Origin of the sequence: Tabrizicola caldifontis (genome assembly GCF_004762095.1) — a bacterium.
Classification (GTDB): Bacteria; Pseudomonadota; Alphaproteobacteria; order Rhodobacterales; family Rhodobacteraceae; genus Tabrizicola; species Tabrizicola caldifontis.
Genome location: NZ_SIJH01000013.1, coordinates 1 through 55,923, shown reverse-complemented (window position 1 = coordinate 55,923; position 55,923 = coordinate 1). Strand labels below are relative to the sequence as shown.

The following is a 55,923-nucleotide window of genomic DNA, read 5'->3' as shown; positions in this document are numbered from 1 at the left end:
CCGGGCCGCCAGACCCGGTCCATCCAGCCCTTCAGGATGGCAGGCTGCGAATACCACCAGGTCGGATAGACGAAGATCAGTCCTTCGGCCCATTGCAGGGCCTCGACATGGGGCCGAAGGTCGGGCGGGGGCGGGCCTTCCTCGTTGTAAAGACGGCGTTCTTTTGTGGACATTACCGGGTCGAAGCCCTCGGCGTGCAGGTCGATCAGGCGGACATCGTGCCCTCTGGCAAGCGCGGTATCGACCGCCGCCTTGCACAGCGCGCTGTTGAAGCTTTCCGGCACCGGGTGGGCATGAACAAAGAGAAGGCGCATCAGCCGGGGCTTTCGACAAGGCTCAATCGGCGCATCGCGTGCAGCACGACGGTTGCCACGATCACCGCCCCGCCGATCAGGGTCAACTGGCCCGGGTTCTCGCCGATCACGGCCCAGACGAGAAGCGGGCCCAGGATCACCTCGAGCAGGGTGATCATCGTCACTTCGGGCGCGGGCAGGTAGCGGGGACCGAGGATCAGAAGCCCGACGGCCCCAGGCAGGATCACGGCGCCGGACAGCAGGATCAGCAGGGCCTGCGTGCCGGTCACAGGTTCGAAATCGGCGACAGGCAACGCAAGCAGCCCACCCAGGGTCGACCCCAGCGCCAGATGCGGCAGCATGTTGCGCCGGCCGGTGGTGCGAAGCGTGACGTAGTAGCCGGCGATCGTGAACGCGTTCAGAAGCGCGAAGGCATCGCCCAGAAGACGCCCGTGGCCAAGGCTGCCCGATGCAATGATCAGCACGCCCGCGAACACAAGCGCTATGGCCAGGCCCGTGGCGCGGTCGATCCGTTCCTTCAGCAGGACATAGGACAGGAGGGCGGCCAGGAACGGCGCAATCGCCAGCACCAGCAGCGCGTTCGCGGCCGAGGTGTATTGCATGGCAGAACACCAGGACAGCACCCCCGCCGCGTTCAGCCCGATGATGAGAAGGCCCTTTCGATCGAACCATTCGCCCCTTTGCGGCAGCGTGGCCGGCGCCAGCAGCAGGTTGCCCAGAATCAGGACGCCCCCGGCCAGAAGCCCGCGCCAGACCGCAAGCGCCAGCATGTCGCCGCCGATCAGCCGCATCAGCAGCGCATCGGGGACGAAGATCATCACGCCGGCCAGTGTCACGAGAACCCCGAACGCCTGCGGATTGCGCTGCGACAGGGCCATCATGGGGCAGTGCCGAACAGCTTTCGCAGGAAGCCGTAGAACCAGTCGGCCTGCGCGGCGTCATGCGCTGCCATCAGCGCATCCTGTTCTGCCTTGTCCTGCGCGCCGGGCTGGCCATAGGGCGCCCAGCTATTCGACTGCCAGCGACGGAAGCCTTCGATGGTGCATTCCGGATGGAACTGGACGCCGAAGGTTCTGTCGCCGTAGCGGAAGGCCTGGTTGGGATAAAGCGGGCTCGAGGCAAGCCGCACCGCGCCCTCGGGGATGGCGAAGGTGTGAAAATGCGCCTGGGTCATGTAAAGGGTTCGGGGAAGGAACTCGACGCCCTCGGGCGTGGGCGAGATCGGATAGTAGCCGAATTCGTGCACCGGATCATCGTAGGGGCCGACCTCGGCCCCAAGGACACGGGCGATCTGCTGGGCGCCCTGACAGATCCCCAGAAGCGGGATGCCCTGCGCCATGCAGGCGCGGATCCAGGCGGCCTCGTCGTTCAGGAAGGAGTGCTTGTCTTCCTCGAACACGTTGAACGGCCCGCCATAGACGACCGACCCTGCCACATCCGGACCGGGTGGACCCAGCATGTCGCCCTTGAAGGGTCGCGAGAAGACCGGCTCGAACCCGTTTTCCACGGCGAAGGTGACGACCCGGTCATCCGGCGGATCATCGCCGTGGCGGACAAGCACAATCTTGCGGGGCATCAATCCCTCCCTGTGGCACGCGGCTGGCATGCGGCCAGATTAGTCTGATCGCCCACGGCCCTGGCAAAAGGAAAACAGGGGCGTGACTACCGCTTTTTTTTGCCGCAAGCCGGCCGCGCGGCAGGAAACCTGCACCTGCGACAGCCGCAGGGACCGCAGTGTCCGCCCCTTTGGCGGAAGTCATTGATCCGTGGCCTGCATCGCGGTAGGTGAATTGTCGACAGAGTGTGTGCTGACCAAGGGGCAGGACATGGCCGAGACATCCGAGGAAACCCTTGCAGAACGCAAACGCGGCTCTGGGGTCAAGCTAGTCTACGAAATGCTGCGGGACGAGATCCTGACACTGACACTGCCCCCGGGACGGCCGATCGACGAGGTCAACCTTGCCGAACGCTTCGGCATGTCGCGCACGCCGATACGCGAGGCCCTGGTGCGGCTGGCGGGCGAAGGCCTGGTCGAGACGCTGCCGAACCGTTCGGCGATCGTGGCCAACATCGACTTTTCCAAGCTGCACACCTTCTTCGATGCCATCACCCTGATGTATCGTGTCACGACCAGACTGGCCGCCCAATATCACCGGCCCGAGGATCTGGAAGTGATCCGCGCCCATCAGGAACGCTATGCGCAGGTCGTGGCTGCACAGGATCCGCTGGCCATGATCGCGGTGAACCGCGACTTCCACGCCGCCATCGCCGAGGCCGGACGGAACCCGTATTTCACCTCGCTGACACTGCGGCTTCTGGACGAAGGCCGCCGCATCCTCCGGCTTTATTACCAGTCGTTCAACGACCGCCTGCCGCAGGAATATTCCGACGAACACAACGCGATCATCGCCGCGATTGCTGCGCGGGATATCGAACTGTGCGACCGCCTCGCGCGCGCGCACGCCGACCAGATCGTGCGGCAGATCCGCCAGTTCTTCGGGCGGGACATGCGTCAGGACGTGCCGCTCTAGCAGCCTCGATTCTTGTCGACAAATAAAATGCAAGGCGTATGCTGTCCGCAGATTCGACGGAACGCCTGTCCTGCGCGGCCCCGTCGACCCCCGATGATGAGGAGTTTCCGATGGACACCGCGATTTTCACCGGCGTCATTCCCGCCCTGATGACGCCCTGCACCGCCGACCGCAAACCCGACTATGATGCGCTTGTCCGCAAGGGGAAGGAGCTGGTGGCAGCCGGGATGTCGGCGGTGGTCTACTGCGGGTCGATGGGCGACTGGCCGCTTCTGACCGACGCCGAGCGCATGGAAGGGGTGGAACGGCTGGTCAAGGCAGGGCTTAAGGTGATCGTCGGCACCGGGGCGGTGAATTCGGCCAGTGCCGTTGCCCATGCGGCGCATGCGCAGAAGGTGGGCGCAGCGGGGCTGATGGTCATCCCTCGCGTCTTGTCACGGGGCGGCTCTCCCATTGCCCAGCGCAACCATTTCAAGGCCATCCTCTCCGCCGCGCCCGACCTGCCCGCGGTGATCTACAACAGCCCCTACTACGGGTTCGAGACCAGGGCCGACCTGTTCTTCGCCCTGCGCGCGGAACATCCGAACCTGGTGGGCTTCAAGGAATTCGGCGGGGCGAAGGCAATGACCTACGCCGCGGAACACATCACCAGCGCAGACGACAGCGTGATCCTGATGGCGGGGGTCGATACCGGGGTCTACCACGGCTATGTCAAATGCGGCGCGACCGGCACGATCACCGGGATCGGCAACGTCATCCCCAAGGAAATCCTGCATTTCGTCGAACTGGCGAAGGCGGCCGCCAAGGGTGACCTGGACGCCCGCCAGCGTGCGCAGGAACTTGGCGAGGCGCTGGAGGTATTGTCGTCCTGGGACGAAGGCTATGACCTGGTGCTCTATTACAAGTACCTGATGGTCTTGCAGGGTGACGCGGAATACACGCTGCATTTCAACCCGACCGACGAGCTGACACCCAGTCAGCGCGCCTGGGCCGAGACCCAGTTCAACCAGTTCAAGACTTGGTACGCCGAGTGGAGCAAGCTTCCCGGAGCCGTGCAGCGCTGCAAGGTCTGATCCCGGTCAACCCACCGCATCAAGACCGAGGTCGAGAAACCGTTGCAGCTGCGCGGCTTCGGCCTCGGTCAGCTCGATCCCCCGGGCCTCGGCCTTCGCGCGCGCTGCGAAGCGGCGTTCGGAAGGCAGCCGCGCCCCCTGCCCCGTGATCGCATCGAACAAAGCCTCGGCCCGGGCGAAGGGGTTCCCCGGACGGCCAGCGGCGAAGGCTTCCGGCGAAAATGCCAGCACCAGTTCGCCATGCATCGGTGCCAGCGTGGTGGTGCCCAGATGCGCCAGCGCCTCGGGGCTGGTCAGGTCGCCAATCATCGCGCCCGCCAGAAGTTCGATCATCGTGCCGATGGCCGACCCCTTGTGACCGCCGAAGGGCAGCATCGCCCCCGCCAGGGCCGCGCCGGGATCGGTTGTTGGACGACCCTCGGCATCGACCGCCCAGCCCTCGGGCAAGGGTTTGCCCGCCCGGCGATGCAGTTCGATTTCGCCGCGGGCTGCAACCGAAGTGGCAAAGTCGAAGACATAGGGGGCGCGATCCGGGCGGGGCCAGCCGAAGGCCAGGGGGTTTGTGCCCAGAAGCGGACGGTTGCCGCCTGCCGGGGCAACCGAGGCATAGCTTGGGCACATGACCAGCGCCGCAAGGCCGTGTTCGGTCACCGCTTCGACCTCGGGCCAGAGGGCCGAGAAATGCGTGCAGTCGTTCACGACCATCGCAGCCAGCCCCAGGCGGCGCGCACGATCGACCAGGAGCGGCAGACCCATCTCGAATGCAGGGCTGGAAAAACCGCCGCAGGCATCGACCCGGACTATGGGACCCTCGCCGGGGTGCAGCATCGGATGGGCGTTGCCGTTCACTTTGCCAGCTTTCAGGGTGCGCAGGACGCCCTCGATGCGGTAGATGCCGTGCGACTTGCAGGCATCCCGCTCTCCTGCCGCGATGACGGTGGCCAGCGCCCGGGCCTGGATGTCGTTCATGCCTGCGCGCCTCAGTATCGCATCTATCCTGTCCCGAAGCGCCGGTATGGACATGATGTGCTGCATGGTCGCGGTCTCCTGACGGTTCGAGATGCAGCCTATCCAGCTAATCTGCACACAACAAGTATGCAAAAGGCAGGCAGAGCAGATCCGGTTTCTGCCCTCCACCAGCAATCGCGAACCCGAATACAGGAAGCCCGGTGCGAAGGGCGGCAAACTTGGATACTAACTGTATACTGATTGTATTTAGCAATTGCTTTGTCCCTCTGCTGATGGGATAGTCCGCTACGGGTGACTCGTGCCCCCAAAACCTTCAGGGAGAGAGATGTGAAAACCTCGTTTTTTGCCTTCAGCCTTCTGGCTGTCTCCGCCGTCGCCATGCCGGCCCAGGCCGACAAGCTGGATGACATCATCGCCTCGGGCACGCTGCGTTGCGCCGTGGTTCTGGACTTCCCGCCGATGGGATCGCGCGACGAAAACAACAACCCGATCGGATTCGACGTCGATTACTGCAACGACCTGGCTGCTGCGCTGGGTGTGAAGGCCGAGATCGTCGAGACCACCTTCCCCGAACGCATCCCCTCGCTGATGTCGGGCCGTGTGGATGTGGCGGTCGCCTCGACCTCGGACACGCTGGAGCGTGCCAAGACCGTGGGCTTCACCATTCCCTACTATTCGTTCGAGAACGCCGTCGTGGCCAACGAGAAGGTCGAGATGGCGACCTGGGAGGACATGAAGGGCAAGGTCGTGGGCGCCACCGCCGGCACCTATGAGGCGATCTGGCTGGAAGGCAAGGTCAAGGAATGGGGCGTGGGCGAGTTCCGGCCCTATCAGACCCAGGCGGACGTCTTCCTGGCGCTGAGCCAGGGGCAGCTTGATGCCACCGTGGCTACCGTCGAAGTTTCGGAAGCCAACGTCAAGTCGGGCAACTTCCCGGGCATCAAGATTGTCGACAAGGCGCCGATGGTGCCCGACTATGTCGCCCTGATCACCCTGCGCGAAGAATACGGTCTGATCAACTACATGAACCTGTTCATCAACCAACAGGTCCGCACCGGCCGCTATGCCGAACTGTACAAGAAGTGGGTCGGAGACGGCGAGCCCGCCAGCCTGATCGTGGAAGGCGTCTACCGCTGATCCGAACGACCTGAGGCGACGCGGGGGCCAGTCCCCCGCTTCGTCCGTTCCTGCATCCTTCCGGGGCAGCCATGTTCAACTACAACTTTCGCTGGAACCAGGCGCTGAACTCGCTGCCCGACATGCTGCAGGGCGCGCTGGTGACGATGGAGATCGCGATCCTGTCGATGGTCATCGGCATCAGCGTCGCCATCGTGCTGACCCTGTTCCGTCTGTCCGGGAACCGCATCCTTTCCGCCATTTCCGCGACCTGGGTGGAAATCGCCCGCAACACCCCGGCCCTGTTCCAGATCTACATGGTGCATTTCGGCCTGGGCGGCTTCGGCGTGCATCTGTCGCCCTACCTGTCGCTGCTGATCGGGATCGCCTTCAACAACGCGGGCTACCTGACCGAAAACTTCCGCGGCGCGCTGAAGGCCATCCCCGATACGCAGACCCGCGCCGCGCGGTCGCTGGGCATGTCCTCGATTCAGGCGTTCCAGAGCGTGATCCTGCCGCAGATGCTGCGGATCTCTTTCCTGCCGATGACGAACCAGATGGTCTGGGCCATCCTGATGACCTCGCTGGGCGCGGTCGTGGCCATGAACACCGACCTTTACGGCGTGACCAGCGATCTGAACGCCCGGACCTTCCGCACGTTCGAACTGTTCGCCATCGCCGCCGTGATCTTCTACGTCATCACCAAGGTGATCACCCTGTCCGCCCGGCTGCTTGCGGCCCGGCTGTTCCGGTATTGAGGGGGCGCAGATGTTCGATACCGCCCTCACCACCAACGACCTGATCTTCCTGGCCAAAGGGGCCGGGATGACACTGATCGTCACCGCGATCTCGGTCTTCTTCGGCACGATCCTCGGGATCATCTTCGGCGTGATCCGCTACCAGATCGGCCCCTGGTGGGCCGCGCCGCTGACTTTCGTGCTCGACATCTTCCGGTCGATCCCGCTGCTCATCCAGCTGGTGCTGGCCAATGCGTTCGTGACCACGGTGCTTGGCTTCCGCGTGTCGGGCTTTGCGGTGGCCTGTGGCGTCCTCTCGCTTTACACTGCCGCCTATTGCGCGGAAATCGTGCGCGGCGGGATCGAGGCGGTGCCGCAGACGCTGCGGCGCGCGGCGCGGTCGCTGGGGATGACCTGGGGCCAGGACATGACCTCGATCGTCCTGCCGCTGGCCACCCGCGTGGCGCTGCCGTCCTGGATCGGTCTGGCCCTTGGGGTGATGAAGGATTCAGCGCTTGTCTACATCGTGCAGGTGGTGGAACTGCTGAAATCCACCCAGATCCTGATCACCCGCCTGCAGGAACCCCTTTTCCTGCTGATGATCTGCGGGCTGTTCTACTTCCTCATCTCCTTCCCGATCGCGCGGTTCGGCAGCTATCTGGAAAAACGGTGGTCCAATGATTGAAATCGAGAATGTCCGCAAATCCTTCGGCCCGCTCGAGGTTCTGAAAGGCATCAACCTGACCGTGGCCAAGGGCGAGGTGCTGACGGTGATCGGCGGCTCGGGCTCGGGCAAATCGACGCTTCTGACCTGCATCAACGGGCTGGAGCCCATCGATTCCGGCCGCATCCTGGTGGACGGGATCGAGGTCCACGCAAGGACGACGGACCTGAACAAGCTACGCCAGAAGATCGGCATCGTCTTCCAGCAGTGGAACGCCTTCCCGCACCTGACGGTGCTTGAAAACGTGATGCTGGCGCAGGTCAAGGTGCTGAAACGCTCGAAGGCCGAGGCCGAAGCCGAGGCGGTCCGCCAGCTGAATCATGTCGGCCTTGGCGACAAGCTTAAGGTCTATCCATCGAAACTGTCGGGCGGCCAGCAGCAGCGCATGGCGATCGCCCGCGCGCTGGCGATGTCGCCGGACTACATGCTGTTAGACGAGGTGACCTCGGCCCTTGACCCGCAGCTGGTGGGCGAGGTGCTGGATACACTGCGGATGCTGGCATCCGAAGGCATGACGATGATCTGCGTCACGCACGAAATGAAGTTTGCGCGTGAAGTGTCGGACCGCGTTGCCTTCTTCCACAAGGGCGTGATGGCCGAGATCGCACCGCCGGAAGAGCTGTTCGGTGCACCGAAGGATCCCGAACTGCAGAAGTTCCTCGCCGCCACGCATTAGGCCCGTCATGCCCCCCAAACCCGAGGTGATCGTCGTCGGCGCCGGCGTCGTCGGCCTGTCTGCGGCGCTTGCGCTGCAGATGCGCGGCCTGTCCGTGACGGTCGTGGATCGTGAAGGCCCTGCAGCCGGGGCATCGGCCGGCAATGCAGGCGCCCTGGCCTTTTCCGACATCCTGCCGCTCGCCTCGCCTGGCCTGCTGCGCAAGGCGCCGAAATGGCTGTTGGATCCTCTGGGGCCGCTGACGGTTCCGCCCGCCTATGCGCTGCGCATCATGCCCTGGATGCTGCGCTTCTGGCGGGCCTGTTCCCCGGCCCAGGTGCAGCGGTCCACCGTCGCGCAGACCGCGCTGATGGATCTGGCCCGCGCCGAGCTGGAACCCTTCCTGACCGCGACCGGCACCCTTCCGATGCTGCGCAAGGAAGGCAACCTTCAGGTCTACGAATCCGAGGCCGAATTCCGCGCGGCCCTGCCCGGCTGGAAGGTGCGCGAAGAACACGGGATCGAGGTCGTCCACATGGCTCGAGCCGAGATGGAGACCCTGCAACCCGGCCTCTCGCCCCGCTTCGTGCGCGGCACCTTCACGCCGGGCTGGCAATCGGTCACCGATCCGAAGGACTTTACTCTGGCTCTGGCCGAGCGCTTCCGGTCAAACGGGGGCACGCTGGCCAAGGGAGAGGTTGTTGCGCTGCGCCCCTCGGCCGAGGCGGTGTCCGTGGCCCTGGCCGGTGGCGACAGTCTTTCTGCCGGGCAGGTGGTTCTGGCGGCAGGCGCGCGTTCGCATTACCTTGCGCGCGGCCTTGGCGACCGCATCCCGCTGGAGACCGAACGCGGTTACAATACCACGCTGCCGGCCGACGCCTTCGACCTGCGAACGCAGGTCACCTTCGGCGGTCATGGCTTTGTCGTCACCCGTCTGACCAGCGGCATCCGCGTCGGCGGGGCGGTGGAACTGGGCGGGTTGAAGCTGCCACCGAACTTTCGCAGGGCCGAGGCGATGCTGAAGAAGGCGCAGGCCTTCCTGCCGGGGCTGAAGGCCACGGGTGGGCGGCAATGGATGGGCTTCCGTCCGTCGCTGCCCGACACCCTGCCCGCAATAGGCAAGGCCCGCGCGACGCCGCGCGTGACCTATGCTTTCGGCCACGGCCATCTCGGCCTGACCCAATCCGCCGCCACCGCCCGGCTGGTCGCCGATCTGATCACCGGCGCTACGCCGCCCATCGACCTGACCCCATTCTCGCCACAACGCTTCTGAGGCCCCATGGCAACGCATACCTTTTCCTGCATCGACGGACACACCTGCGGCAATCCGGTCCGCCTTGTGTCGGGCGGCGGCCCCCGGCTTGAAGGCGCGACCATGCTGGAACGCCGCGCCCATTTCCTGCGCGAGTTCGACTGGATCCGCACCGGCCTGATGTTCGAACCCCGCGGCCACGACATGATGTCGGGTGCGATCCTTTACCCGCCCACCCGGCCCGACTGCGACGTGGCGGTGTTGTTCATCGAAACCTCTGGCTGCCTGCCGATGTGCGGCCATGGTACCATCGGCACGATCACCATGGGGATCGAGAATGGCCTGATCATCCCGCGCACCCCCGGTCGCCTGTCGATCGACGCGCCTGCCGGCAAGGTGGACATCGAATACCGACAAGAGGGCCGCTTCGTCGAGGAAGTACGGCTGACCAACGTCCCCGCCTTCCTGTATGCCGAGGGTTTGACGGCCGAGGTGGATGGCCTGGGCGAGATCGTGGTGGATGTCGCCTATGGCGGCAACTTCTATGCCATAGTAGAGCCGCAGAAGAACTTCCGCGACATGGCCGACCACACAGCCGGAGAGCTGATCGGATGGTCCCCGAAACTGCGCGCGGCGCTGAACGCGAAATACGACTTCACCCACCCCGAACATCCGGCGATCACCGGCCTTAGCCACATCCTTTGGACCGGCAAGGCCACCGTGCCGGGCGCCCATGCCCGCAACGCCGTCTTCTACGGCGACAAGGCCATCGACCGCAGCCCTTGCGGCACCGGCACCTCGGCCCGCATGGCGCAGCTTGCGGCCAAGGGGAAGCTGAAGGTCGGCGACGACTTCCACCACGAATCCGTCATCGGCTCGATCTTCAAGGGCCGGGTCGAGGCCGCAACACAGGTTGCGGGCCGCGACGCGATCATCCCCTCGGTCGCGGGATGGGCGCGGATGACCGGCTACAACACCATCTTCATCGACGACCGCGACCCCTTTGCCCATGGATTTGTCGTCAAATGACTCAGGACGCGCGCTTCATTCTTTCCGGTCAGGCCGAAGGCCGGATCCTTGCAACCACCGAACCGCTCAGCTTCTGGGGCGGGGTCGACCCGGCCACGGGGCGGGTGATCGACGTGCATCACCCGCTGGCCGGGCAGAACATGGCGGGCCGCATCCTGGTGATGCCCGGCACGCGCGGATCCTGCACAGGGTCGGGTGTTCTGCTGGACATGGCTCTGAACGGGCACGCCCCCGCGGCGCTGGTCTTTTGCGAGCCGGAGGATGTGGTGACCCTTGGCGCGATGATCGCGGCCGAGATGTTCGGGCATCCCCTGCCCGTCCTGCGCCTTTCACAACAGGCACACGCCCGTCTCGCGCAGGCGGGATCGGCCCGCATCACCGACACTGCGATCGTGTCGGACACCCTGTCCATCCCCATCGCCCCACCCACGACCGGCGCGCTTGAACTGACCGACCACGACAGGGCGATGCTGTCCGGCGAGGAAGGCGAGGCCACGGCGCAGGCCATGCGCATTCTCTGCCACATGGCGGTCAATCAGGGGGCGACACGGCTGATCGACGTGACGCAGGGCCACATCGATGGCTGCATCTACGCCAGCCCCGCCAACCTGACATTTGCCGAGAAGATGGCCAACATGGGGGCGAAGGTGCGCATCCCCACCACGATGAACGCAATCTCGGTCGATCACGCGAACTGGCGCGCACAGGGCGTGCCACCAACCTTCGGCGGCCCGGCGCAAAGGCTGGCGGATGCCTATGTGCGGATGGGTTGCCAGCCGACCTTCACCTGTTCGCCCTATCTGCTGGATTCGGCGCCCACTGAAGGCGAGGCCATCGCCTGGTCGGAATCAAACGCGGTGATCTATGCCAACAGCGTCCTTGGGGCACGGACAGCAAAACACCCGGATTTCCTGGACCTTTGCACCGCGATGACCGGCCGGGCACCTCTGTCGGGTGTCTATCTGGACGAGAACCGCCAAGCCACGCGCATCATCGACATCGACCTTCCGGAAGGCTTTGACGATGCGTTCTGGCCGCTGATCGGCTGGCTGGCAGGCAAGGCCGCACCCGACCGCATCCCGCTCTTGCGCGGGCTGTCGGCGGCAGCGCCCACAGCGGAAGACCTCAAGGCCCTGTGCGCCGCCTTCGGCACCACGTCTGCCGCGCCGATGCTGCATGTGGAAGGCGTTACACCCGAAGCCCACCGCATCGCACCGGATGCCGATCACGCCCGGATCACGCGCGCCGACATGGTGGCAGGATGGAACACCCTGAACGAGGGACCAGAGATGGTGGAACTGGTTGCCATCGGCAGCCCGCATGCCTCGATCCTCGAATGCCGGGCGCTGGCCGATGCACTTGCGGGTCGGAAGGTGGCGGTGCCGACCATCGTCACGGCGGGCCGCGCGGTGGTGGCCCAGGCACGGGCCGAAGGCACGCTGGACCGGCTTGCACGCGCCGGCGTTCAGGTGCTGCCCGACCTATGCTGGTGCTCGATCTCCGAGCCGGTCTTCCCGCCGGGCACCCGCGCCCTGATGACCAATTCCGGCAAGTATGCCCACTATGGCCCCGGTCTCTCGGGCCGGGCAGTGCGCTTTGGCGGGCTTGTCGCCTGCACCGATGCCGCCGTCAGTGGAAAGGCCCCCCGAACCCTGCCATCGTGGCTTTCCTGAAAGGCACGGCCCGACGCGACCGGTTGGCGGCCGGGGGGGGCCGAGCTGCGGGTTCAGCCAGCGCGGGGTCGGGCCTCGACCACCCAGCGGAACTTCTGCCGGTACTGTGCTGGCGCGATGCCCGTCGATCGCTTGAAGACGCGGCGGAAGGCGGCGGGCTCGGCATAGCCCACCTCGGCTGCAACGGCTTCGATGGGATCGTCGGAAGTTTCCAGCATCTGCTTGGCCTCCTCGATGCGCAAGGACAGCACGTAATCAAGCGGCGCATAGCCGGTCGCGGCCTCGAAGCGGCGCTTGAATGTCCGATCTGTCAGCCCCGACGCGGCGGTCATTCCTGCAACGGGGTTGGGCGCGGCGTAATTCAGCGCGATCCAGTCCTGCGCGGCGGTTATGGCGGCATCATTGTGCTGGCGCGGACGAACGCGGGCGGCGAAAGGCAACTGGCCGTCGCTTCGGTCACCGAACAGGAACAGCTTGGCCGTGCGTCGCGCCTCCTCCTCGCCGCAGAAACGCGCCACGAGATAGAGAGCGAGGTCGGTCCAAGAGGCTGAGGCCCCCGCCGTGACCAGCCGGTGTTCGTTGCCTGTCGGCACCAGCACCCGCTCGGGGTGCAGCCGCACTGCGGGGTAATGGTCGCGCAGCATGTCCACCACTGCCCAGTGGCAAGTCGCCTGCTGCCCGTCGAGGATACCCGCCTCGGCCAGCATGACCGAGCCGGTGCAGACCGAACAGATCAGCGCGCCCTGCGCCTGCTGTTCGCGCAGCCAAGCCACGGCCTCGGGCCAGCGGCCGCGTGGGTCTTCGTCATAGCCGATGGCCAGATCACTCACGATCACGATATCGGCGCGCTTTGCCTCGGCGAATGACAGGTCGGGCAGGATCGCCACGCCGATGGAATTGCGGAACGGCTCGCGGCCTGCCGCGACGACTCGCGGGGTGAAACGGCAGGGGCCCGCGCTCCAACCGGTCAGCGCCTCCCACCCGCTGCCGACGAAGCTGAACACCTCGAGCAACCCGTGCAGCACGCCCGAGGAGATCTCGGGAACGGCAACGAGGCAGACGGAAATCCGGCGCGGCGAACAAGGCGTAGCCATGGTCAATGATGGCACATTCGGACCGATTCCGTCGAGTCTGTGCCTCACGCCGCCGATGCAGCGCGTGGCATCTGCCCGGCGCGGGATGGCCCCGCATCGGAGGCTCCCATGTCCCACGTCACCCGCAGATGGCTTTTGGGCACGACACTGATCGGCGCCGGAACCCTGCTCGCCGGCCTCGGAATCGCCCGGGGCGAAGACATTGCAACGAAAGGCAGACTCATGCTCGATTCTTTCTCTCCCCTGCCGCGCGGCGTCGTGCAGGCCGCCACCTTCCCGCTGATCGAGGCGATCCAAGGCCGCCGCTCGCGCCGCTTTGCCCGGGGCGCGACAATCCCGACCGGCCCGCTGGCCTTTGCCTCTGCCGAGCCACCGCAACCGCTCGATCCGGTTGAACAAATGCTGCTGATCGCCACGATCGCGGGCAATACCGGCTGGGCGAATCTCTTTGCCCATCACCCGGCCTATGCCGGGCAGCTGCCCAACTACACCACTGCGGCGGGTGGGCGCAGTTTCCCTTCGGCGGCCGGCTTTCACACGACGGAGTTCTTCTTCACCGACGATACCGGCGTCTATTTCCTGCCCACGCGGGACATGACACCGGTGCCCGAAACCGGGAATCGCGACCTGCATGCCTGGGTCAAGGCCCATCGCGCGCGGATCGTAAAGCTTGCTGACGGTCGGCTGAACCTGCCCGCCGAGATGCCCTACATGGAGGGGCACAACAGGTGGTGCGCGAACGTTCCCGGCTCGACCCTGATCTGGCCGGTGGCAGACCTCGCCCAGCATGTCATCCTGATGCTGCTCTACCTCGTGCAGAACGGGACCGGGATCTACGACGATATCAACGACCGCCAGATCCCGGGGCTGGAACGCTTCGCCCACCGGATCGACCTCGCGGCGGCTTATCCGATGACCTTCGTCGAGCAGGATGCGATGACCGATGTCTCGGTCGAGATGGGGACGGCCTGCTACTCCGGAGCGCTGATGCTACAGGCATTGGGGCTGGGGGGCTGGATGTACTCCGGCCTCAACCCATTCGCTGTGCTGGGGGCGAGCGGAGATCCGGCCGTGCCGGGCCTCGGCTTCCGGTTCGAGATGCTGGAGGGCAATCCGCTGCCACATGTCACCGGCCTGCCGGGCGTGTTCGAGGCGCATGTGCCCCCGCACCATGCCGACATGCGCGCCGCTGTGGAATCGGTGGTGCGGCGCAAGTTCGGCGCGGGCGGGCCGTTCGACCCAGCTCAGGGCGGGCCGTATCGGGACAATGCCTCCGTCCGGTCGGCCGCCGCCCCGATCGACGCCGAGGCGATCGAGATCGCCACGATCATGGCCGACTATGTTCTCGGCACCTTCGGGCGCTTTCCGGCCACGGTGCCGCCTGTCTATGCCAAGATGTATCTTCAGGCGCACCGGCTGGACCTGGCCTTCTACGACCGGCACTTCGGTCCCGGCGGCTATCTGCGCACCCATGCCGAACACGACCGCAACTGGGGCTGAGCTTCCCCGATGTGACGGGCATGCACCCCCTGCCCGCCCGCAACCGGGTTGCCCGTGACGCGGCAACCCGCACCTTTTCAGGGACAGTTCCCATGACCGGCATCACTCTTGCAGCGGCCGCACCGGAGCCACCCGCGACCGAGCGTTTCCGACAAACCCTTGCCGAAGCCCGCGCGCTGACCCGTCTTGCCCTTCCCATCATGGGCATCGCGCTGGTCAATATGGCCACGAGCGTCACCGACACGCTCGTGGTCTCGGCTGCCTTCGGTGCGGGGACGCTGGCCGCTGTCGCGGTCGGCAGCGACTTTCAGTCGCGCCTGTTCTACCTCGCCGCAGGCATCATCGGCGGTCTGCCTGATCCTGGTCCTGATGGCCGCGCCGCTGACAGGCCGGATGTTTCAGGCCGACCCTGTTGGAGCCGCTGCCGCCTTGCTGGTCGTCGGTACGTTGGCAATGCTTGGCCTGACCGAGGCCCTGGCAAACCCGGGTTCGGTCGCCGCAGGCCTTCTGCGCGGGCACAAGGACACGCGGGTGTACCCATGGTGTTTACGCTTGCAGGCTACCGGGCCCTGGGCGCCCCCCCTTGGCCTGCGGCTGGCGGACGGGGCCGACCTTTGCATTTCCGGCCTGTGGGTCGGTCTTGCTGCGGGCACCGCCGTGATGTCGGCATTGATGATCGCACGGGTCAGCAGAGGCTGAAGACTGCGCCAGCACGATCGGTTGGCGGCGGCCCCGGCAGCATGGCGCAGCGGGGCGGCCGACAGGCTTCACTGCGGCGGCAGTGTCACCCGGTAGAAGGGCGCCAGGGCATCGTCGGCCGCAGCGACCGGTCCGAAGCGTGGTGCCTCGACGGGCGGCTGTGCGCGCAGCCAGGCGATCAGCGCGTTTAGATCCTCAGGTGCAAGGGCGGCATAAGAAGGCGACGGCATGACCGGGGCCAGCATGCGCCCGTCCCGTGCGGTGCCACCGATGATCGCCGCAGCGATTTCGGCATCGCTCCAGCCGCCCAGCCCGGATGCGTCGGGCGTCAGGTTGGGCGGCCAGAAGATGCCGAGGCCGGGGATCTCGAAGCCTATGGTGCCGCCCGACAGGCCTGCCTCGATGATCGGGGCGCCGTCGGCGCCCCGTGGCAAATGGCACCCGGCGCAGTCCATGATCGTGGCCAGGTATGCCCCGCGCGCGATCTGCTCTGCGTCCGGGTCCGCCGACAGGGCCGGGGTGGTAAAGGCGAGGCCGAATACCATCGGGAATGCAAGGGATTTCATCCTGATCTTCCTTTCCGGGGGTTCACCCCATGTCGATGCGGGCATCATTCGGCGGCCTGAGCGACAGCCGCCGGTGCGGATGCAAACACCCCGGCGGGGTCGAACCGTCTGCTCAGGGCGGCAAGGCGAAGCGACACCGCTTCGGAATGCGTGGGCAGATGGCCGCCCGGACGGTCAAGGTCGCACAGCCCGACGTAGGCACCCGTTGCAAGCGGCGCGATCTCGGCGATCAGCCCGTGCAGCCAGGCCGAGTTGCGCGGATCCTCGGCCGCGTCGGCCCACAGCGCGTAAATGGCGCCGAAAATGCGTCCGCCGCAAGAAAAGGCGGCATCTGCCGGCAGGGGAACGGCGTTCGGAGCCAGGGTGAGGACCGCGAAGGTTTCCGCCGAAGGCGCACGGGCCATCCCTTCCACCACATGGCCCAGAATCTGGCCCAGCGAACCATCCGACCAGACCGAATCCGCACGATAGCGCCGACCGGCCGGCACAGACGGATCGGTCGCCATATACAGGCCCGCAAGCGGCGACTGCATCGGACCGATCTGGTCCAGCGCCGGGGGTGCGCCCAGGGCAAGGTCCGCATGCACCATACGCGCGGCCTCGGCGCTGTCGGCAAACACTGTGGCGATCACGGCGATGATCGGGCCAGCTGGCCCTGCCGCCACCTTTGCGGTAAACTCGACCGCGGCGGGGGCCTTGGCCATCACCGTTTCTGCCCAGGAGGCAACCTCGTCTGCCATCTTGCCGGGATAGACCCGCACCACCGTCTCGATCACGGCGGGCGCAAGCTTCAGGTCCAGATGCCATGCGGTGACGATCCCGAAGAAGCCCGGGCCTGCGCCCCGCACGGCCCAGAAGATCTCGGGGTTCTCGGTTGCCGAGACAGTAACAAGGCGGCCATCCGCCAGAACGACTTCGGCTGAAGTCACCAGACCGCAGGCCATACCCCAGGCGCCACCGTTCCAGCCGACGCCGCCGCCCAGAAGATAGCCGCTCATCGGTACGCTGCCGCAATGGCCAAGCGGAAAGGCCAAGCCCTTCCGATCTAGAGCCGTGGCCATCTGAAGGTTGGTGACGCCAGGTTCCGCCCGCGCCTTTCGGGCCGTTGCGTCGATCCGCAGGCCATTCAGTGCGCCGAGGTCGATCACCATGTCGGCCCGCGTCGCAACCCCGGTGAAGTGATGGCCGCCCCCGCGCGGCGACACGGTAAGCCCGTTGGCAGCGGCAAAGCGGACCGCCTCCTGCACGTCGGCGACCGATGCGGCGCGAACGATGAGTCCGGCCCGGTGCGCCGGCTTGCGACCGTTCCAGACCAGTGCGTCGTGATACGCGCCGAAGGCTGGTTCCAAGGCAGTGATGACGGCGCCGGAGACCCGGCGCCTGAGAATTTCGGCGTTCATGTCGTTCCTGTTCCGGGCAAAGGCCTGCCCGATTGCTGTTGCGACCGGCGCAAGCAGCACCGGTCCTTGTCTGGTTTGTGGTGGCGATGACCGGAAAGGGATTGCAGCCAACCGGGCTGACCGAACCGGCTTTCGCCTGGCGGGTGTCATAGGCGAAGCAGGGGCCGGACGCTTGCTAAGTCTCCCGGCAGGAATCCGTAAAAGAATGCTAAGCGCCTTGAACGGTCAGCCGGCCGGCGTAGCGGCCTCGCCCATTTCCTTCAGGCGGATCCCGCAGGCCGCGATCAGGCGGAACCGGCCCCGACCGGTCTTCTCGATCCTGAGGCAGGCCCCCCTTTCGTCCAGCCGCCGCCGCAGCAGCACCAGCCGGGCATCCAGATTTTCGGCGTGGGCGGGCAGGCGCAGGGTCCGGTCAAGCCGCAGTTCGCGGGTAGAGAAGTCCGTGCGGCCTGACTCTGCATTTTGCCGCAGCAGGCGCCACAGGATCGCACCGGCAACGCCCTTGATCAGGTAGTCGCCGTCCAGGAACACGCTGTCGTCGCGAGCGAAGTGCCGCACGGTCACAAGGCCCGCAGGGGGGTCGGCCGGCAGCCCGGATGTGTCGGCAGGCCGTGGCTCATCCTCGCCAAGCAGGGTGGCAAGCGCACCCAGATAGCCGGCCAGCAGCATCAGCGCATCCTCGTGCTCATGATCGAAGCGCATGATTTCGCGTGCTTCGCAGAACAGCACACCCAGCACCCTGCCCGCCGACAGGATGGGCACCGCGATCTGACTGTGCGGATCGCCTAGGCCAGGGAAGGGCACACCGTGCGGTTCTCTGGCGACAAGCCCGGCCTGTCGAGCCGCCGCGCCCAGCGCCGCACCATAGCGGTAGTCGGCGCTGAGGTGGCCGATGCGGATGGGCACAGCTTCGCGTGCAGCCACACCGATCACGCCCTCGCCCGGCAGTATCTCGGCCCCGACGCCTGACGATGGATAGCCGCGCGATCCGATGGCAAACAGCCGGCCGTCGCCTTCGGCCATCAGCAGGATGGCATGGGGAATGCGCAGATGCCTTACCACCCCGTCCAGCAGCGCATCGGCCAGATCGTCGAAGTCGCGGCAGCGCGCCAGATCGTCGATGCAGCTGCGCACGGCCGACAGAAGCGGCGGGCGGTCGTCCTGCCGCGCTACCACCGGAGCTGTGAGCTGCTCGACCCCCACCACGCGAAAGATGTCGGCCCCCAGCAGACGGAACACCCCCTCCAGCCCGTGATGCGAGGCGATGCCGGCAAGGCGCGCCTTCATCATTTCGTAAAGCGGTCCTTCGGTGCGGGTCTCCACATGGTCGAGATGCAGACGATAGCGGGCATGTGTGCGGGGGTCGAAGATCTCGACGCAGGCCTTGCCGGTGGCCAGGAGATTGGCCCGGGTCTTGTTGAAGAACTGCCACGACAGCGCCACATGGTCATCATCCACCCAGTGGACCTGGCTGATCATCGAGACATTGGGCCGCCCGTCGGCGTCGCAGGTGGACAGCAGCGAAGCTGCGATCCCCTCCATTGCGCCGCGCAGGGCCCGAAGGCCGCAGACAGTCATCGCCGCAACTCTGCCCCGGCGCCGGGGCCCGGGGTCTGGGTGAACACGCGATCTGGCTGGAACTCGACCACCGCAAGGCAGGCGGGGTCGAAGGCCACATAGGCCAGCGCCTGTGCCCGCGTATATCCCAGATCCATCAGTTCATCCGACAGGATGACGCATTGACGGGTGATTTCGGGAAGATCTTCCGGCTCGGGGTCGCCGACCAGCGCGGATGGGGCCTTGAGCTGGATCGACCGGTGGTCGCGCGCGCTGGAAAAGGTCGCGGCTATCGCGCTGCCGGCCCGGATCGCCTGAAGCAGCGGGGCGTTTCGCGCACGGTCAAGAAACAGCCGGACCACCGTCGCCTCGTGCACACGGCAGGCCGTTGCGGAACCGACAAGCGGCCGGCCATCAACACCCCGAACCCCGAGGATCGCGGCCACCCCGCCCTGAAGGAACGCTACCATGTGCGGCGGCAGTCGGCCGGGTGGCGGACTTGCGTCGCGCCAGGTCGCCTGGTCGTCGGTCGGTGTGGCATATCCTTGCGCTGTCATGCCGGAGATGGCGATTGTTCAAGGGGACCGGCAGTGGCAGAATCCCCGCGATGCGGGGTTGCGAACGGCGACTCGGCATCATGGGCGACAGCATAGGCGCAGCGGGAGGGTGCTGGCAATCGCGGAATTCCGCACCCGTTCCCGCGCGACGAGGCATGCGGCTGTGCTGCCATTCTGCAGCCGAGCCCATATCGCAAGGCCCGACCGTCATGAAACCTTCACTGGACGCGGGCTTTAGTTTCCTGCATTCGGGAAACATGGAACTGAATCGCGCTGCCCAGGCCTTCGCCACGCTCGGCCATCCCGGTCGGCTGACCGTATTTCGCCTGCTCATGCGCTTTGCTCCGAAAGGAGTGCGCCCGACAGAGATTGCCGAGGCGCTGGACCTTAAGCAGAACACTCTTTCCCATCACCTTGCGGACCTGACTGCCTCGGGCCTGGTCAGCGTCACCCGGCACGGCCGTTCCCTTTACTACGCGGTCGATCTGGACGCGACCGAGGGCCTGATCGGCTATCTCGCGCTGGATGTGGGCCGCGGCCGGCCCGACCTCATTTCCCCTCTTTTCCCCGAGCAGAAGGATCCCGCCATGCGTGACACCGATTTCGACGTACTCTTCATCTGCTCGGGCAACTCGGCCCGGTCGATCTTCGCCGAGGCGCTTCTGCGCGATCTGGGCAAGGGCAGGTTTCAGGCCTTTTCGGCCGGAACGCGGCCGGGAACCGAACTGAACCCTTTCGCGCTGGATGTGCTGCGCCGCAATGGCCATGACGTGAAAGGCCTGCGGTCCAAGCACATTTCGGAGTTCCAGAAGCCCGATTCCATCGTGATGGATTTTGTCTTCACCGTCTGCGACACGGCGGCGGCCGAGGAATGCCCGCCCTGGCCGGGACAGCCGATCACCGGCCACTGGGGTCTGCCCGACCCGGTGAAGGCGACCGGGACCGATGCGGAAAAGGCGCTGGTGTTTGCCCAGACCTATGCCGCCCTGCGCCGCCGGATCGCGGCCTTCGTCGAACTGCCGTTCGAGAGCCTGAGCCGCCTGTCGCTGCAGGCCCGCGTGGACGCCATCGGCGCCGACACCGAAGCGAAGGCCTGAGCCATGGCCCGGATCGCACTCAACGGCCTTGGCCGGATCGGAAAACTCGTCCTGCGCGACCTGATCGACACCGGTGCGGGCGGCGAGATCGTGCTGCTGAACGATCCGGTCGGCGATGCCGAACAGCACGCGCTGCTGCTGGAGTTCGACAGTGTCCACGGCCGCTGGCATACCCCGGTTTCGGCCGCAGACGGCGCCCTGGTGCTGGGCGGGCAGAGGATCCGCCTGACCCATGAAAAGACCATCGAGGCCCTGCCGCTGGGCGAACTGGGCGTCGATCTGGTGATCGACTGCACCGGCGTCTTCAAGACCGCCGCCAAGGTCGCGCCCTACCACGCCGCCGGGGTGAAGAAGGTCGTGGTCTCTGCCCCGGTCAAGGACGGCGGCGCCCTGAACCTGGTCTATGGGGTGAACCATCACCTCTATGACGGATCGCAAAACCTCATCACCGCCGCCTCCTGCACCACCAACTGCCTGGCCCCGGTGGTCAAGGTGATCCATGAAAACCTCGGCATCCGGCACGGCTCGATCACCACGATCCATGACGTGACCAACACCCAGACCATCGTGGACCGCCCGGCCAAGGACATGCGCCGGGCGCGTTCGGCGCTGATGAACCTGATCCCGACCACCACGGGCAGCGCCACCGCGATCACGCTGATCTACCCGGAACTGAAGGGGCGCCTGAACGGCCATGCGGTGCGGGTGCCGCTGCTGAACGCCTCGCTGACCGATTGCGTGTTCGAGGTCGAGCGGCCCACCACGGCCGAAGAGGTCAACGCCCTCTTTGCCGCCGCCGCCGAAGGCCCGCTGCAAGGGATCCTCGGCTACGAGACGCGCCCGCTCGTCTCCTGCGATTTCACCAACGACCCGCGGTCCTCGATCGTCGATGGCCCCTCGACCATGGTCATCAACGGCACTCAGGTGAAGGTCTATGCGTGGTATGACAACGAATGGGGCTATGCTTGCCGGCTGGCCGACATCGCGCGCATGGTCGCATCCAGCCTCTGACCCCTTCTTCCGTTCCGAAATATCCTCCGGGGGTCCGGGGGTGGAAAACCCCCGGTCCGCCCGCCAGCCTCAGGCCCCGCCGATGACCGCACCGAACCCCATTCGCGCCTATGCTGCCGTCACGGCAGTCTACTGGGCCTTCATGCTGTCGGACGGCGCGCTCAGGATGCTGGTGCTGTTGCATTTCAACAGCCTCGGCTTCACGCCGATCCAGCTGGCCTGGCTGTTCCTGCTGTATGAAGTCGCCGGCATCGTCACCAACCTCGCCGCCGGCTGGCTGGCCGCGCGCTTCGGCCTGGCCGCGACGCTGTATGGCGGGCTCGCCTTGCAGATCGGGGCCCTCGTGGCGCTGGCGCAGCTTGACCCCGGCTGGTCGATCCCGGCCTCGGTCGTCTTCGTGATGGCGGTGCAGGGCGTGTCGGGTGTGGCCAAGGATCTGGCCAAGATGTCGTCGAAATCCGCCGTGAAACTGCTGGCCCCGAAAGAGGATGGCGGGTTGTTCCGCTGGGTGGCGCTGCTCACCGGGTCGAAGAACGCGGTGAAGGGCCTGGGCTTCTTCCTTGGCGCGGCGCTTCTGGCGCTGGCGGGGTTCCGGGCGGCGGTCTGGGGGATGGCCGCGGTGCTGGCCGTTATCCTGATCGCGGTTGTCCTGTTCCTGCCCGCAGGCCTGCCGGGGCGGATGAAGGCGGACGAGGCCTGGGGCGGCTGGCGGTCGAAGGACGCGCGGGTGAACCGGCTGAGCCTGGCACGCATGTTCCTGTTTGGTGCCCGCGACGTGTGGTTCGTCGTCGGCGTCCCGGTCTATTTCCAGGCGGTGCTGTCCGACGGCACTCCCGAGGGCCGGCGCGCGGCCTTCTTCCTGATCGGCAGCTTCCTCGCGCTCTGGATCATCGCCTATGGCGCGGTGCAGGCCGCGGCTCCCCGCCTTCTGGGCGCCAAGGGCCAGCCCGAGTCGGAGACGACCCGCAAGGCGATCCTCTGGGCGGGACTGCTGGTGCCGATCCCGTTCCTGCTGGCCGGGGCGGCCTGGGCGGCGGGTGGGCCGGCGCCCTGGCTGACGGCGACGCTGATCGGGGGGCTTCTGGTCTTCGGCTTTGTCTTCGCGGTCAATTCCTCGGTTCATTCCTACCTGATCCTCGCCTTCGGATCGGCCGAGCGCATCACGCGGGACGTGGGCTTCTATTACATGGCGAATGCCGCGGGGCGGCTGGTCGGAACGCTTCTGTCCGGTCTCAGCTACCAGATCGGCGGCCTGCCGCTGTGCCTGGCAACGGCAGGCGCCATGGCGCTGGCAAGCTGGCTGTCAGCCCGCAGGCTCAGCCGCGCCTGATCGCGAGAAGCGCCAGCGTCGCCAGCACTCCGATCCCCGCGGTCAGCCAGATCGCCTGCAGCCCCCAGGCCGCCAGCGCCGCCCCGAAGATCAGCGGCGCGGCAGCCTGCAACACCCGCGCCGGGGCATTCAGCCAGCCAAGCCGCGCGCCATAGCCGGCCGCGCCGAACAGCGCCAGGGGAAGGGTGCCCTTGGCGATGGTCAGGATCCCGTTGCCCGCCCCGTGCAGCAGGGCGAAGGCATAGGCCGCAGGCCCCCCGAACCCGACCAGGCAGACGGCGGCCAGCGGATGCGCCGAGGCCGCCAGCCGGGCCGAGATCAGCGGATGGAACCGCCGCAGAAGCCCGAACTCCAGCACTCGCGCGGCCACCTGCGCCGGGCCGATCAGCGCCCCGGCGGCGATCGCCATGGCGCCGCTCGCCCCCGCCGCCTGCAACAGGCCCGGCAGATGCGCAGCCATCGCGGTCGAGTTGAACCAGGTCACCGCAAAGACGAAGGCCAGCAGCCACAACGCCCGGCGCGAGGGCGGCGGGCCGTCCGCGGTCTCGGCCACCGTCGGCACGATCCGTTCCGTCCCTTTCGGCAACAGCGCGTTCAGCGGCAGGGCCAGCCCGAGGTGGATCAGCGCCCAGCCCAGGCAGGCCTCGCGCCAGCCCCAGGTGGCCAGCATCAGCCCGGACAAGGGCCAGCCAACCGTGCTGGCGAAGCCGGCGATCAAGGTGATGCCGGTGATCGGACCGCGCGCCTCCTTGCCGTAGATGCCGGCCAGGGTGGCAAAGGCGGCCTCGTAAAGCCCCATGCCCATGCCGAGACCCAAGATTGCCCATCCGAGGAACAGCATCCCCGGCGAAGCGGCAAGGCTCAGAAGCCCCAACCCCAGGGCAAAGACCAGGTTGGACAGTATCAGGACGCCCCGCCCGCCGATCCGGTCGATACGCGCCCCGGCCCAGGGCCCGATCGTGGCCGAGACCACCATCGCGCTGGAAAACGCCCCGAAGACCCAGACCGGAGACAGGCCGAAGCTTGCCGCCATTGGCGCAGCCAGCACGGCCGGAATGTAATAGCTGGAGGCCCAGCCGATGGTCTGGGCCACCCCCAGCGCCGCGACGATCCATCCGCGCCGCTCAACAGGCAGGGTCAACGCCATGCGCACCCCCTGGCGGGCTGATGCTTGCCGCCCGGAATGGCCGCTGTGCCGGCATCGACACAGCCGTGCAAGCGCCCTGCCGCAGACCGACGGCCACGCATGCCCGTAACGGCACCGCGGTAACGCTTGGGCCCCCGTGTGCCGGGCAGGCCGGATGACGCGATCAACATCCCGACGGCGGGGCCTGTTCTGCAGGTCGCCGCAGAACGCGGTGCTGCGCAATTGGCTCTGTGCCTGACCCTGGGTCGCAATGCCCCTGCGGCTTGCGCAGACCCCCATCTGCCGGGGAGCTTGCCAGGGAAGACGTGATGATGCCGGGTCATTCCGTTGTGCCGCAAGCGTCGGCGCAGCATTCCGCGGCAAGATCGTCGATCAACGCGCGCATCACCGGATAATTCGTTCGGCAGATCAGCGAGGTGCCCGCGCGTTGCTGCTGGATCAGATCCACATGAACGAGGCCGCGGCAGTGATGCGACAGCGTCGAGCCGGGAATGCCCAACTTTTCCTGGATCTGCCCCATGGACAGCCCTGCCTCGCCGGCGCGCACGAGTAATCGATACAGCCGCAGCCGGGTCGGGTTGCCCAACGCGGCCAGGCGCGAGGCCGCAATGTCGATATCCATGGCATCATCCCCTTATACCATATTTCTAGAATGATCGAAAATTCAGGTCAATCTCTGCTGCCGCGGTAATCCTGCGCGGCGGGGTGGGGCATGGCAGTAACCTGCAGGGGTCGGTTCCAGCTTCATGACGGAACCGTGTCGCCCCCCATTTCAGCGCGCCGCAGTGCCGCTTTCGCTGACGCGGCTTTTCCTCGTGTCGCCAGCCCGCGTCCGTCCGGCAGACGCTGCATCACTCCCCAGTCCTTTCCATGGGGCCGGTCAGGTGGCCTTCGCGGTGATCCGCTCTTCTGGCAGGATCGTCAGCGCCGCCGACCGGCAAGGATGATCGAGCAATTCCTTCAGTTCGGGATCCAGATGCATCATGGAAAGGGATACGCCCGCCATGTCGAGCGAAGTATAGTAAGCCCCCACAAAGGTCCGATGCACGCGAAGCCCCCGTGCCTTAAGCCTCTGACGGACGCGCTTCAGAATGATGTAGAGTTCGAAGTTAACCGTGCTTCCCAGCGAATTCACCAGCAGGGCCACTTCGTCTCCACGACTGGCGGGCATTTCCGAAAGGATGCGGTCCAGCAGCAGGTCGGCACAGGCATCGGCTCTCTCGATGCCACGGCGTTCCACGCCCGGTTCGCCGTGGACGCCGACGCCGATCTCCATATCTCCGGGTCCGAGGGCAAAGGTCGGCCGGCGCGTTTCGGGAAGGCTGCACGGTTCCAGGGCAAGACCCATCGTGTATGTCCGCGCATTTGCATGCCGCGCCAGTGCTTCGCAGGCGTCCAGCGCAAGCCCCCGCGCAGCTGCCGCGCCCGCGATCTTGAAGGTGAACACATTGCCAGCCACGCCGCGGCGGGATGTGCGCAGTTCGATCGGGGAAGAGGCGATGTCATCCGTTGTCACGATGGAGCGGACCGTTACGCCCTCGGCCTCCATGACTTCGGCTGCCATGTCGAAGTTCATCACATCGCCGGAAAAGTTGCCGTAGATGAAAAGCGCGCCGGCACCACCCTGCACCGCGCGGGTCGCGGCAATGATGGGGTCGGGCGGCGGCGAGGCAAAGATGTTCCCGACGGCAGCGGCATCCGCCAGACCGGGTCCGACGTAGCCCCAGAAGGCGGGTTCGTGGCCCGCACCGCCACCGATCACCACGGCAACCTTGCCGGGCCGCGGTCCATCGATCGCACGGACGGCGCGGGTCGAGCCGGGCACCGGAGCAATCAGATCCTCATGCGCAGCCAGGGCCCCGCGAAGTGCCTCGTCCACGGCATCCTTCGGATCGTTGATGAACTTCTTGACTTCCATCCGCGCAGGAAGCGGCGCATCCGACTGGGGCGCGGATCGGCGCGGCGGTTCACGGTAGCCCTCGGCGGACAGGATGCCGCGACCGGTGGCAATGTCGGTGACAAGTATGCTGACATAGCCGCCGCGAAGCGCAGCCAGGATTGCGGCAACCTTGTCGAGGCCGCCGGCGATGGCGATGCGCTGCGGAATGCGCCGAAGCTGGTCCAGGGTAAGGCCGATGGTGCGATCATGCATGGGGCCGATCACCGGCTCGCCCCGCGCCGAGATGAAGCGCCCCGCCAGGCTGCCCACCGCGTCCTGATAATGCGCAAGCTGCATCGTGCCATCCAGAAAGCCGCTGGTATGGATGGTGCTTTCCGGTCGCAGAGACGAAATGCCCATGACGATCTTGTCAGCCTCTGCAAGGATTGCCAGCTGCTCGGCAAGGACGGCCTCTTGCATCAGCATGGCGCGGACTTCAGCCGAGGAGACGATGGCAGGGGCAGAGATCGGGATGGCGCGTGCATTTATGGCCTTGGCCAGGGTCGAAGCGCAGGCTTCCGGGGTCCAGGGAATCCTAGCGGTAGTGCCACCCGTCGCCTGAACCACCCGCACATCCTTTAGATCCAGCGGTCCGATCTGATCGGCAAGCGAAAGGACGGTCCTGCCCCAGGTCACCGCCAGCGTATCGCCGGAGCGCAGGATGCGTGCGATGACCCTTGCCCCCGCCTCGCCCAGGCGCGGGATAAGCGGGCGCTCGACGCCTTCGGTCGGGATGACAAGACAATCCTGCAGCCCGAAATGGTCGCGCAGTGACTGCGCGATGCTCAGGCCGCTGAATTTCTCGGGCGAGATCTCGACGTTGACGATGCCGCGCGCACGCGCCTCGGCCAGATAGGCATTCACTGTCGGCCGCGACACGCCCATCTGTTCGGCGATGGTCCCCTGGGTCAGCCCTTCCTCGTAATAGAGCCACGACGCCCAAAGCAGCGGGTCGTCGCCGAAGCGGAGCGGCATCCTCACTGCTGCGTCATCCGCTGGCCTGCCGCCCAGCCCCGACGCCATCAACCGCTTCCCTCTGCCGTTGCGGCCTCGTGGTCGGCCAACCACTCGTGCAGCGCGGCGATCACGATCACGGCAGAAGCTGCTCCCGGATCGACATGCCCAAGGCTACGGGCCCCAAGCCTGGCAGCACGACCGATCGAGGCGACCATGGCCCGCGTTGCGTCACAGCCTTCCCGGGCGGCTGTTTCGGCAAGGCTCAGACAGCGGGCAGGTGCGAGGCCAGCGTTGAGCGCATCCGTTGCAGCCCTGGCCGCAGGGCCCCAGGCATCCATCATGGTCTTGTCCCCGGGTCTTGCCTTGCCCCTCTCGGCGATCCCGCGGGCGAAGGCTGGAACCAGCCGCACCACATCGGCCGGTTCCAGCGTGACCTTCCCCTCCAGATCACGCCCGGCGGCCAGCATGGCGCTGGCGTATAGCGGCCCGGTGGTGGCGCCCACGGCAGAAAGGAACGACCGCCCCGCCACCATCAGCAATTCGAACGGTGCCGCGTTCGTCATTGCGGATGTAGCGCGTACGACCGCGGAAAACCCCTCGGCCATCGAGTTGCCGTGATCGGCATCGCCGATCGCGCCGTCCAGCGCACCGAGCTCGCTTCTTCCTTCGGAAAGGCGCAGGGCGATCAGCCTGAAGAGGTCTACGATATCTCTGCCCGTGATCTGTGCCATGCGATAACATGGACAGAAGGCAGTTGCCGTTTCAAGCCTGACTTGCGCCTGGCCGGGCATGGCTCTCTCACGAAAGGCGTTTCCGGAAGGACGCGCCCAGGCTTGTCAGGATCAGGCAGCAGGACGTGGCCCCGGCATCCAGAACGCCGCGCGAACGCTCGCCCAGGCGGCTGGACCGCCCGATCCGGGCCACAAGGTCTATCGTGCTGTCGCGCCCCCGTTCGGCAGCGGCTTCCATCTCGGTCAATGCGGCGGCAAATCCCCTGCCCTTCGCCGCATCAAAGGCCGCGACGGCGGGCACCAGCGTATCAATCAGGGTCTTGTCGCCGACCTTGGCGTTGCCTACGCCCTGAACGCCCGCAAGCCCGGCATGCAACATGGCGGAAAAAGCATCGGCGTCGATGTCATCCCTTCCCTTCAACGCACCGGCCATTTCCTCGAACATGAGGCCATAAAGCGGCCCCATCGAACCACCGATCTCGCCCATCAGGACATCGGACAGGACCAGCATTGCCGCATCCAGCGACATGTCCTTTCCGTGGATACGTTCGGCAGCCTTGCCGAACCCCTTGGCCATGTTGCTGCCATGGTCGCCATCACCGATCTTGCCATCAATCTCGGACAGCCATGCCTTGTTGGCGACAATGACTTCGGCCAGTTCCTCGATGATCGCCGACTGACCGGCGTTCGGAATATGTGTCATGCGATCCTCACAGCGCGGGCGACGCGCAATCCATGTCAAGCAGGGCCTTCAGGTCATCATCCAGCGCCATGACCGTCAGTGTGGCCCCGACCATTTCCAGAGAGGTGAAATAATTGCCGACGAAGGCCTTGTGCACCTTCATCCCCATGGCCGCAAGTCCGGTTTCGATGCGGTCATACAGCACATAAAGCTCGTTCACCGGTGTCGCACCCAGGCCCGAGACAAGAACCGCCACCTCGGTGCCGGCCGGCAGGGCATGGTCGTCCATGACGATCTTCAGCATGTCGTCGGCCACCTCGTTCGCCGTACGCAGACTTTCGACCCGTGTTCCGGGCTCGCCATGGTGGCCGATGCCCACTTCCATCGTGCCCGGCTCGATCTGGAAGTTCGGATGGCCCACGGCTGGCAGTGTGCAGGGGCCAAGGCCTACCCCTACGGAACGGCACGCATCGATGGCTTTCTGGGCGGCGGCCTGCACCTCGGAAAGGGTCGCACCCGTGGCTGCCTTGGCGCCGCCGATCTTCCACATGAAGATTTCGCCCGCCACACCTCGGCGCCGATCGCGTTCGCTGGGGGGGGCCGAACAGACATCATCGTTGGCCACGACGGTGGCGACCTCGATCCCCTCCTTGGCCACCATGCGGGCAGCCATCTTCACGTTCATGTTGTCGCCGGCATAGTTGCCATACAGCACCGCCACGCCTGCACCGCCGTCGGCGGCCTTAATGGCATCGGCGAAGCTCTTGGCCGTGGGCGAGGAGAAGATCTCTCCCACCGCAACGGCATCGACCAGGTTGCGACCGGTGTAGCCTATGAATGCCGGTTCGTGGCCCGAGCCGCCCCCGGTCACGATGCCCACGCGCCCGGCCCGGGGTGCGAAATTCGACACTACCACCCGCGGGTTTTCGGGCGAGATATGGACAAGATCCCGGTGCGCCTTGACGAAGCCGGCAACCGTTTCATCCACAAGATTGTCGGGGTTGTTCAGAAATCTCTGCATCTTGCCCTCACCTGACAGTATAGCCGCCATCGACCAGCAGATCGGCGCCATTGACCATGGCGGCCGCGTCAGAGGCCAGGAAAACGACGGCTGCGGCAATCTCGTGCGGTTCGGCGAACCGGCCGGTCGGGATCAGGGCCTTCATCGCCTCGCCCTTGGGGCCTTCCCATGCCTTGCGTCCAAGATCCGTCAGCACCACCGTCGGGGAAACCGAATTCACGGTAATTCCGTGGCGCCCCCATTCCAGGGCAAGGGTCTTGGTCACACCGATGACCCCGAATTTCGAGGCGCAGTATGCCACATGGCCTTCGATGGCGACCGATCCGGCCTGGCTGGCCAGGTTGATGATGCGCCCGCCCTTGCCGGCCGCGATCATCGCGCGGCCCACCGCCTGGGCCATCAGGAAGGTTCCGGTCAGATTCACTGCGATCGTCTGATCCCAGGCGCGCTGGGAAAGATCCTCGGCCGGGGCCAGATCGACGATGCCCGCGCTGTTCACCAGAATATCCGGCTCGCCGAGCTGCGAGCGCACCGCGGCAACGGCGGCGGCGATGCTGTTCGGGTCCGTCACATTGCAGGCGAAGGCAACAGCGCCCGCAAGGCCGGCGGCCCGCTTGCGCGCGGCCTCCTCATTGAGGTCAAGAAGGGCGACGCGCGCCCCCTGTGCGGCGAAGGCTTCGGCAATCGCGGCGCCGATCCCCGATGCGGCTCCCGTGACGACCGCGACCTTGCCGGTAAGTGAGAATGTGAAATCGGAAGCGGCCATGTGGCTATCCCTTGCTGCGTTCGAGGGGCCCGGGGGCACATCGAACATGCGCCCCCGGGAAGTACCTCGCACTACTGACGGCTGGCCAGAAGCGCGTCCACGTTCTCGGCCGTGACCGGCGTCCACGGCACGTTGTATTCGGCCGCCTTGCCGTCAGCCCAAGGCATGTCGGGGTAACGGGTCCAGATGTCGGACATCGGCTGATAGTCGGGCAGCACGGCCGCAATGGCAAGGTCAAGCGCCCCTTGCGCCTGCGCCGCCCCGTCCTGCAGGATCGAGGCCATGTCGCCGGCCTTGACGGCCAGAAGGGCATCGGTCACCCCGTCGATACCGGCAATGGCAAAGTCCTTGGGGTTCTTGCCGGCAGCCTTGATCGCCTCGATCGCGCCAAGAGCCATTTCGTCGTTCTGGCCGATGACGCCGTTGATGGCATCGCCATGCTTGGTCAGCCAGTTTTCCATCAGGGTCTGCGCCTCGGCGCGGCTCCAGTTCGCGGTCTGCTGTTCCAGCACCTTGACGTCAGGGCATTCGGCAAGCGCCTTCATGTTCCCTTCCAGACGCTGGATCTGCGCGGACTGGCCGATGGGGCCTTCGATGATGACGACGTTGCCCTTGCAGCCGATCTTGTCGAGGACGTACTTGGCCTCCATGTAGCCCGACTGCACGTCATCCGAGCCGACGTAGGCGCGCAGCTTGTCGCTGTTGACCCTGGTGTTCGAGCCGAAGACGGGGATACCCGCGTTGTGGGCGGCTTCGACCGCGGCAGCGCCCGCCTCGATGTCGATCGGAACGAAGATGATGGCGTCATAGCCCTGGGTGATCATCGTCTCGAACTGTTCCTGCTGGACGAGCGCGTCATAGCGGCCGTCGAAGATGGTCAGCTCGACAATACCCTCCTTGACCGCCGGGTGCGCCTCGGCGGCGGCAGCCCAGATCTGCATGAACTCTGCATTCAGGCCATAGACAGCAGCGCCGATCTTCGGCTTGTCCTGCGCCGCCGCCACGGTTGCCGTCACCGACAGGGCCGTGGCAAGCATAAGCATCTTCTTCATGGCTTCTTCCTCCCTTGGATTGCGCCTGGTTGATGCGGCAGGCTGAATGCCTGCCGCGCAAGTCAAGGACCGTCAGTCCTGCTTGTTCTTTGATTGGTCCAGCATCACGGCAGCCACAATGAGGATGCCCTTGATGACCTGCTGGTAATAGGATTCGACCCCCATCAGATCCAGACCGTTGTTCATCACGCCGATCAGCAGGGCGCCGATCAGTGTTCCCGAAACTCGGCCCACGCCTCCGGCAAGGGATGTGCCGCCAATGACCACCGCCGCGATGGCATCCAGCTCATAGGCAATCCCCGCCTGCGGCAGCGCCGAGCCCGTGCGCGCGGCCAGCAGCATGCCCGCCAGGCCGGCAAGCGCACCGGCGATCACATAGACGGAAAAGCGGATCCTGCGCACCGGAAGGCCCGATACCTTGGCCGCGTGCGGGTTGCCGCCGACGGCATAGACATGGCGGCCGAACCGTGTCTGCGTCAGGACAAAATGCGCGACCGCAAAGGTACCGAGCAACAGGAAGATTGGCACGGGGATGCCCCAGATGCTTCCCGTTCCGATCCAACGGAATTCCTCGGTCAAGGCCGGAATGGGACGACCGCCAGAATAAAGCAGCGTCAGACCCCGCGCCGCCGAAAGCATACCCAGCGTGACGACGAAAGCCGGGACATTGAAACGTGCAACGATCGCCCCGGAAACCGAGCCACACGCCACCCCCGCGGCCAGTCCGGCAAGGATGGCAACCAGGGCAGGATAAGGGGCGCCCGCGATCATGCCGGTTGAAGATGTCGTAGCCAGAGACGCGGCGACAACCCCGGCGAAGGCCGCAACCGAACCGACAGAGAGGTCGATCCCCCGGGTCAGGATGACGAAGGTCATGCCGATTGCGAGGATGCCGTTGATGGACGTCTGACGAAGGACGTTCAACAGGTTGCGTGTGGACAGGAAGTTGTCGTTGATCACCGCCAGCGTCAGGCACAGCAGAAGCAGCGCGATGAAGATTCCATAGCGCTGGATCACTGACGTAGCCGTCCACCCTCGCGCTGTCGTTGTTCTTGTCTGCATGGTCAATTCCATCGCTTCGCCGGCACGTGTCATGCGGCCAGATGCAACAATTCCTCGGCGGAAAGCTGGCTGCGAGCCAGTTCTCCGGCCTTTCGACCGTCCTTGAGCACGATCACCCGGTCAGCCATTCCCAGGATTTCGTCGGTTTCGGACGACACCATGATCACCGAGCCACCGCCGCGTGCGAAATCGGAGATGACCCTGTAGATTTCGCGCTTGGCGCCGACATCGACCCCGCGGGTCGGCTCATCGAGCAGAAGGATGCGTGGCGCGATCATGAACCACTTGCCAAGGACAACCTTCTGCTGATTGCCCCCTGACAGGTTGGCCACGGTCAACGCGTCACTTGCCGTCCTTATGCCCAGTTCCCGGATCATGCGGCTGGCGGCCTCGGCCTCCTGGCGGGAGCGCATCACGCCCAACCGGGACAATCGGTCAAGGCTGGACAGGCAAAGGTTGTCCCGCACGCTTGAGCTGAGAACCAGACCGGTCTGCTTCCTGTCCTCGGTCACATAGGCGATTCCGGCGGACATCGCATCCGATGGCCCCGAGATGCGCACCGGCTGTCCGTTGATGCTGAGGCGACCACCAGCCTCGTCCGACAAGCCGAACAACCTGTCCAGCACCTCGGTCCGGCCCGATCCCATCAGGCCGTAAAGGCCCAGGATCTCGCCCTCGCGCAGATCGAACGACAGGTCACGAACCCCGCGCGCGGCAGAAAGGCCTTCGGCCCGCAGAACGACCCGATCGGCCGGGGTGTTCTCCTTCACGAATTCCTCGTTCAGGGGGCGACCCACGATCAGCCTGATCAGCTCGTCCTTGGTTATGTCGCCTATCGCACCGTCCTCGACAAAGCGGCCGTCTCGAAAGACGGTGTAGTGATCCGCGATCGAGAAGATCTCCGACAGTCTGTGGCTGACGTAGATGAGACCCTTGCCGCGGTTTTTCAGCGTCGCGATGGCATCGAAGAGATGTTCTGCCTCAGCCTCGCCAAGGGCAGAGGTCGGCTCATCCAGGATGATCACCTCGGCGTCATAGCTCAGCGCCTTGGCGATCTCGACAAGCTGGGTCTGGGCGACCGTGAGATCCATCATCACGTCGGTCGCCCTGATGGCAAACCCGAAACCGTCCAACAGATCCTGCGTCTGACGGTTCAAGGTGGCAAAGTCTATGCGCCCGAAACTGCGCAGAGGTTCGCGCCCCATGTAGATGTTCTCGGCCACCGTCATGGCCGGGACCGGCGAAAGCTCCTGCTCGACGATCGCAATCCCGTTCTGCAGGGCCTCTGCCGGACTGGAGAACACGACTTCGCGGCCGTTGCGGCGGATCGTGCCGCCATCACGATCGTGAATGCCCATCACGATCTTCAGGAAGGTGGATTTCCCAGCGCCATTGCCGCCGCACAGGGCGTGCACCGTTCCGGCCTCAAGCCGAAATCTTCCGTCAATCAGTGCGGGCGAGCCCGAAAAGCTCTTGCTGAGCCCTTCGACCTCAAGCAACGGCGGCATGATGTCTTCCTCCCCTGCCCCGACAAATGTCAGATTTGTCTTGGCATGTGTAATCTAGGCGTAGTATTGCTTCTGTCAACAGGCATCTGACAATTGAAAAGCTGCCTATCGGAGGAGCGGAAGTGCTGCGACGCTACGCCTTGAAAAGGATCGGGAATCCGCCGCCCCACCCGTCCCTGCCGGGAAGTCCGGGCAGTCGCTCAGGGATGCCTCGTTGCAGGAAATGACGAATCGTTGGCCCAGGCCTACGGCCGGCAAGCTGCATGGCCCGAACCACAAGGAAAGGAATGCGCGGGATGAAACTGGCAATAGCGGGCGACAGCGCCGGAGAGGCCCTGGCAAAGGTGCTGGCCGACTACCTGAAGGACCGGTTCGATGTGGTCGAGGTGAGCCGTGTGGATGGCGTGGCGGACCCCTACTACGCCAATCTGTCGGATCGCGTGGCCAGCGCCGTCGCAGCGGGAACCTATGATCGCGCGATCCTGATCTGCGGCACTGGGATCGGGGTTTGCATCGCGGCCAACAAGGTGCCCGGCATCCGTGCGGCACTCACGCACGACACATATTCCGCCGAACGCGCCGCCCTTTCGAACAATGCCCAGATCATCACCATGGGCGCCCGGGTGATCGGAGTTGAGCTTGCCAAGGCCATCGCCGATGCATGGCTGGCCCAGACAATGCACTTCGACGCATCCGGACGGTCTGCCGGCAACGTGGCGGCCATTGATGCCGTGGACGCAAAGTACGCCGGGTCCGGGAACCATGTTCGGACTTCCTCATGATGCCCAGCCTGCGGGTCGCCTTCAAGGCGCTTCCGTTTGCTTCCCGGACGAGCCGGCCCATAGTGCATCAATCAGCCCAAGGTCGCGCCCCCGGTAGCAGCCCTGATGGCAGTCGGCGGCAATTCGCGGCGATGCGCCGGCGTGCATGTGAGTGAATGGCAGGGAATATCGGCAGCAGGTTCTGGTGCAGCGGCCCCCAACCAAGGGGGCCGCATCGGGTTTGCGAAGCAGATCGCATGCAGTTTCGGCATCTAGCCGGCTTCTGTGGCATTCCCTCCGAAAGCTTTCATCACGCTTCAGACCCGGCATAGTCTGTCGCCCGTTCGTCAGCCCAGATATCTGCTGCCGAACCGACGCCGTGCAGAAGTCGATGGACACCATCGACCGACGGATCACGCACCAATCTGCGACCAGGGGAAACATCACCAAGGCGCAATCTTCCGAACGCCAATAGACAAGTCGATACCCGATTGACAGCGTTGGAAGCAGAGAATGAATACCTAGTCCCCACCCCCGAAACACAACACCGTCGATCCGTCTTCGCGGCTCAGCCGAAGGCCGTCATCAGGGCCGACCGCGAAACCGCGCACCTCGGTCAGGGCTTTCAGATAGGCGCGTTCCAGTTCCATCGTGGCCGCGTCGCAGGCCATTCGCGTCACGGCAAGAGGCCCGAAGACGACTTTCCCGGCATCCAGTTCCGCTGTCCCGGCATAGCGGTTGCAACCCGCCCGCCCTGAGACCGCGCCGTCCGGCGTGACCGTCAGCCAGACATCCGCCATGTCCGGGATCGGTTCGGCATCCATGGTCTTCAACGTCCACACCAGATCGGCCACCCGCGCGACCAAGACCGAGGCATCCTCGCCTTCCGGACTGTCGGCCGTCTCGCAGGGCGCAGCGGCAAGTGGCCCGGCGACAAGGGCAAGCAAGGCAAGGGCAGGCAGCATCTGGCGCATGGACTTCTCCGACGACTCGCAACAGCCTATCATGGCCATCTGGCAATCCGAAGCCGGGACAACCGGACCCTTTCCAAATCGGGCTGATCCGGCTAACCGGGGCCATGCTTTCCTACCAGCACCTCTATCACGCCGGAAACCTGGCCGATGTCCACAAGCATGCCACCCTTGCCTGGGTGCTGGATTACCTGACGCGCAAGGACAAGCCGCTGACCTATATCGAAACCCACGCCGGACGCGGCGTCTATGACCTGACCGCCGCAGAGGCGGTCAGGACCGGCGAGGCCGCGGCCGGGATCGCGCTGGCCGAAGGCTGGTTCCCGCCGGATCACCCCTATCGCCAGCGACTGGACGAGACCCGCGCCGCCTATGGCCCCAATGCCTACCCCGGTTCGCCCCTGATCGCAGCCCTGGGCCTGCGCGAGACCGACACGCTGCAGCTGGCGGAACTTCACCCGCAGGAACACGCGCATCTGAAGGCCGTGGCGCAGGACTGGGGTGCCAATGTCTACCAGCGGGACGGGTTCGCGCTGGCCCTTGCGCTGACACCCCCAACCCCGCGGCGCGGGCTTATGCTGATCGACCCCTCGTACGAGGTGAAGGCCGACTATGACGCCATTCCGCGGCACATGACCAACATCCACCGCAAGTGGAACGTTGGCATCCTGATCCTGTGGTATCCGATTCTGCGGGGCGGGCCGCACGGGCCGATGCTCAAGGCGCTGGAAGCCACTTTTCCCGACGGCCTGCGGCACGAGATCCGCTTCCCCCCCGCGCGCGAGGGTCACAGGATGGAGGGCTCGGGCCTGTTTATCGTAAATCCGCCTTACGGGCTGGCCGAGGAACTTGCCGCGATCACGACCCGCTTCGCAAGGCTTTCCAAGCCGATCGCCAGACCCTAATCTCGAGCCATGATCGACCTTCTCCGCCGCCTTCTGGCCACCGCCCCGACATCCCTGCCCAAGCCTGATGCCCGGCTGGCGCTGGCGGCGCTGCTGGTCCGCGTCGCCCGCACCGATGGGCTTTACGCGGCAGAAGAGGTCGAACGGATCGACCGTGTGCTGGCCCTGCGCCACGGCCTTGGCCCGTTCGAGGCGGCAAGGCTGCGGACAGAGGCGGAAGAACTCGAAGCGCAGGCCCCCGATACCGTCCGTTTCACCCAGGCGATCAAGACGGCCATCCCGATGGAGGAGCGCGCCGAACTCATGACCGCGCTTTGGTCGGTGGCTCTGGCCGACAGACAGAGGGATGCGCACGAAGACCGGCTGATGCGCATGGTCGCCACGCTGCTGGGACTGACCGATGTCGAATCGGCCCAGGCCAGACAGCGTGCCGAAAGGCAGGCCCGGCAGGAATGATTGCCAGTCTGGGCATGTATGACTTCGGCCCGGCCATGGCCGCGAACGACCGGTTCTGGGCCCTGGTGCGCGACGGCCTGCGCGCGCGCGGGATTGCCGCGCCCGATACGCTGACCCGCGGCGAGGGCGCCTACTGGCCCGCATGGGAGGCGCCCGACCTCGTGCTGTCGCAAACCTGCGGCTACCCGTTCCGGGCGCGGCTGCACGGCCGGGTAACCTATGTCGGAACACCAGACTACAGGGTCGAGGGCTGTCCGCCCGGATATTACCGGTCGGTCTTCGTGGTCCGCACCGACGACCCCCGCCAGACCCTGCAGCAGTTTGACGGTGCGGCCTTCGCCTATAACGAGGCCCTGTCGCAATCCGGCTGGGCCGCACCGCAGACCCACGCAGCGAAACTGGGGATCCGGCTGTCCCCGGCACTCAGGACCGGCAGCCACCGGCTGTCGGCGCAGGCCGTGGCCGAGGAGAGGGCCGATATCGCTGCGCTGGACGCGGTAACCCATGCCCTGTTGCAGGACGTCGAGCCCTTCATGTCGCGCCTGCGGCAGATCGCGTTGACCGACCCGACCCCCGGCCTGCCCTACATTGCCGCTACGGGCGCCGATGCTGCGGCCACCTTCGACGCGATCGCCGGGGCGATTGCAGCCCTTTCACCCGGAGATCGCGCCGCCTTGCGCCTGTCGGGTATCGTGCGCCTTCCCGAAGCAGCCTATCTGGCTGTCCCGAATCCTCCTGCGCCGGAGGCGCTTCAGCCCGTGACCTAGGCAAATCGCCGCGTCATGGGTGTGATTTCGGCTGATTGTCCGTTGCAAAGCGGCAGAATCTCCGCCCTACTGCCTGATCAGACGCCCAAGGCCCCAGACCCGATGCCAGACACAGCCACCGACACCCCGGTCATCGAAATCCGCGACCTGCACAAGTGCTATGGCCCGCTGGAAGTGCTGAAAGGGGTCGATCTGGTCGCGCCACGCGGCCATGTCGTTTCACTGATCGGCTCGTCGGGTTCGGGCAAGTCCACGCTTCTGCGATGCTGCAACCTGCTGGAGGACAGCCAGCAGGGCGAAATCCGGTTCGAGGGCGAAGCCGTCCGCTGGAAGGGCGAAGGGCTGCATCGTCATCCCGCCGACCGCGCGCAGGTGACACGCATCCGCACCAACCTTTCGATGGTCTTCCAGCAGTTCAATCTGTGGGCCCATCTGACCATCCTGCAGAACGTGATGGAGGCGCCGGTCACCGTGCTGAAGCGCGACCCGAAGGAGGTCGAGGCCAAGGCGCGCGAATACCTGGCCAAGGTGGGCATCGCCGACAAGGCCGACGCCTGGCCCGCGCAGCTGTCGGGCGGCCAGCAGCAGCGTGCCGCCATTGCGCGCGCCCTGTGCATGGAACCCCGCGCACTTCTGTTTGACGAGCCGACCTCGGCGCTGGACCCCGAACTTGAGCAGGAGGTCGTCAAGGTCATCAAGGCGCTTGCCGACGAAGGGCGCACCATGATCCTCGTCACCCACGACATGAAGCTTGCCGCCGACTGCAGCGATCACGTCATTTTCCTGCACCAGGGCAAGATCGAGGAGGAAGGCCCCCCCGACCGGCTGTTCGGCACCCCGCAAAGCGAGCGGCTGCGCGGCTTCCTTTCGGCAACGGCCGCGTGATGACCTGCGCTGGCACCATCGCCGGGGCGGTGGCGGGGTTGGTCCTCGCGGCGTCCGAACCGGTGATCGTCGGGACCGACGGCCCGTTTCCGGCCTACATCCATGTGGACGAGGCCGGCACGATCACGGGCTTCGAACGCGACGTGATGGATCAGGTCTGCGACCGGGCAGCCCTGCGCTGCGACTGGCGGCTCGCGAATTTCGACCGGCTGATCCCCGGCGTGATGGCGGGAGAGTTCGACGTGGTCCTGGGTGGCATCGCCGTGAACGACGATCGCCGCGCACTGGTCGATTTTACCCAAAGCTACCACGGCACCGACCCGCAGGAATGGTATGTCGGCCGCCCAGGCGCACCTGAACCCGCGCGGGCGCTGACCGCCGTGCAGTCGGGCACTGTGCATGAGGCGCATCTGCGCAAGCTTGGCTTGCGGTTCACCGCATACAGGACGGAACCCGAGGTGCTGGCCGCTGTCGCCGAAGGCAGGGCAGACCTTGCACTCGGCCCGTTCGAGACAAGGGCCGACATCGCCGCATTCCTTGACGCAGAGGGGATGGATTACCTCTACTCCGACCTGATCCCGGACGACGGCGTGGCCATGGCCGTCTGCAAGGGAAATCCGCTGCTTGACAGTCTGAACGCAGCACTTGATGCCATGCGCGCCGACGGCACGCTTGCGGCCCTCGAAACCCGCTGGTTCGAATGAACCGGCGCAACATCCGATCCAAAGGGGAGACCTGGAATGAAGAAACTGCTTCTTGCCACAGCGCTGACCGCGCTTTCGGGCGCGGCCTTCGCGCAGGACGTCGTGCGTCTTGGCACCGAGGGCGCCTACCCGCCCTTCAACTTCATCAACGACGCCGGCGAAGTCGCGGGCTTCGAGCGTGAGGTGGGCGACGAACTGTGCAAGCGCGCCGGCCTGACCTGTGAATGGGTTACGAACGACTGGGATTCGATCATCCCGAACCTGCAATCGGGCAACTACGACGTCATCATCGCCGGGATGAGCATTACCGACGAACGCGACCAGGTGATCGATTTCACCCAGAACTACTTCCCGCCGGCAGCTTCGGCCTATGTGGCCCAGTCGCCCGACGTCGATCTGAAGGGCGTCGTGGCGGCTCAGGTCTCGACGATTCAGGCTGCCTATGTGGCGGAATCGGGCGCAACGCTGCTGGAATTTGCTACCCCCGATGAAACCATCGCCGCCGTCCGCAACGGCGAGGCAGTGGCGGTCTTTGCCGACAAGGACTTTCTTGCCCCGGTCGTGGCGGAATCGAACGGAGAGCTGGTCTTCGTGGGCGAGCCGGTCCAGCTGGGCGGCGGCGTCGGAATGGGCCTGCGCGAAAGCGATACCGAGCTGAAAGAGAAGTTCAACGCCGCCATCCAGTCGATGAAGGATGACGGCAGCCTGAACGTGCTGATCGAAAAGTACTTCGGCCCTGACGCGGCGAAGTTCTGAGGCAAGGGGGCGCGGCACTTGCCGCGCCCCGCATCCGCGATGTTCGACGCCTGCGCCGATCCCAAGGCCATCGAGGGCCTCACCTGGCTTGCTTGCTACCTGACCTCGGGCAAGCACATGGCATTCTATTGGTCGTTCGGGACGGTGCTTCTGCTTCTGGCCCTGACCGCCCCGGCCGCGCTGGCCATGGGCTTCCTCGGAGCCACCGCCGCACGTTCGCGCTTCCTTCCGCTAAGCCTTGTGGGCAAGGGCTATGCGGCCATCGTACGCGGGGTGCCCGACATCGTGTTCTTCCTGTTCTTCGTCATCGCACTCGACCAGGGCATCGAATACCTGAAAAGCCTGGCCGTCTGCCCCGATCACAGCTGGCCCTGGCAGGGGCTCGAGTTCCGCGTCTGCCCCGAGGCCAAGGTGCCGCTGGCGCGATCCCCGGCCGCCTGGCACCAAGCCTATGGCTTCGGCCTTGCAGTCTTCACCTTTGCCATCGTCTTCGGTGCCTTCGCCGCGAACGTGCTTTACGGAGCGATGAACGCCGTGCCGAAAGCCCAGCTCGAGACAGCCGAGGCCTACGGCATGTCGCACGCCCAGGTCTTCCGCCGCATCCTGGTGCCGCAGATGTGGGTCTATGCCCTGCCCGGCCTGTCGAACCTGTGGATGATCCTGATCAAGGCCACTCCGTTGCTGTTCCTTCTGGGTGTGAAGGACATTGTCTATTGGGCGCGAGAGCTTGGCGGGGCCAAGACCCAGGCCTACGACTATCCGCATCCCGACTGGCGCCTGTGGTATTTCCTTGCGCTGCTGGTCTTCTACCTGGTGTTCACGAAGGTTTCCGAGGTCGTGCTTTCCCGCATCTCTGCCCGGTTGAACCACGGCCAGGCCACCGCCGGCGGCGAAGCCCTGCGAAAGGCCGCGGCATGACCTGCTGGGAAACGATCCAGGCCTATGCCTTCCGATCCATCGGCCATGGCGAAAACCTTCTGCCGCGCAGTGATTTCACGATCTGCCAGCAGGTCACGCTGATCGGCTCGGGGATGATCTGGAACATCTACTTCGGCGTCCTGGCGCTGGCCCTGGGCTTCTTCCTGGCCGTAGCCGTGGCGCTGGGCAAGTCGTCGCGCCACCTTTTGGTGCGCAAGCCTGCCGAATGGTTCGTGTTCGTCTTCCGCGGCTCGCCACTGTTCATCCAGTTCTTCCTGGCCTACGAGGCGCTGCAGCTTCTGCCCAAGGCTGGCATCAACGTGCTTGGTATCACGGTGGAAACGGCATGGACCACCCGCGCCTGGGCCGGGGCGCTGTTTGTGCTGTTCCTGAACACCTCGGCCTATGCGGCCGAAATCTTTCACGGTGCGCTGAAGTCGATCCCGAAGGGCGACCTGGAGGCGGCGGAAGCCTATGGCATCACCGGATGGCAGAAGTTCCGCCGGATCCAGTGGCCCACCATGCTGCGCCTTGCCTGGCCTGCATACACGAACGAGGCGATCTTCCTGTTCCATGCAACGACGCTGGTCTTCTTCAGCGGCTTCCCTGCCTTCCGCCAGATGGGCGATGCGCTTTATTACGCCAACTATTTCGCTGACAAGACCTTCAACCCCTTCATCCCCTACCCCATCGTCGCGGGCTATTTCATCGCCCTGACGCTGCTCGTCATCGGTCTTTTCGGTCTGGTCAACCGCCGCCTGAACCGGCACTTGCCATCCAACGTCAAGAGCAGAATCCGCTTGCGTCCGCAGCTGATCCGATAGTAGGTTATTTTTGATCAAATTATCCGGGCACCCGCCCGGACCCTGCGGCAAAGCCGAAAAGAAGGCCCGCGGGGAGAGGCGATCGAAACCAGGGGAAGGACCAAGGGCATGGTCCGAACCTGCGCATCAGGCGGGCACTTGCGTGCCCGGGGCGCGGGGACCGTGCCCTACCTGATAGTATGATGATGAAGGATTGGCTGAGAAAGCACCCCGACGTGCGGACCATTCGCGTGGCCGCCGCGGATCTGAACGGGCAGGCAAGGGGCAAGCGCGTCCCCGCCCGCTTTGCGGAAAAGGTCGTGAAGGACGGGACGCGGTTCCCCTTCTCGGTCCTCAACCTCGACATCTGGGGCGAGGACATCGACGACAGCCCGCTGGTCTTCGAGCAGGGCGACCAGGACGGCGTGCTGAAACCCACCGAACGCGGCTTCATGCCGATGCCCTGGCTTGAGGCTCCGACCGCCCTTCTGCCGATCTGGATGTTCCGCGAGAACGGGCAGCCCTACGAGGGCGACCCGCGCCACGCGCTGCGCGCCGTGGTGGACCGCTACAAGGCCAAGGGGCTGACCCCCGTGGTGGCAATGGAGCTGGAATTCTTCCTGATCGACGATTCGGGCAAGACGCTGCAGGTTCCGCCCTCGCCCCGCTCTGGCAAGCGCCGCAAGGCGGCCGAGACGCTGTCGATCCGGGCGCTGGATGCCTTCGACACCTTCTTCACCGATCTCTACGACGCCTGCGAGGCGATGGACATTCCGGCCGATACCACGACCTCGGAAACCGGCCTGGGCCAGTTCGAAGTGAACCTGATGCATTGCGACGACGCCTTGCGGGCGGCCGACGATGCCTGGCTTTTCAAGATGCTGGTCAAGGGGCTGGCCCGGCGGCATGGCTTTGCGGCCAGCTTCATGGCGAAACCCTATGCCGATTATTCGGGGTCGGGCCTGCACACACATTTTTCGGTCATCGACGAGAAGGGTGACAACATCTTCGATTCCGGCGGACCCAAGGGCACGGCGCAGCTACGTCATGCCGTGGCCGGCTGCCTGGAGGCGATGCACGATTCCACGCTGCTCTTCGCGCCGCACCTGAACAGCTACGAACGGCTGGTCCCCGGAAAGCACGCACCCACCGCAATCTCCTGGGGCTACGAGAACCGCACGGCGGCAATCCGCATCCCGGCCGGCAATCCGGCGGCGCGCCGGATCGAACATCGCGTGGCGGGGGGCGATGTGAACCCCTATCTGATGCTGGCAGCAATCCTGGGTGCCGCGTTGATGGGGCTGGAGGATCAAAAGGAACCCCCCGCCCCCATCACCGGCAACGCCTATGCCATGGACCTGCCGCAGATCCCGTCCACCTGGGAAGCTGCGATCGACGCCTTCGAGAACTCCGATATTCTCTACCGCTTCCTGCCGAAGGAGCTGATCCGCAACATGGTCCAGACCAAACGGCAGGAACTGCACTACATCGCCGAACTTTCTCCCGAGGAACGGGTCGAGCTTTACCTCGACACCGTATAGCCGCGTGCCCCCCTTGACCGCCGGGGGGGCTTCACACCACCTTCTGCCTTGACCAGATCAGGAACGGACCCATGCAGATCGGCATCCTTCAGACCGGCGAAAGCCCCGATGCGCTGCGGCACCAGGGCGACTATCCGGATTTCTTCGAAACCCTGCTGGCGGGCAAGGGCTTGACCTTCCGCCGCTGGGCCGTCCTGCGCAACGAGTTTCCGAAGGACGTGCATGAATGTGACGGCTGGCTGATCACCGGTTCGCGCCACGGCGCGTACGAGCCGCACGACTGGATCCCGCCGCTGGAAGATTTCATCCGCAGGGCCTATGCCGAACATGTGCCGGTCGTGGGCATCTGCTTCGGCCATCAGATCATCGCCCAGGCCATGGGTGGCAAGGTCGAGAAATTCGCCGGCGGCTGGTCGGTCGGCCCGACCGAATACGATTTCGGCGACCGGACCTATACTTTGAACGCCTGGCACCAGGACCAAGTGGTGAAGAAGCCTGAAATGGCGAAGGTTCTGGCCTCCACGGCGCTGTGCGAAAACGCGGCGCTGCTTTATGACGACCGCATGTTCACCGTCCAGCCCCACCCCGAATTCCGCAAGGAGTTCATGGAGGGGCTGATCAAGCACCGGGGGCCGGGTCTGGTTCCCGACGCGCTACTGGCCGATGCCATGAAACGGCTCGACACGCCGCTCGACAGCCCGTCGATGGCCGACCGGATCGCGGAATTCTTTCTGACCCATCAAGCGAAGAAAACCGGGGCCGAGAAGCTCCGCGCCTGATCTGCGCGGGGGCCACCCCCCAAAACCAGTGTGACTCATGTCCAAGTGGACCGACCAGCTGCCCGAGGCGGCACGCGACTACATCGGCAACCGCCGGGTAGACGAAGTGGAATGCATCATCGGCGACATCGCCGGGGTGGCGCGCGGCAAGGCGATGCCCGCCGCGAAATTCGCCAAGCAGACCAGCTACTTCCTGCCGAATTCCATCTTCCTGCAGACCATCACCGGCGAATGGGCCGACAATCCCTTCGACGCCTTCACCGAACCCGACATGATCCTCGAGCCCGACTGGTCCACCGCCACGGCGGCGCCCTGGACGGCGGATGTGACGCTCCAGGTCATCCACGATGCCAAGGACCATGACGGCAACCTGGTCTCCTTCTCCCCTCGCAACGTGCTCAAGCGCATCGTCGCGCTCTACGAAGCGCAGGGCTGGCGCCCGGTGGTGGCGCCCGAGATGGAATTCTTCCTGACCGCGCGCAATACCGATCCGAACATGCCCGTCATCCCGCCGATGGGTCGGACCGGCCGGCGCGCTGCGGCAAAGCAGGCCTATTCCATGTCGGCGGTGGACGAATACGGCAAGGTGATCGACGACATCTACGACTTCGCCGAGGCCCAGGGCCTGGAAATCGACGGCATCCTGCAGGAAGGCGGCGCAGGCCAGATCGAGCTGAACCTTGCCCATGGCGACCCGGTCCGGCTGGCCGACGACGTGTTCTTCTTCAAGCGCCTGATTCGCGAGGCGGCGCTGCGCCACGACTGTTTCGCCACCTTCATGGCCAAGCCCATCGCCGGCGAACCGGGAAGCGCCATGCACATCCACACCTCGGTGGTGGACACGAAAACCGGCAAGAACATCTTCGCCGGGCCGAAGGGAGTGGAGACCGAAGCCTTCCTCCACTTCATCGGCGGGTTGCAGAAGCACCTCGGCGCCGCCGTGGCCCTCTTCGCGCCTTATGTCAACAGCTACCGCCGCTATGTCCCCGACTTCGCCGCGCCGATCAACCTGGAATGGGGCCGCGACAACCGCACCACCGGCCTGCGCGTCCCGATCTCCTCGGCCTCGGCCCGCCGTGTGGAAAACCGCCTGCCCGGCATGGACTGCAATCCATATCTCGGCATCGCCGCGACGCTTGCCTGCGGCTACCTGGGCCTGATGAACAAGGTTCAGGCGCGGCAGGAATTCACCGGCTCGGCCTATATCGACAGTGAGGACATCCCGGTGAACCTCGGCGACGCTCTTGACCTTCTCGACGAGGACGAGGCGCTGAAGGACGTGATGGGCCACGACTTCATCAAGGTTTATGACAGCGTAAAGCGGAACGAATACAAGGAGTTCCTGCAAGTCATCAGCCCTTGGGAACGCGAACATCTGCTTCTGAACGTCTGATGAACCTTTTGCACATCAACGACCGGCGCGGGGAATGGCCGCAAAGCTACTATGCCGCCACAGCCGCGCCCATCGACCGCTTTCCGGTCCTGAAGGGCGCGACCCGGGCCGATGTCTGCATCGTCGGCGGCGGATATACCGGCCTGTCGGCCGCGCTGCATCTGGCGCAGAAGGGCTTCGACGTGGTGCTCCTCGAAGCGCACCGCGTGGGCTTCGGCGCCTCGGGCCGCAACGGCGGTCAGGTGGGCAGCGGCCAGCGGCAGGACCAGGTCTGGCTGGAAAGGACCGTGGGACGCGAGAACGCCCACCGGCTCTGGGATCTGGCCGAGGAAGCCAAGACCCTGGTCAAGGCGCTCATCCGCGACCACGCCATGCCGGTCACCTTCCACCCCGGAATCGCCCATGCCTGCCGGACCGAGACCGAAGTTCGCGACACCCATGCCTACGCCGAGAAGCTGCGCCGCGACTACGGCTATCAGCACCTTGAGCTTCTGGATCAGGCGGGCATCCGGCGGCTGATCGGATCGACCGAATATGTCGGCGGCGAGATCGACCGCGACGCCGGCCACCTGCACCCGCTGAACTATGCCATCGGGCTGGCGAAAGCGGCGGCCGGGGCGGGGGTGCGCATCCACGAACTCAGCGAAGTCCACAAGGTGGAGCCGGGCCCCCGCCCCGTGGTGCGCACGCCATCGGGCCATGTCGATTGCGCTACGGTGATCCTTGCCGGCAACGGCTACCTCGGGCAACTGAGCCCGAAGGTTTCGGCAAAGGTCATGCCGATCAACAACTTCATGGTCGCGACGGAACCCTTGGGGGAAAGGGCGTGCGACCTTCTGTCCGAACCCGTCGCGGTTGCGGACACCCGCTTCGTCGTCAATTACTGGCGCCTGTCCGAGGACAACCGCCTGCTCTTCGGCGGCGGCGAGTCCTACGGCTACCGCTTCCCCGACATCATCCGGACCGTGTCGAAACCCATGCTTCAGGTCTATCCGCAACTGGCGAAGACCCGGATCGACTATGCCTGGGGCGGCACTCTGGCGATCACGGTGAACCGCATGCCCTGCTTTACCCGACCGGGCCAGAACGTGCTGTCCGCCTCTGGCTACTCGGGCCACGGCGTCGCCATGGCCACGCTGGCGGGTAAGCTGATGGCCGAGGCGGCGGCTGGGCAGATGGAACGCTTCGACCTGATGGCGAGCCTGCCGCAATACCGCTTCCCCGGCGGCGCGCTGCTGCGGTGGCCGCTGCTCGTCACCGCGATGACCTGGTACGCGATGCGCGATCGGCTGGGCATCTGACCCCTGTCGGCAGCGGGGTTTCACACCCCCGCACCCCTGTGGAGTACTTGGGAAAAGAGCAAGTACCTTTGGCCCTTTCCGGAAATGCTCTCGGAGCGCCGGCAGGCCAAGCGGTCTCGGTCAGGCCACATCGTGGTCCGCACCGGGGGGCTGCACCGGGCGCGCGATCTGGTATAAGCGGCGCCATGTCCCTGCCGACCGGATTCCTCGACGAGCTGCGAACAAGGGTGACCCTGTCCTCCATCGTGGGCAGGAAGGTCACCTGGGACATGCGCAAGTCGAACATGGCGAAGGGGGATTTCTGGGCCCCCTGCCCCTTCCATCAGGAGAAATCGGCCAGTTTCCACGTCGATGACCGCAAGGGGTTCTACTACTGCTTCGGTTGCCACGCGAAAGGCGATGCCGTCACCTTCGTGAAGGAGAGCGAGAACCTCGGCTTCATGGAGGCGGTGGAAATCCTCGCCCACGAGGCCGGCATGCAGATGCCCGCCCGCGACCCGAAGGCCGCCGAACGTGCCGACCGCCGGACGCTGTTGCACCAGGTGATGGACGAGGCGGTGAAATTCTACCGCCTGCAACTCAAGACCGCCGCCGGAGCGGAGGCCCGCGCCTATCTGACGCAGAAGCGTCGCCTGACCGAAGAGGCCTGGGAGCGCTGGGACATCGGCTGGTCGCCCGATAACGCACAGGCTGTCGTGGAGGCGCTGGCGGCCAAGGGCATTTCACCCGATCTGATGGTTGCCTCTGGCGTGGTCGCCCGACACGACTCGGGCCGGCACTACGACCGTTTCCACGGCCGGATCATCTTTCCGATCCGCGATGCTCGGGGCCGGATCGTCAGCCTCGGCGGCCGCAGCCTCGACCCGAACGCGCGGGCGAAATACCTCAACGGGCCGGAGACCGAGCTCTTCGACAAGGGCCGCAGCCTCTTCAACCACGGCCCCGCGCGCGAGGCCGCGGGCAAGGGCAAGACGCTGATCGTTGCCGAAGGCTACATGGACGTGATCGCGCTGAGCGAGGCGGGGTTCACCGCAGCCGTCGCGCCGCTTGGCACAGCCGTCACCGAGGACCAGCTGCGCATGATCTGGCGTATCGCCGACGAGCCGATCATGGCGCTGGATGGCGACAGTGCCGGGCTGAAGGCTGCGCAGCGGGTGATCGACCTGGCCCTGCCGCTGCTTGAGGTCGGCAAGGCGCTGCGCATCGCCATCCTTCCCGGCGGCATGGACCCCGACGACCTGATCAGGACCCACGGCGCGCCGGCCATGCAGGCCATCATCGACAACGCGAAGCCGATGGTGCAGCTTCTGTGGCAAAGGGAAACGGAGGGGCGGGTATTCGACAGCCCCGAGCGCCGGGCGGCGCTGGACAAGGTTTTGCGCGGCCACCTTGCCCGGATCACCGACCCGTCGATACGCAGCCACTATGCCGAGGAGATGAAACGCCTTCGGCATGAGCTGTTCGGGACCAATGGTGGCGCTTCGCGGCCATTTCAGCCCGGCCCGTTCCGCTCGCGCGGCAGGCACGCCGTACCAGGCGGTGCCTTGGCCACGACGCGCTCGTCGCTGCTGGCCCAGGCCCAGGGCCCGGTGGATGAGATCCTGCGCGAGGCGGTGATCCTGGCAACGCTAATCCTGCACCCAGCGCTGATCCATCGCTTCGATTCCGCACTTCAGCGCATGGACCTCAGTGACGAGAACCATGAAACCCTGCGCCGCCTGATCCTGACCCACGCCGACAGCCTCGATCTGGCCGCGAAGATCCGGGAATCTGCCCCGGGCGCCCTTGACGCCCTGTTCCGACGTCCCCATGTCGCCATAGCGCCGCCGGTCCGGAATGCGGGGGATGACGAGCTGGCCGCCCTCTGTCTTGCCGAGGAACTGGCGAAGCTCGAAGCCCGCAGGGGCGCGCGGCGCGAGATCGAAGATGCCATGGAGGATTTCGACGGCCTGCCCGACGAAGGTCTGACCTGGCGGCTTTCCAAGGCCGCCGAAGCGCGTCACCGTTCGGAAAAGGGCGGCGCGACCGACAGTTCGGACCTAGGCGAGGATCGGGCCGCACTGTCAAGACATCTGCAAGCCCTGATCGATAGCCAGATCTGGGTCAAGAAAAACCGCTGATTCGGGCTGTCGCCCCGACTGATTCGCGCTATTGATTCGAATGCATCGCCCCGATTCGCCCCTATGGAGACCTCATGGCCCTCAAGGACACTGACGACGCCAAGCCGGAAGCCGACGAACCCGATGTCTCGCTGGACATGAGCCAGGCCGCGGTCAAGAAGATGATCGCCGACGCGAAAGAGCGCGGCTACATCACCTATGACCAGCTGAATGCAGTCCTGCCGCCGGAACAGGTGTCCTCGGAACAGATCGAGGATGTCATGTCCATGCTGTCCGAAATGGGCATCAACGTCATCGAGGACGAAGAGGTCGAGGAAGGCGAGGCGCCCGTCGGCGATCTGGTCGACACCTCCACCAGCCGCGAACTTGCCGTCGCCGGCACGACCACCGAAACGCTCGACCGCACCGACGATCCGGTGCGAATGTATCTGCGCGAGATGGGTTCGGTCGAACTTCTGTCGCGCGAAGGCGAGATCGCCATTGCAAAGCGTATCGAGGCCGGTCGCAACACCATGATCGCGGGGCTGTGTGAATCGCCCCTGACCTTCCAGGCCATCATCATCTGGCGGGACGAACTTCTGAACGAAGACATTCTTCTGCGCGATGTGATCGATCTGGAAGCCACGTTCGGCCGCAGCCTCGATGGCGAAGAAGACATGGAAGGCCCCCCGCTGGACGAGGTCGGCGTGGGCCAGGCCGCGCCCCGCCGCGCCTCCAGCGCCGAACCGGAACTGGACGCCGACGGCAACCCGATCCTGCGCGAGATGGACGAGGACGAGGATGACGAGGCCTCGAACATGTCGCTGGCCGCGATGGAGGCCGCGCTGAAGCCGCGCGTGCTGGAAACGCTGGACTTGATCGCGCGCGATTACCAGAAACTGGCCGAGATGCAGAAAAGCCGGATGGATGCCACGCTATCCTCCAGCCAGCGCTTTTCCACGGCCGACGAGGCCGCATACCAGAAGCTGCGGTCGGAAATCGTGCTGCTGGTGAACGAGCTGCACCTGAACAACAGCCGGATCGAGGCGCTGATCGACCAGCTGTACGGCATCAACAAGCGGATCATGTCGATCAATTCGGCCATGGTCAAATTGGCGGATCAGGCCCGGATCAACCGGCAGGAATTCATCCAGGAGTATCAGGGTTACGAGCTTGACCCGACCTGGTTGGACCGCATGGCGCGAAAGCCGGGCCGGGGCTGGCAGGCGCTGATCGAGAAAAGCCGCGACAAGGTGGAAGAGCTGCGCGCCGAGATGGCCCAGGTCGGCCAGTATGTCGGCGTGGACATCAGCGAATTCCGCCGGATCGTGAACCAGGTCCAGAAGGGCGAGAAAGAGGCCCGTCAGGCTAAGAAGGAAATGGTCGAGGCGAACCTGCGCCTGGTGATCTCGATTGCCAAGAAATACACCAACCGCGGCCTGCAATTCCTTGATCTCATTCAGGAAGGCAACATCGGCCTGATGAAGGCGGTGGACAAGTTCGAATACCGCCGGGGCTACAAGTTCTCGACCTACGCGACCTGGTGGATCCGCCAGGCGATCACCCGATCTATCGCCGACCAGGCGCGCACCATCCGCATCCCGGTGCACATGATCGAGACGATCAACAAGCTGGTCCGCACCGGCCGCCAGATGCTGCACGAGATCGGCCGCGAGCCCACGCCCGAGGAACTGGCCGAGAAACTCCAGATGCCGCTGGAGAAGGTCCGCAAGGTGATGAAGATCGCCAAGGAGCCGATCAGCCTGGAAACACCCATCGGCGACGAGGAGGACAGCCAGCTTGGCGACTTCATCGAGGACAAGAACGCGATCCTGCCCTTGGATTCGGCGATCCAGGAGAACCTGAAGGAGACGACGACCCGCGTCCTCGCCTCGCTCACCCCGCGCGAGGAACGGGTTCTGCGGATGCGCTTCGGCATCGGGATGAACACTGACCATACCCTGGAGGAAGTGGGCCAGCAGTTCAGCGTCACCCGCGAACGTATCCGCCAGATCGAGGCCAAGGCGTTGCGCAAGCTGAAGCACCCCAGCCGTTCGCGGAAGCTGCGCAGCTTCCTCGATCAGTAGGGCGCGTGCGATGTCGCTCCTGTCCCGCCTCTTCGGACGGAAATCGGCCGATCCGGCCCCTGAATCCGGAACGGAAGGCGAGGATTACAAGGGCTACAGGATCGTCCCGCGGCCAATTCGCGAAGGCGGCCAGTTCCGGGTCGCCGCGCGGATCGAGAAGGACGGACGCGGGCACGATCTGATTCGCGCCGACACCATGGCCTCGGCCGAACAGGCAGCGGCGCTCTCGGTTGCCAAGGCCCGGCAGATGATCGACGAACAGGGCGACCGGCTGTTCGGCTGAACGGCGCAAGTCCCCCAGCTTTCCATCCGGTGCCCGTTCATCCCTGCCACAGGGATGGTGCGTGCGCACGCGTGCGCTTGCCTTGCGCGCAGCCCTTCCCCTTAATGCCGCCAGCCGGAACGACGCCATGGTTTCTTCCTGCCGTATCGGGTGCCGCTCACAAATGCGCTAAACCGCAGCCTTTCCGATCCTGGGCTAGATCGAAGAAGTCCGGGCCCGTGTGGAGCACGTTCCCGACGAGACCTCGGGCCTCTTGATCGGCGTCAACGTGCTGCCGCCCGATGCTCTTGTGTGGAAGCTGCCCTGCGGGCCCGACACGCCCACCAAACCGCAGGATGCGATCTGCTGGTTCAAGGAAGCCCCCGGCCAGTTCCGGGGTTTCGACAACCCGTCCCGAAAGACCGACTGCACCTAGTCCGGCGGCGCTGGCGCTGCCTCCCACCCTTCGCCCATGGCCAGGATGCAGGCCATGCCATTGGCGTAGCTTTGCACCAGCGTCCAGTCGCCCGAAGGCCGCCGCCAGACTTCAAGCAGCGCCTCGGCATCACGCAGGCCGGCACCAGCCAGCTCTGCCCCCGTCAACCGCGCCATGATTTCGACGCGCGGGGCGCATATCACCTCGGCAATCGGACCCTGCGCCTGTACCGGCCCGGCCAGCAGAATACAGCAAAGGATGAATCGCCGCTGCATACATGAAACTGTAACACGATGATGACGATTTTCACCCGTCTTTCCGCAGAGCATATCCCTGCCTGAGTCCCCGCAGCCACACCCTTGCCCCCAGATACGGTGGCCGAACCTTTGCCCTTCCCGAAATCCGCGCCCCTCGCCTATAGTCTGTAGTGGGAGCCGGGGGTCACACCCGGCCTTGAGGCAGGATAACCGAAAAGCAAGGGAGGGGGCCGATGCGCTGCCCATTCTGCGGCAACATCGACACGCAGGTGAAGGATTCCAGGCCGGCCGAGGATCACGTCTCGATCCGCCGGCGCCGGTTCTGCCCGGCCTGCGGGGGCCGCTTCACCACCTACGAACGCGTTCAGCTACGCGACCTGGTGGTCATCAAATCCTCGGGCAAGCGTGAGGATTTCGACCGCTCCAAGCTGGAGCGTGCCATACGCATCGCAATGCAGAAGCGCCCGATAGACCCCGAACGGATCGATCAGATGATCTCCGGCATCGTGCGGCGGCTGGAAAGCCTGGGCGATACCGACATCCCGTCGAAGCTGATCGGCGACATCGTGATGGAAAGCCTGGCACGCATCGACACGGTCGCCTATGTCCGATTTGCCAGCGTGTACAAGAATTTCCAGGCTGCCGACGATTTCGACCGTTTCGTCAGCGAGCTGCGGCCCGCCGACAAGCCGGAAGAGTGAGCGGGTCCGTCACAGACCGGGACCATATGGCCCACGCCCTGCGCCTTGCGACGCGGGGTCTTGGAAACGTGTGGCCCAATCCGGCCGTCGGCTGCGTGATTGTCAGGGATGGTCTTATCGTCGGTCGTGGCTGGACCCAACCCGGCGGTCGCCCCCATGCCGAAGCCCTGGCCCTCGCGCAGGCTGGTGCCCTTGCCGAAGGGGCCACCGCCTATGTGACGCTGGAACCCTGCGCCCACCACGGAAAGACCCCGCCTTGCGCCGAGGCGCTGATCGCAGCCCGCCTCGCCCGCGTCGTCACCGCCCTGACAGACCCTGACCCCCGCGTCTCTGGCCGGGGCCACTCACTGCTCCGCGCCGCTGGGATCGACGTGACCGAAGGGATCCTTTCCTCCGAAGCTGCGCAGATCAACGCCGGCTTCCTGAAACGGGTCACCCGGGGCCTTCCCTTCCTAACCCTGAAGCTGGCGGCCAGCCTGGACGGACGTATAGCCACCGCCACAGGCGAGTCCCGCTGGATTACGGGCCCCGAATCCCGCCGCCGGGTGCATGCCCTTCGCATGTCGCACGATGCGGTCATGGTAGGCTCTGGCACCGCGCTTGCCGATGACCCCGACCTGACAGTGCGCGACATGGGCGCGACACGGCAGCCCGTCCGCATCGTCGTGGACCGCCAGTTGCGCCATGCCGCCGATAGCCGCCTGGGGCGCACGGCAGCGGAACATCCAGTCTGGATCCTTCACGGACCGTCTGCGCCAGATCATGCACGATCCGCGTGGCAGGCCACCGGCGCCACCCTGATCGAAATCCCCGAAGAGGATGGCCGCCTCGATCTGCCCGCGGCCCTGTCCGCACTTGCGGACAAGGGGCTGACCCGCATCCTCAGCGAGGGGGGCAGTACGCTGGCGGCTGCGCTGGTCAGGGCCGGGCTGGTGGATGAACTCGCCATGTTCTGGGGCGGCAAGCTGATCGGGGCCGAGGGTCACCCCGCCCTTGGCCAGCTTGCCCTCGCTGCACTGCGCGATGCCCCCGCTCCACGGCCGATCGGTGTGCAGATCCTCGGGTCAGACGCCTATGCGCACTGGTCGATGCCTGCAACCTGCTGACAGCCATTCCGCAACTGTCGGTTCGACCTCGCCCGGCACCATGCCGCGCCGGCAGCCAATTCATGGCCGCGGGCTGTCCAGCTGCCCTCCTCAGGAGGGCCCGGACTGAAAGCGCGGGCAGGATACCCGCGCCTGCCCTGAATCCTTACCAGTGCCCGGTCGATGGCATGCTGGCCCAAGGCTCGGCAGGAGGCTTCGCTGGCCCGCGCTGCAGCAGTTCGATCGACACGTTGTCGGGCGACCTGACAAAGGCCATCCGCCCATCCCGCGGCGGCCGATTGATCAGCACCCCGTTGGCCTGAAGATGCGCGCACATCTCGTAAATGTCGTCCACCTCGTAGGCGAGATGCCCGAAGTGCCGACTGTCCGACGGCAGGCCGGGATCGCCATCCCAGTTGTAGGTCAGCTCGATCGGGCATTCCTCCTGCCCCGGCGGCGCCATGAACACCAGTGTGAAGCGGCCCTGCTCGCTCTCATGCCGGCGCGTCTCCTGCAAGCCCAGAAGCTTGTAGAAGGCGATGGATTTATCAAGGTCCTTCACCCGGACCATCGTATGCAGATAGCGGATCGTCATCCTGTCCTCCATTCGTTCATCTAGCGGTATCACAGCCATCGACCGCAAGCTATAGTCCAGTCCGACTCGCCACCACATGAGGCCCGCCATGCCGCTGACCCCCGAACAACTGGCCGAGATCGAGGCCGCCCGGGCCAATCCCCGCCACACGCTCCGCGCCGTCAGCGATGGCATGGAGGCGCATCTCTATCGCGTGCATCCGGTGCTCGACCACGGCTTCATCCGCGTCATCGACTACATGGGCGACGATGCCGCCATCGTCCAGGCCGCCCGCGTCTCATATGGGGCGGGGACCAAACACGTCCAGAACGACGAGGGGCTGATCCGCTACCTGATGCGGCACTGGCACTCCACCCCCTTCGAGATGTGCGAGATCAAGCTGCATGTGAAGCTGCCGGTCTTTGTCGCCCGCCAGTGGATCCGCCACCGCACGGCGAACGTCAACGAATATTCGGCGCGGTATTCGATCCTCGACCGGGAATTCTACATCCCCGCCCCGGAACATCTGGCGGCGCAATCGACGGTGAACAATCAGGGCCGGGGCGAGGTGCTGTCAGGGCCCGAGGCGGCACGGGTGCTGGAAATCCTGAAGCGCGACGCGACCACGGCCTACGACCATTACGAGACGATGCTGTCGCAGGAGGGCCAGCAGGGCCTCGCGCGCGAACTTGCACGGATGAACCTGCCGATGAACATCTACACGCAGTGGTACTGGAAAACGGACCTGCACAACCTCTTCCACTTCCTGCGCCTGCGCGCCGACAGCCACGCCCAATATGAAATCCGCGTCTATGCCGAGGCGATAGCGGCCTGCGTGAAGGACTGGGTGCCGCTGGCCTATGGGGCCTTCGAGGACTACCGTATGGGCGGCGTGACGCTCTCGGCCAAGGCGATCGCGGTTCTGAAGCGGCGGCTGGCCGGCGAGACAGTGACGCAGGAGGCCTCGGGGATGAGCAAGGGCGAGTGGCGGGAGTTCGTGGAGGTCTGGGGGTAGATGGCGTTGAGCACGAAAAGGGCACTGGCTGGGATGACGCCATCCAAAAGGTGCTTGGGGTGACCTGCCCCTCGGACGTCCCTCGTTCATAACGAGAGTCCTTGGGGTTGATAGTGGTCGGTTTCGGGTTGGGCAAGCGCGCTGGGTGCGGCGCCCTCAGAGTGCTCAAGCGCCCGGCGCGCTTCTGCTGGCGACTTGCTGCCCAGCGATGAATGCGGCCTGACGTTGTTGCAGTCGTAGCGCCAAAGGTCCAGCTTTCGACTTGCGTCGGCGAAGCTGTCGAACAACTTCTCATTCAGGCATTCGTAGCGCAGGCCGCCATTGAACGACTCGATGTAGCCATTCTGCTTTGGCTTGCCCGGGTCGATGTAATGCCACTCGACCTTGTTGTCGTTCGCCCATTTCGCTTCGCGGACCTTCGGTTCAGGATGGCCTTGCTGGTGAACTCGGTTCCGTTGTCGGAGACGATGCAGGCGGGCTTGCCATAGATCCGGACCAAGGCATCAAGTTCCCGCGCCACCCTGGCCCCCGCGATGCTGGTGTCGGCGATCAGGGCAAGGTTCTCACGGCAGCAATCGTCGTTCACTGCCAGTGACGTTGCCCCCAACTTTTATCCAGCGTGAGCGAGACTCCGGGTTTGAGTTTTGCCTGTTTGGGCGGGTTGGGCAACGGGGGCTGGCGCGGAGCTTTGCGGGTTGCGCAGCGTCAGGCCCCGTTG

General features: G+C 65.3%; 56 protein-coding genes and 1 pseudogene (1 of these 57 only partly in view). 34 read left to right on the top strand and 23 right to left on the bottom strand.

The genetic code is table 11. The features are described 5' to 3' along the window. The 3 genes in view from EYB42_RS12240 to EYB42_RS12230 are tightly spaced (each overlapping or abutting the next) and all read right to left on the bottom strand, a layout consistent with a single transcriptional unit that may run on beyond the window. Positions 1-314, bottom strand: the 5' portion of a protein-coding gene (locus EYB42_RS12240; protein ID WP_135450403.1) for an NAD(P)H-dependent oxidoreductase. The gene continues 283 nt to the left of window position 1, outside the view; only the first 314 of its 597 coding nucleotides appear in the window; its start codon is at positions 312-314; its stop codon lies off the left edge, out of view. Continuing rightward, the gene (locus EYB42_RS12235; protein ID WP_135450402.1) at positions 314-1,195 is read right to left on the bottom strand and encodes a DMT family transporter; all 882 of its coding nucleotides are present in this window, start codon (positions 1,193-1,195) and stop codon (positions 314-316) included. Before EYB42_RS12235 ends, EYB42_RS12240 begins: the two co-directional genes overlap by 1 nt. Beyond that, on the bottom strand, positions 1,192-1,890 hold the full coding sequence (locus EYB42_RS12230) for a glutamine amidotransferase-related protein (RefSeq protein WP_135450401.1): 699 nt from the start codon (positions 1,888-1,890) through the stop codon (positions 1,192-1,194). Before EYB42_RS12230 ends, EYB42_RS12235 begins: the two co-directional genes overlap by 4 nt. A gap of 250 nt (positions 1,891-2,140) precedes the next feature. Here EYB42_RS12230 and EYB42_RS12225 point away from each other — a divergent pair, with 250 nt between their 5' ends. Both EYB42_RS12225 and EYB42_RS12220 read left to right on the top strand, forming a co-directional pair. Next, positions 2,141-2,845: a GntR family transcriptional regulator gene (locus EYB42_RS12225; protein ID WP_135450400.1), complete on the top strand. Its 705-nt coding sequence runs from the start codon at positions 2,141-2,143 to the stop codon at positions 2,843-2,845. Positions 2,846-2,955: 110 nt separating this feature from the next. Continuing rightward, a complete protein-coding gene (locus EYB42_RS12220) occupies positions 2,956-3,918 on the top strand; it encodes a dihydrodipicolinate synthase family protein (RefSeq protein ID WP_135450399.1) in 963 nt (320 codons plus the stop codon). A gap of 6 nt (positions 3,919-3,924) precedes the next feature. Here the strand turns inward: EYB42_RS12220 and EYB42_RS12215 are convergent, their stop codons facing one another. After that, on the bottom strand, positions 3,925-4,953 hold the full coding sequence (locus tag EYB42_RS12215) for an Ldh family oxidoreductase (protein ID WP_135450398.1): 1,029 nt from the start codon (positions 4,951-4,953) through the stop codon (positions 3,925-3,927). Positions 4,954-5,214: 261 nt separating this feature from the next. Here EYB42_RS12215 and EYB42_RS12210 point away from each other — a divergent pair, with 261 nt between their 5' ends. The 7 genes from EYB42_RS12210 (at position 5,215) to lhpI (ending at position 12,073) form a co-directional block, all read left to right on the top strand. Beyond that, positions 5,215-6,024, top strand: coding sequence for an ABC transporter substrate-binding protein (locus tag EYB42_RS12210; RefSeq protein WP_135450397.1), 810 nt, complete (start codon positions 5,215-5,217; stop codon positions 6,022-6,024). Between the two features lie 71 nt (positions 6,025-6,095). Then, positions 6,096-6,761, top strand: a complete 666-nt coding sequence (locus tag EYB42_RS12205; RefSeq protein WP_135450396.1) for an amino acid ABC transporter permease — start codon at positions 6,096-6,098, stop codon at positions 6,759-6,761. 10 nt (positions 6,762-6,771) lie between these two features. Further along, positions 6,772-7,425 (top strand): amino acid ABC transporter permease, encoded by a 654-nt coding sequence (locus EYB42_RS12200; protein WP_135450395.1) that lies wholly within the window; start codon positions 6,772-6,774, stop codon positions 7,423-7,425. Then, positions 7,418-8,140 (top strand): amino acid ABC transporter ATP-binding protein, encoded by a 723-nt coding sequence (locus tag EYB42_RS12195; protein WP_135450394.1) that lies wholly within the window; start codon positions 7,418-7,420, stop codon positions 8,138-8,140. The genes EYB42_RS12200 and EYB42_RS12195 overlap by 8 nt, the downstream gene beginning before the upstream one ends. 7 nt (positions 8,141-8,147) lie before the next feature. Further along, positions 8,148-9,392, top strand: a complete 1,245-nt coding sequence (locus EYB42_RS12190) for an NAD(P)/FAD-dependent oxidoreductase (RefSeq protein WP_135450393.1) — start codon at positions 8,148-8,150, stop codon at positions 9,390-9,392. A gap of 6 nt (positions 9,393-9,398) precedes the next feature. Next, on the top strand, positions 9,399-10,400 hold the full coding sequence (locus EYB42_RS12185) for a 4-hydroxyproline epimerase (RefSeq protein WP_135450392.1): 1,002 nt from the start codon (positions 9,399-9,401) through the stop codon (positions 10,398-10,400). Next, positions 10,397-12,073, top strand: a complete 1,677-nt coding sequence (gene lhpI / locus EYB42_RS12180) for a cis-3-hydroxy-L-proline dehydratase (protein ID WP_135450391.1) — start codon at positions 10,397-10,399, stop codon at positions 12,071-12,073. Before EYB42_RS12185 ends, lhpI begins: the two co-directional genes overlap by 4 nt. Positions 12,074-12,126: 53 nt before the next feature. Here lhpI and EYB42_RS12175 read toward each other — a convergent pair whose 3' ends face one another. Further along, positions 12,127-13,167 carry a GlxA family transcriptional regulator gene (locus tag EYB42_RS12175; RefSeq protein ID WP_135450390.1) on the bottom strand — a complete coding sequence of 347 codons (1,041 nt, stop codon included), beginning with the start codon at positions 13,165-13,167 and terminating at the stop codon, positions 12,127-12,129. A gap of 108 nt (positions 13,168-13,275) precedes the next feature. Here EYB42_RS12175 and EYB42_RS12170 point away from each other — a divergent pair, with 108 nt between their 5' ends. After that, a complete protein-coding gene (locus tag EYB42_RS12170) occupies positions 13,276-14,667 on the top strand; it encodes a hypothetical protein (RefSeq protein WP_205909985.1) in 1,392 nt (463 codons plus the stop codon). Between the two features lie 267 nt (positions 14,668-14,934). Then, a complete protein-coding gene (locus tag EYB42_RS12165) occupies positions 14,935-15,366 on the top strand; it encodes a hypothetical protein (RefSeq protein WP_167851011.1) in 432 nt (143 codons plus the stop codon). A gap of 68 nt (positions 15,367-15,434) precedes the next feature. Here the strand turns inward: EYB42_RS12165 and EYB42_RS12160 are convergent, their stop codons facing one another. The 4 genes from EYB42_RS12160 to EYB42_RS12145 form a co-directional block, all read right to left on the bottom strand. Further along, complete coding sequence (locus EYB42_RS12160; RefSeq protein ID WP_167851010.1) at positions 15,435-15,932, bottom strand: c-type cytochrome; 498 nt, start codon at positions 15,930-15,932, stop codon at positions 15,435-15,437. A 44-nt stretch (positions 15,933-15,976) separates the two neighbouring features. Beyond that, positions 15,977-17,332 (bottom strand): FAD-binding oxidoreductase, encoded by a 1,356-nt coding sequence (locus EYB42_RS12155; RefSeq protein WP_167851009.1) that lies wholly within the window; start codon positions 17,330-17,332, stop codon positions 15,977-15,979. A gap of 225 nt (positions 17,333-17,557) precedes the next feature. Then, a complete protein-coding gene (locus EYB42_RS12150; protein WP_135450385.1) occupies positions 17,558-18,910 on the bottom strand; it encodes a GAF domain-containing protein in 1,353 nt (450 codons plus the stop codon). Further along, positions 18,907-19,446: a hypothetical protein gene (locus EYB42_RS12145; RefSeq protein ID WP_135450384.1), complete on the bottom strand. Its 540-nt coding sequence runs from the start codon at positions 19,444-19,446 to the stop codon at positions 18,907-18,909. Before EYB42_RS12145 ends, EYB42_RS12150 begins: the two co-directional genes overlap by 4 nt. Positions 19,447-19,703: 257 nt before the next feature. On the opposite strand from EYB42_RS12145, the gene EYB42_RS12140 reads away from it, so the two are divergent. The 3 genes from EYB42_RS12140 to arsJ all read left to right on the top strand — a co-directional run bounded on the left by EYB42_RS12140 (position 19,704) and on the right by arsJ (position 22,884). Then, positions 19,704-20,543, top strand: a complete 840-nt coding sequence (locus EYB42_RS12140; protein WP_135450383.1) for a metalloregulator ArsR/SmtB family transcription factor — start codon at positions 19,704-19,706, stop codon at positions 20,541-20,543. A 3-nt stretch (positions 20,544-20,546) separates the two neighbouring features. Then, positions 20,547-21,554: an ArsJ-associated glyceraldehyde-3-phosphate dehydrogenase gene (locus EYB42_RS12135; protein WP_135450382.1), complete on the top strand. Its 1,008-nt coding sequence runs from the start codon at positions 20,547-20,549 to the stop codon at positions 21,552-21,554. 82 nt (positions 21,555-21,636) lie between these two features. Beyond that, positions 21,637-22,884 (top strand): organoarsenical effux MFS transporter ArsJ, encoded by a 1,248-nt coding sequence (arsJ, locus tag EYB42_RS12130; protein WP_135450381.1) that lies wholly within the window; start codon positions 21,637-21,639, stop codon positions 22,882-22,884. Here the strand turns inward: arsJ and EYB42_RS12125 are convergent. The 10 genes from EYB42_RS12125 to EYB42_RS12080 form a co-directional block, all read right to left on the bottom strand. Next, positions 22,871-24,031, bottom strand: a complete 1,161-nt coding sequence (locus EYB42_RS12125) for an MFS transporter (RefSeq protein ID WP_135450380.1) — start codon at positions 24,029-24,031, stop codon at positions 22,871-22,873. The genes arsJ and EYB42_RS12125 overlap by 14 nt on opposite strands. A 319-nt stretch (positions 24,032-24,350) precedes the next feature. Continuing rightward, the gene (locus tag EYB42_RS12120) at positions 24,351-24,653 is read right to left on the bottom strand and encodes an ArsR/SmtB family transcription factor (RefSeq protein WP_135450379.1); all 303 of its coding nucleotides are present in this window, start codon (positions 24,651-24,653) and stop codon (positions 24,351-24,353) included. Between the two features lie 258 nt (positions 24,654-24,911). Beyond that, positions 24,912-26,945: a bifunctional sugar-binding transcriptional regulator/dihydroxyacetone kinase subunit DhaK gene (locus EYB42_RS12115; protein ID WP_205909984.1), complete on the bottom strand. Its 2,034-nt coding sequence runs from the start codon at positions 26,943-26,945 to the stop codon at positions 24,912-24,914. Positions 26,946-26,992: 47 nt separating this feature from the next. Next, the gene (dhaL, locus tag EYB42_RS12110) at positions 26,993-27,658 is read right to left on the bottom strand and encodes a dihydroxyacetone kinase subunit DhaL (RefSeq protein ID WP_135450377.1); all 666 of its coding nucleotides are present in this window, start codon (positions 27,656-27,658) and stop codon (positions 26,993-26,995) included. Between the two features lie 67 nt (positions 27,659-27,725). Beyond that, complete coding sequence (dhaL, locus tag EYB42_RS12105; RefSeq protein ID WP_135450376.1) at positions 27,726-28,361, bottom strand: dihydroxyacetone kinase subunit DhaL; 636 nt, start codon at positions 28,359-28,361, stop codon at positions 27,726-27,728. 7 nt (positions 28,362-28,368) lie between these two features. Then, on the bottom strand, positions 28,369-29,361 hold the full coding sequence (locus tag EYB42_RS12100) for a dihydroxyacetone kinase subunit DhaK (protein WP_135450375.1): 993 nt from the start codon (positions 29,359-29,361) through the stop codon (positions 28,369-28,371). A 7-nt stretch (positions 29,362-29,368) separates the two neighbouring features. Beyond that, positions 29,369-30,127 (bottom strand): GolD/DthD family dehydrogenase, encoded by a 759-nt coding sequence (locus EYB42_RS12095; RefSeq protein ID WP_135450374.1) that lies wholly within the window; start codon positions 30,125-30,127, stop codon positions 29,369-29,371. A 71-nt stretch (positions 30,128-30,198) separates the two neighbouring features. Then, positions 30,199-31,179, bottom strand: coding sequence for a substrate-binding domain-containing protein (locus EYB42_RS12090; RefSeq protein ID WP_135450373.1), 981 nt, complete (start codon positions 31,177-31,179; stop codon positions 30,199-30,201). Between the two features lie 72 nt (positions 31,180-31,251). Further along, entirely contained in the window at positions 31,252-32,241 is a 990-nt protein-coding gene (locus tag EYB42_RS12085) for an ABC transporter permease (RefSeq protein ID WP_205909983.1), read from the bottom strand. A gap of 29 nt (positions 32,242-32,270) precedes the next feature. Then, a complete protein-coding gene (locus tag EYB42_RS12080) occupies positions 32,271-33,749 on the bottom strand; it encodes a sugar ABC transporter ATP-binding protein (protein WP_135450372.1) in 1,479 nt (492 codons plus the stop codon). Positions 33,750-34,045: 296 nt separating this feature from the next. Between EYB42_RS12080 and EYB42_RS12075 the strand changes: the two genes are divergently transcribed. Beyond that, positions 34,046-34,531: an RpiB/LacA/LacB family sugar-phosphate isomerase gene (locus EYB42_RS12075; RefSeq protein WP_135450371.1), complete on the top strand. Its 486-nt coding sequence runs from the start codon at positions 34,046-34,048 to the stop codon at positions 34,529-34,531. 500 nt (positions 34,532-35,031) lie between these two features. Here EYB42_RS12075 and EYB42_RS12070 read toward each other — a convergent pair whose 3' ends face one another. Further along, on the bottom strand, positions 35,032-35,484 hold the full coding sequence (locus EYB42_RS12070) for an META domain-containing protein (protein ID WP_167851008.1): 453 nt from the start codon (positions 35,482-35,484) through the stop codon (positions 35,032-35,034). 104 nt (positions 35,485-35,588) lie between these two features. Between EYB42_RS12070 and EYB42_RS12065 the strand changes: the two genes are divergently transcribed. The 16 genes from EYB42_RS12065 to EYB42_RS11990 all read left to right on the top strand — a co-directional run bounded on the left by EYB42_RS12065 (position 35,589) and on the right by EYB42_RS11990 (position 51,573). Continuing rightward, the gene (locus tag EYB42_RS12065) at positions 35,589-36,386 is read left to right on the top strand and encodes a 23S rRNA (adenine(2030)-N(6))-methyltransferase RlmJ (protein ID WP_135450369.1); all 798 of its coding nucleotides are present in this window, start codon (positions 35,589-35,591) and stop codon (positions 36,384-36,386) included. 9 nt (positions 36,387-36,395) lie between these two features. Further along, entirely contained in the window at positions 36,396-36,842 is a 447-nt protein-coding gene (locus EYB42_RS12060) for a tellurite resistance TerB family protein (RefSeq protein ID WP_135450368.1), read from the top strand. Continuing rightward, on the top strand, positions 36,839-37,609 hold the full coding sequence (locus EYB42_RS12055; RefSeq protein ID WP_135450367.1) for a phosphate/phosphite/phosphonate ABC transporter substrate-binding protein: 771 nt from the start codon (positions 36,839-36,841) through the stop codon (positions 37,607-37,609). Before EYB42_RS12060 ends, EYB42_RS12055 begins: the two co-directional genes overlap by 4 nt. A gap of 102 nt (positions 37,610-37,711) precedes the next feature. Further along, entirely contained in the window at positions 37,712-38,494 is a 783-nt protein-coding gene (locus EYB42_RS12050) for an ABC transporter ATP-binding protein (protein ID WP_135450366.1), read from the top strand. Further along, positions 38,494-39,198 carry a substrate-binding periplasmic protein gene (locus tag EYB42_RS12045; RefSeq protein ID WP_135450365.1) on the top strand — a complete coding sequence of 235 codons (705 nt, stop codon included), beginning with the start codon at positions 38,494-38,496 and terminating at the stop codon, positions 39,196-39,198. Before EYB42_RS12050 ends, EYB42_RS12045 begins: the two co-directional genes overlap by 1 nt. A gap of 36 nt (positions 39,199-39,234) precedes the next feature. Beyond that, a complete protein-coding gene (locus tag EYB42_RS12040) occupies positions 39,235-39,954 on the top strand; it encodes a transporter substrate-binding domain-containing protein (protein WP_135450364.1) in 720 nt (239 codons plus the stop codon). A 39-nt stretch (positions 39,955-39,993) separates the two neighbouring features. Beyond that, positions 39,994-40,872 carry an ABC transporter permease gene (locus tag EYB42_RS12035; protein WP_135450363.1) on the top strand — a complete coding sequence of 293 codons (879 nt, stop codon included), beginning with the start codon at positions 39,994-39,996 and terminating at the stop codon, positions 40,870-40,872. Further along, positions 40,869-41,696 carry an ABC transporter permease gene (locus tag EYB42_RS12030; protein WP_135450362.1) on the top strand — a complete coding sequence of 276 codons (828 nt, stop codon included), beginning with the start codon at positions 40,869-40,871 and terminating at the stop codon, positions 41,694-41,696. Before EYB42_RS12035 ends, EYB42_RS12030 begins: the two co-directional genes overlap by 4 nt. Positions 41,697-41,881: 185 nt before the next feature. Continuing rightward, a complete protein-coding gene (locus EYB42_RS12025; protein WP_135450486.1) occupies positions 41,882-43,216 on the top strand; it encodes a glutamine synthetase family protein in 1,335 nt (444 codons plus the stop codon). A gap of 71 nt (positions 43,217-43,287) precedes the next feature. After that, positions 43,288-43,995, top strand: coding sequence for a type 1 glutamine amidotransferase (locus EYB42_RS12020; protein WP_135450361.1), 708 nt, complete (start codon positions 43,288-43,290; stop codon positions 43,993-43,995). Between the two features lie 37 nt (positions 43,996-44,032). Next, positions 44,033-45,388 (top strand): glutamine synthetase family protein, encoded by a 1,356-nt coding sequence (locus EYB42_RS12015; protein ID WP_135450360.1) that lies wholly within the window; start codon positions 44,033-44,035, stop codon positions 45,386-45,388. After that, on the top strand, positions 45,388-46,689 hold the full coding sequence (locus tag EYB42_RS12010) for an NAD(P)/FAD-dependent oxidoreductase (RefSeq protein WP_135450359.1): 1,302 nt from the start codon (positions 45,388-45,390) through the stop codon (positions 46,687-46,689). The genes EYB42_RS12015 and EYB42_RS12010 overlap by 1 nt, the downstream gene beginning before the upstream one ends. Before the next feature lie 185 nt (positions 46,690-46,874). Then, positions 46,875-48,809, top strand: a complete 1,935-nt coding sequence (gene dnaG / locus EYB42_RS12005; protein WP_135450358.1) for a DNA primase — start codon at positions 46,875-46,877, stop codon at positions 48,807-48,809. 74 nt (positions 48,810-48,883) lie between these two features. Continuing rightward, the gene (rpoD, locus tag EYB42_RS12000; RefSeq protein ID WP_135450357.1) at positions 48,884-50,875 is read left to right on the top strand and encodes an RNA polymerase sigma factor RpoD; all 1,992 of its coding nucleotides are present in this window, start codon (positions 48,884-48,886) and stop codon (positions 50,873-50,875) included. Positions 50,876-50,885: 10 nt separating this feature from the next. Beyond that, the gene (locus tag EYB42_RS11995; protein WP_135450356.1) at positions 50,886-51,158 is read left to right on the top strand and encodes an HlyU family transcriptional regulator; all 273 of its coding nucleotides are present in this window, start codon (positions 50,886-50,888) and stop codon (positions 51,156-51,158) included. 220 nt (positions 51,159-51,378) lie between these two features. Then, positions 51,379-51,573, top strand: coding sequence for a hypothetical protein (locus tag EYB42_RS11990; protein WP_135450355.1), 195 nt, complete (start codon positions 51,379-51,381; stop codon positions 51,571-51,573). On the opposite strand, the gene EYB42_RS11985 is transcribed toward EYB42_RS11990, so the two are convergent. Then, on the bottom strand, positions 51,570-51,848 hold the full coding sequence (locus EYB42_RS11985) for a hypothetical protein (protein ID WP_135450354.1): 279 nt from the start codon (positions 51,846-51,848) through the stop codon (positions 51,570-51,572). The two genes, EYB42_RS11990 and EYB42_RS11985, sit on opposite strands and share 4 nt — an antisense overlap. Positions 51,849-52,063: 215 nt before the next feature. On the opposite strand from EYB42_RS11985, the gene nrdR reads away from it, so the two are divergent. Further along, on the top strand, positions 52,064-52,531 hold the full coding sequence (nrdR, locus tag EYB42_RS11980) for a transcriptional regulator NrdR (RefSeq protein ID WP_135450353.1): 468 nt from the start codon (positions 52,064-52,066) through the stop codon (positions 52,529-52,531). Further along, the gene (gene ribD / locus EYB42_RS11975; RefSeq protein ID WP_346763309.1) at positions 52,528-53,637 is read left to right on the top strand and encodes a bifunctional diaminohydroxyphosphoribosylaminopyrimidine deaminase/5-amino-6-(5-phosphoribosylamino)uracil reductase RibD; all 1,110 of its coding nucleotides are present in this window, start codon (positions 52,528-52,530) and stop codon (positions 53,635-53,637) included. Before nrdR ends, ribD begins: the two co-directional genes overlap by 4 nt. A gap of 145 nt (positions 53,638-53,782) precedes the next feature. Here the strand turns inward: ribD and EYB42_RS11970 are convergent, their stop codons facing one another. Continuing rightward, positions 53,783-54,211: a VOC family protein gene (locus EYB42_RS11970; protein WP_135450485.1), complete on the bottom strand. Its 429-nt coding sequence runs from the start codon at positions 54,209-54,211 to the stop codon at positions 53,783-53,785. Positions 54,212-54,299: 88 nt separating this feature from the next. On the opposite strand from EYB42_RS11970, the gene thyX reads away from it, so the two are divergent. Further along, positions 54,300-55,205: an FAD-dependent thymidylate synthase gene (thyX, locus tag EYB42_RS11965; protein WP_135450351.1), complete on the top strand. Its 906-nt coding sequence runs from the start codon at positions 54,300-54,302 to the stop codon at positions 55,203-55,205. An 86-nt stretch (positions 55,206-55,291) separates the two neighbouring features. On the opposite strand, the pseudogene EYB42_RS11960 reads toward thyX, so the two are convergent. After that, a pseudogene (locus tag EYB42_RS11960) lies at positions 55,292-55,797 on the bottom strand (integrase core domain-containing protein); the annotation flags it as partial. Between the last annotated feature and the right edge of the window lie 126 nt (positions 55,798-55,923).

Bases quoted from the DNA above. Each gene is read 5' to 3' on its own strand.
- EYB42_RS12235 (WP_135450402.1), bottom strand. From the start codon at position 1,195: ATGATGGCCCTGTCGCAGCGCAATCCGCAGGCGTTCGGGGTTCTCGTG.
- EYB42_RS12230 (WP_135450401.1), bottom strand. From the start codon at position 1,890: ATGCCCCGCAAGATTGTGCTTGTCCGCCACGGCGATGATCCGCCGGAT.
- EYB42_RS12225 (WP_135450400.1), top strand. From the start codon at position 2,141: ATGGCCGAGACATCCGAGGAAACCCTTGCAGAACGCAAACGCGGCTCT.
- EYB42_RS12220 (WP_135450399.1), top strand. From the start codon at position 2,956: ATGGACACCGCGATTTTCACCGGCGTCATTCCCGCCCTGATGACGCCC.
- EYB42_RS12215 (WP_135450398.1), bottom strand. From the start codon at position 4,953: ATGCAGCACATCATGTCCATACCGGCGCTTCGGGACAGGATAGATGCG.
- EYB42_RS12205 (WP_135450396.1), top strand. From the start codon at position 6,096: ATGTTCAACTACAACTTTCGCTGGAACCAGGCGCTGAACTCGCTGCCC.
- EYB42_RS12200 (WP_135450395.1), top strand. From the start codon at position 6,772: ATGTTCGATACCGCCCTCACCACCAACGACCTGATCTTCCTGGCCAAA.
- EYB42_RS12195 (WP_135450394.1), top strand. From the start codon at position 7,418: ATGATTGAAATCGAGAATGTCCGCAAATCCTTCGGCCCGCTCGAGGTT.
- EYB42_RS12190 (WP_135450393.1), top strand. From the start codon at position 8,148: ATGCCCCCCAAACCCGAGGTGATCGTCGTCGGCGCCGGCGTCGTCGGC.
- EYB42_RS12185 (WP_135450392.1), top strand. From the start codon at position 9,399: ATGGCAACGCATACCTTTTCCTGCATCGACGGACACACCTGCGGCAAT.
- lhpI (WP_135450391.1), top strand. From the start codon at position 10,397: ATGACTCAGGACGCGCGCTTCATTCTTTCCGGTCAGGCCGAAGGCCGG.
- EYB42_RS12175 (WP_135450390.1), bottom strand. From the start codon at position 13,167: ATGGCTACGCCTTGTTCGCCGCGCCGGATTTCCGTCTGCCTCGTTGCC.
- EYB42_RS12170 (WP_205909985.1), top strand. From the start codon at position 13,276: ATGTCCCACGTCACCCGCAGATGGCTTTTGGGCACGACACTGATCGGC.
- EYB42_RS12160 (WP_167851010.1), bottom strand. From the start codon at position 15,932: ATGAAATCCCTTGCATTCCCGATGGTATTCGGCCTCGCCTTTACCACC.
- EYB42_RS12155 (WP_167851009.1), bottom strand. From the start codon at position 17,332: ATGAACGCCGAAATTCTCAGGCGCCGGGTCTCCGGCGCCGTCATCACT.
- EYB42_RS12150 (WP_135450385.1), bottom strand. From the start codon at position 18,910: ATGACTGTCTGCGGCCTTCGGGCCCTGCGCGGCGCAATGGAGGGGATC.
- EYB42_RS12145 (WP_135450384.1), bottom strand. From the start codon at position 19,446: ATGACAGCGCAAGGATATGCCACACCGACCGACGACCAGGCGACCTGG.
- EYB42_RS12140 (WP_135450383.1), top strand. From the start codon at position 19,704: ATGGAACTGAATCGCGCTGCCCAGGCCTTCGCCACGCTCGGCCATCCC.
- EYB42_RS12135 (WP_135450382.1), top strand. From the start codon at position 20,547: ATGGCCCGGATCGCACTCAACGGCCTTGGCCGGATCGGAAAACTCGTC.
- arsJ (WP_135450381.1), top strand. From the start codon at position 21,637: ATGACCGCACCGAACCCCATTCGCGCCTATGCTGCCGTCACGGCAGTC.
- EYB42_RS12125 (WP_135450380.1), bottom strand. From the start codon at position 24,031: ATGGCGTTGACCCTGCCTGTTGAGCGGCGCGGATGGATCGTCGCGGCG.
- EYB42_RS12120 (WP_135450379.1), bottom strand. From the start codon at position 24,653: ATGGATATCGACATTGCGGCCTCGCGCCTGGCCGCGTTGGGCAACCCG.
- EYB42_RS12115 (WP_205909984.1), bottom strand. From the start codon at position 26,945: ATGCCGCTCCGCTTCGGCGACGACCCGCTGCTTTGGGCGTCGTGGCTC.
- dhaL (WP_135450377.1), bottom strand. From the start codon at position 27,658: ATGGCACAGATCACGGGCAGAGATATCGTAGACCTCTTCAGGCTGATC.
- dhaL (WP_135450376.1), bottom strand. From the start codon at position 28,361: ATGACACATATTCCGAACGCCGGTCAGTCGGCGATCATCGAGGAACTG.
- EYB42_RS12100 (WP_135450375.1), bottom strand. From the start codon at position 29,361: ATGCAGAGATTTCTGAACAACCCCGACAATCTTGTGGATGAAACGGTT.
- EYB42_RS12095 (WP_135450374.1), bottom strand. From the start codon at position 30,127: ATGGCCGCTTCCGATTTCACATTCTCACTTACCGGCAAGGTCGCGGTC.
- EYB42_RS12090 (WP_135450373.1), bottom strand. From the start codon at position 31,179: ATGAAGAAGATGCTTATGCTTGCCACGGCCCTGTCGGTGACGGCAACC.
- EYB42_RS12085 (WP_205909983.1), bottom strand. From the start codon at position 32,241: ATGCAGACAAGAACAACGACAGCGCGAGGGTGGACGGCTACGTCAGTG.
- EYB42_RS12080 (WP_135450372.1), bottom strand. From the start codon at position 33,749: ATGCCGCCGTTGCTTGAGGTCGAAGGGCTCAGCAAGAGCTTTTCGGGC.
- EYB42_RS12075 (WP_135450371.1), top strand. From the start codon at position 34,046: ATGAAACTGGCAATAGCGGGCGACAGCGCCGGAGAGGCCCTGGCAAAG.
- EYB42_RS12070 (WP_167851008.1), bottom strand. From the start codon at position 35,484: ATGCGCCAGATGCTGCCTGCCCTTGCCTTGCTTGCCCTTGTCGCCGGG.
- EYB42_RS12065 (WP_135450369.1), top strand. From the start codon at position 35,589: ATGCTTTCCTACCAGCACCTCTATCACGCCGGAAACCTGGCCGATGTC.
- EYB42_RS12060 (WP_135450368.1), top strand. From the start codon at position 36,396: ATGATCGACCTTCTCCGCCGCCTTCTGGCCACCGCCCCGACATCCCTG.
- EYB42_RS12055 (WP_135450367.1), top strand. From the start codon at position 36,839: ATGATTGCCAGTCTGGGCATGTATGACTTCGGCCCGGCCATGGCCGCG.
- EYB42_RS12050 (WP_135450366.1), top strand. From the start codon at position 37,712: ATGCCAGACACAGCCACCGACACCCCGGTCATCGAAATCCGCGACCTG.
- EYB42_RS12045 (WP_135450365.1), top strand. From the start codon at position 38,494: ATGACCTGCGCTGGCACCATCGCCGGGGCGGTGGCGGGGTTGGTCCTC.
- EYB42_RS12040 (WP_135450364.1), top strand. From the start codon at position 39,235: ATGAAGAAACTGCTTCTTGCCACAGCGCTGACCGCGCTTTCGGGCGCG.
- EYB42_RS12035 (WP_135450363.1), top strand. From the start codon at position 39,994: ATGTTCGACGCCTGCGCCGATCCCAAGGCCATCGAGGGCCTCACCTGG.
- EYB42_RS12030 (WP_135450362.1), top strand. From the start codon at position 40,869: ATGACCTGCTGGGAAACGATCCAGGCCTATGCCTTCCGATCCATCGGC.
- EYB42_RS12025 (WP_135450486.1), top strand. From the start codon at position 41,882: ATGAAGGATTGGCTGAGAAAGCACCCCGACGTGCGGACCATTCGCGTG.
- EYB42_RS12020 (WP_135450361.1), top strand. From the start codon at position 43,288: ATGCAGATCGGCATCCTTCAGACCGGCGAAAGCCCCGATGCGCTGCGG.
- EYB42_RS12015 (WP_135450360.1), top strand. From the start codon at position 44,033: ATGTCCAAGTGGACCGACCAGCTGCCCGAGGCGGCACGCGACTACATC.
- EYB42_RS12010 (WP_135450359.1), top strand. From the start codon at position 45,388: ATGAACCTTTTGCACATCAACGACCGGCGCGGGGAATGGCCGCAAAGC.
- dnaG (WP_135450358.1), top strand. From the start codon at position 46,875: ATGTCCCTGCCGACCGGATTCCTCGACGAGCTGCGAACAAGGGTGACC.
- rpoD (WP_135450357.1), top strand. From the start codon at position 48,884: ATGGCCCTCAAGGACACTGACGACGCCAAGCCGGAAGCCGACGAACCC.
- EYB42_RS11995 (WP_135450356.1), top strand. From the start codon at position 50,886: ATGTCGCTCCTGTCCCGCCTCTTCGGACGGAAATCGGCCGATCCGGCC.
- EYB42_RS11985 (WP_135450354.1), bottom strand. From the start codon at position 51,848: ATGCAGCGGCGATTCATCCTTTGCTGTATTCTGCTGGCCGGGCCGGTA.
- nrdR (WP_135450353.1), top strand. From the start codon at position 52,064: ATGCGCTGCCCATTCTGCGGCAACATCGACACGCAGGTGAAGGATTCC.
- EYB42_RS11970 (WP_135450485.1), bottom strand. From the start codon at position 54,211: ATGACGATCCGCTATCTGCATACGATGGTCCGGGTGAAGGACCTTGAT.
- thyX (WP_135450351.1), top strand. From the start codon at position 54,300: ATGCCGCTGACCCCCGAACAACTGGCCGAGATCGAGGCCGCCCGGGCC.